A 47,030-nucleotide genomic window follows, 5' to 3' on the forward strand; every position below is an offset into this window, starting at 1 on the left:
TTATCGAGATAGCGATTGCGGGCAGCGCGGCAGATCGCTTCATGGAAGGCGCGGTTGAGCTCCGCCATCTCCGCCGGATCGTCGGAGTGTTCCGCGAACGCCTGCTCGATATCCGTCAGGGCATCGATCTCCGGCTGCGAAGCGTGCTCCGCGGCGAGCCGGGCGGCCGCGCCTTCCAGGATCTCGCGCATGGTATAGAGCTCGAGCACCTCGCCGATATCAAGGCTGCGGACGATCAACCCGCGGCCGCCCGCCGGCGCCACGAAACCGCGCGCGGCAAGCCGACCCAGCGCCTCGCGCACCGGAGTGCGGCTGACCTTCAGCCGCTGCGCGACCTCTTCTTCCCGCAACCGGTCGCCGGCGCGGTAGGCTCCCGCCTTCAACGCCTCGCACAGTGAGCGGAACACGGCTTCGCCGAGCTGAACGCCGGAGCCGCGCGAGATCGATCCGATCGCCTTGTTCGGCCGCTTTGCCATCCTGCCTCCGGTCGCAGGCGCATCAATCCCATGCAAAGACGGCGCTTGCGGTGCTTATGTATATCTTTGTATACAAAAGGGGACAATGGCGCAGGCATTCCGGAAAACGCCGAAAAATGGCGTTCGCTGTTGGACAGAGGGAATGAGCAGCAAATACGACGTGCTGGTGATAGGTGGCGGCAACGCGGCACTGTGCGCGGCGATCAGCGCGCGGCGTGCAGGTGCCTCCGTGCTCGTGCTGGAAGGCGCGCCCAAATTCTACCGCGGCGGCAATACGCGCCATACACGCAACATGCGCTGCGCCCATGACGCCGCAACCGAGATCCTCACCGGCCCCTACACCGAGGAGGAGTTCTGGGACGATCTGTTGCGCGTCACCGGTGGGGAGACCGACGAGGAACTCGCCAGGTTCATGATCCACGAGTCCAAGGATATCCTGAACTGGATCGTGGAACAGGGGGTGCGCTGGCAGCCCTCGCTCGGCGGCACGCTCAGCCTCGGCCGCACCAACTCATTCTTCCTCGGCGGCGGACGCGCGATGCTGAACGCGCTCTATCTCACGGCTGAACGGCTTGGCGTCGAGATCCGCTACGACGCCGAAGTCGTGGATATCAAGATCGAGGACGGCATGTTCCTCTCCGCCGAACTGAAACAGCCGGTTGGCGGCACGACCACGGTCGCGGCCGCGACGCTGGTTGCCGCTGCCGGCGGTTTCGAAGCCAATATCGAATGGCTCAGGGAATATTGGGGCGAGGCCGCCGACAATTTCCTGATCCGCGGCACGCCCTATAATCGCGGCTCGATCCTGAAGATGCTGCTGGCCAAGGGCGTGCAGGAGGTCGGCGATCCCACGCAGTGCCACGCGGTGGCGATCGACGCCCGCGCGCCGAAATTCGACGGCGGCATCATCACACGCCATGACTCCGTCGTGTTCGGCATCGTCGTCAACAAGCATGCGCAGCGTTTCTACGACGAGGGCGAGGACATCTGGCCGAAGCGCTATGCGATCTGGGGCCGGCTGGTGGCCGCACAGCCCGATCAGATCGCCCACATCATTTTCGATTCGACCGTCGTAACCAGCTTCATGCCGACGCTGTTTCCGCCGATCGCGGGCGACACGATCGCCGAGCTTGCCGGCAAGCTCGAGCTTGATCCGACGGCGCTGGAAAAGACCATCACCGAGTTCAATGCCGCGGTACGGCCCGGCACGTTCGATCACACCGTCCTCGATGATTGCCGCACCGAAGGCATCGAGCCGCCGAAGACGCATTGGGCGCGCCGGATCGAGACGCCGCCTTATCTCGCCTATCCGGTGCGGCCCGGCATCACCTTCACCTATCTAGGCACGCGCGTGAACAAGCAGGCGCGGATGCTGATGAAGGACGGCAGACCTTCCGCCAACATGTTCGCCGCCGGCGAGATCATGGCCGGCAACGTGCTGGGACGCGGCTATGCCGCCGGGATCGGCATGACCATCGGCAGCGTGTTCGGCCGGATCGCAGGACGGGAAGCGGCAAAGAATGCACGGAACTAAATTGATGATCTGCACTCGCGATCGTACTGCTCCCCCTCTCCCGCTTGCGGGAGAGGGCCGGGGTGAGGGTGTCTCCGCGGAGGGACTCTCCGTGTGGAGAGAGCCCCCACCCGGCGCTTTCGCGCCGACCTCCCCCGCAAGCGGGAGAGGTGAGGTGAACTTGCCGATCGACCGAGCTAACCAATGACAGCAAGTTCAGCAACCCTGCAGGAAGCCGATCGTCTGATGACGGTCTGCAATTCGTGTCGTTATTGCGAGGGGCTGTGCGCGGTGTTTCCCGCGATGGAGATGCGCCGGTCATTCTCCGACGGCGACCTCAACTATCTCGCCAATCTCTGCCACGCCTGCGGCGCCTGCTATGTCGACTGCCAGTTCTCGCCGCCGCACGAATTCAACGTCAATGTTCCGCAGACGCTGGCGGTGGCGCGTGCCGAATCCTATGCCGCCTACGCCTGGCCGCGCGCACTGTCCGGCGTGTTTGAACGCAACGGGCTCGTTATCAGCCTGGTTGCCGCGTTCAGCATGGCCGCTTTCATCCTCGGCTTTGTTGCCTTCAACGATCCGAACCTGCTTTTCGGCGTTCACACCGGCCCCGGCGCCTTCTACAAGTTGATGCCGCACAACGCGATGGTGGCGCTGTTCGGTGCGGCCTTTGTCTATGCGATCATGGCTCTCATCATGAGCGTGCGCGCATTCTGGCGCGATATTGGCGAGCCGATCGGTGCGCGCGCCGATGGCGGCTCGATCTTCCAGGCGATCCGCGATGCCGGCGAGCTGCGCTATCTCCATGGCGGCGGGGTCGGTTGCTACGACGAGGACGATCGGCCGACCGACCGGCGCAAGCTCTATCACCATCTCACCTTCTACGGCTTCCTGTTGTGCTTCGCTGCGACGTCGGTTGCCACGCTCTATCACTATCTCCTGGGACGCGAGGCGCCCTATGCGTGGTGGGACCTGCCGGTCGTGCTCGGCTCGCTCGGCGGCATCGGTCTGATCGTCGGGCCGATCGGGTTACTGCTCGCGAAGACGAGGCGTGATCCCGCGCTGCTCGATGATACCAGCTACGGCATGGATGTCGGCTTCATCGCCATGCTGTTCCTGACGGGCATCACCGGAATGGCGCTGCTGCTGTTACGTGTGACGCCGGCCATGGGACCACTGCTCGCGCTGCATCTCGGCGCCGTATTCGCCCTGTTCATCACCATGCCCTATGGCAAGTTCGTCCACGGCATCTATCGTTTCGCCGCGCTGGTGCGCTACGCGCAGGAGCGGCGCCACGGCCTGAACGGCTAGGCAAGGTTTAGCGTCCTTCGCAGTTTGCTCCGCAAGGATTCGCCGGGACCGGGCTTACTGGGTGAAGAAGAGCGCCACGGCGATCGCGGCCGACAACGCTATCGCCGCCATCGTCGCGGTGGTGGACAGGACACCCATCGCTCGCAGGGCGCCAGCGAAGATCATGATCAGAGGCGTCGCGGTGACGAGGCCTACCTGCGCGTCGCTCATCGTTCCAACTCCAATTCCCGGCAACTCAATGCCGTCCGCCTTCGCGCGACCGTGCTGACCGGACCCTACGCGGCGCGCTGCACCCGTCTTTGTCCTACGACAAAGATCGGGGCTCTCATCGCCGATAGCGATCCCAGCAGCGACCCCGCCCGGAGGATCCATGTCGGCTCAAGATTGCGAAATGCAGGAAAGCGGCCTGCTGGCTGAACTTCCCGGCGACCCGATGATCTGGGTCCTGATCTTCAGCGAGCTTGCGGTCTTCGGCCTGCTGCTCGGCGCATTCGCTGTCGCCCGCGCCGTTAACCCCGTCGTATTTGCCTCCGGCCAGGCCGTCCTGGATCCCGGCCTTGCGGCCCTCAACACCTTGGTGTTGGTGACCAGCGGTTGGGCCGCCGCACGTGGAGCGGCGGCCGCTCGCGCGCATGCGGCAGCAGCCTGCCGTCGCTGGCTGCTGCTCGCGATCGCGTTTGGATGCACGTTCGTCGCGATCAAGCTTCTCGAATACGCAGGCGAGATCGCGACCGGTGTGGGACTGGAGACCAGCACGTTCTTCACCCTGTATTTCCTCCTGACCGGCTTCCATCTGCTGCACGTCGTGCTCGGCATGGTGATACTGGCCGTGGTTCAGCGCGGCGCGGAAGCGGGGGCGGTCGAGACCGGGACGTCGTTCTGGCACATGGTCGACCTGGTCTGGATCGTGATGTTTCCGATCATCTACCTGGTGCGTTGAAATCATGGTCCGTCATTCGTTCGAAACGACCCTGATCCTCCTGATCGGCCTCGCGATCGCGACGCTCATCGCTTCCCGAAGCGTGCCAGTTGCCTGGTTGAGCAACGTCATCGTGCTCGGGCTCGCGGCGCTGAAGGGGCGATGGATCCTGCTCGACTTCCTCGGCCTTCGCGCAGTGCCCGCAATCTGGCGCGGACTGGTCACCGCTTGGGTGCTCGGCGTGGCATTGTTCGCCTGGGCCGCGTCCGTCGCCAGGCTGCTGATCTGATCCGGCGAATGCCGCGCTAGTTGCTCCAGCACAAAGAACCGATGGGGCCGCCACGTAGATTGGCCCGGCGCTCGCACCATCAACAAGAACGGGAAAGGATAGGTGATGGCTGAACGCCTCACGAAAACGGCTGCCCGGAACGTCTTCTATGGGGGATCCGCCTTCTTCTTTGCGATCTTCCTCGGCCTGACGGCCCACAGCCACTACTACATGGTGAACACCTCGACGAACGCCTCGACGCTGACCGATTCGGTCGCGCGCGGCAAACATGTCTGGGAAAAGAATTCCTGCATCAACTGCCACACGCTGCTGGGCGAGGGCGCCTATTTCGCGCCTGAGGTCGGCAATGTGTGGGACCGTTGGGGCGGCAAGGAGGATCCGGCCGCTGCAAGGGACATCCTGAAGTCGTGGATGCAGGCGCAGCCATCAGGCGCGCCGGGCCGGCGACAGATGCCGCAATTCAACCTGACCGATCAGGAACTCAACGATCTCGCCGACTTCCTGCAATGGACCAGCACCATCAAGCGCCAGGACTGGCCGCCCAACAAGGCCGGATGAGCACCGCGTCCCGACAGCCCTTCAACATGAGAGCTTTTCGATGAAATACCAGACCCAGAAAGTCGCGATGCTGCACTTCTACGGCGCGCTGACGCTCTTCCTCGCCCAGGTTGTCTTTGGCCTGCTCGCCGGCACGATCTACGTCCTGCCGAACACGCTTTCGGTCATCCTGCCCTTCAACATCGTCAGGATGATACATACCAACGCCCTGATCGTGTGGTCGCTCATCGGCTTCATGGGCGCGACCTACTACCTGTTGCCGGAGGAGACCGAGACCGAGCTCTTCAGTCCGCTGCTCGCCAAGATCCAGTTCTGGATGTTCTTCGGCGCGGCGGGCGCCGCGGTGGTCGGCTATCTCTTCCACTACCACGAGGGGCGTGAATTCCTCGAGCAGCCCTTCATCATCAAGGTCGGCATCGTCGTCGTCTGCCTGATGTTCCTGTTCAATGTGACGATGACGGCGCTGAAGGGGCGCAAGACCACGGTGACGAACATCCTGTTGTTCGGCCTGTGGGGAGTTGCGATCTTCTTCCTGTTCGCGTTCTACAATCCGGCGAACCTCGCAGTCGACAAGATGTACTGGTGGTACGTCGTGCATCTGTGGGTCGAGGGCGTCTGGGAGCTGATCATGGCCTCCGTGCTCGCCTTCCTGATGATCAAGCTCAACGGCATCGACCGCGAGGTGGTCGAGAAGTGGCTCTACGTCATCATCGGCTTGGCGCTGTTCTCGGGCATCCTCGGCACCGGACACCACTTCTACTGGATCGGCGCGCCGGGATACTGGCAGTGGATCGGCTCGCTGTTCTCGACGCTGGAGGTCGCGCCCTTCTTCACCATGGTGATCTTCACCGTGCAGATGACCTGGAAGGCGGGACGCAAGCATCCGAATCGCGCGGCGCTGTTGTGGTCCGTCGGCTGCTCCGTGATGGCGTTTCTCGGCGCCGGCGTGTGGGGCTTCCTGCACACGCTATCTTCGGTGAACTACTACACGCACGGCACCCAGGTCACCGCCGCGCACGGGCACCTCGCGTTCTTCGGTGCCTATGTGATGCTGAATCTCGCGGTGATGGCCTACGCGATCCCGGAGATCCGCGGACGCGCGCCCTACAACCAGTGGCTCAGCATGGCAAGCTTCTGGATCATGTGCACGGCGATGCTGACGATGACCTTCGCGCTGACCTTCGCAGGGATCATCCAGGTCCATCTGCAGCGCGTGCTCGGCCAGAGCTACATGGAAGTGCAGGACCAGCTCGCGATGTTCTACTGGGTTCGTCTCGGCTCCGGTGTGTTCGTCGCGATCTCTGCGCTGATGTTCATCTGGGCCGTGCTGGTGCCCGGGCGTGAGAAGCGGTCCTTCGCCGGCGGTGCGCTGCAGCCCGCCGAATAGAGCAAGGCGGCGGCCGCGCATGTCGCGGCCGCCATTTCCCTGGATGTCCCGGAGAACCATCATGAAACCTGTCCTTCAGGCTGTCGCAAGCGCTATTCCGACGGCTCCGGCCTATGTGCCGAGCGGAAACGAGTGCGCGCTGTTCGAGCACGCCTGGCGTCACCGCCTGCCGGTGCTGCTGAAAGGTCCCACGGGCTGCGGCAAGACCCGCTTCGTGGCCCACATGGCCGCACGCCTCGGCATCCCGCTGCACACTGTCGCCTGCCACGACGACCTCACCGCGGCCGATCTCACTGGCCGCTACCTGCTCAAGGGCGGCGATACGGTCTGGACGGATGGTCCCCTGACCCGGGCGGTACGCGAAGGCGGCATTTGCTATCTCGACGAGGTTGTGGAAGCCCGCAAGGACGTGACGGTGGTGCTGCATCCATTGACCGACGACCGGCGGATCCTGCCGCTCGAGCGGACCGGCGAGGAACTCGTCGCGCCGCCGGGCTTTATGCTGGTCGTGTCCTACAATCCCGGCTACCAGAGTCTGTTGAAGGCATTGAAGCCCTCGACGCGGCAACGCTTCGTCGCCATCGAGTTCGACTTCCTGCCGCCGGAGCAGGAGATCGCCGTCGTCGCGGCGGAAAGCGGGCTTCCGCCGGATCGCGTGCGACCGCTGGTCCAACTCGCCCAACGTCTGCGCGCGCTGAAGGGACATGACCTGGAGGAGGGCGTCTCGACGCGCCTTATCGTCTATTGCGCCACCCTCGTCGCCGCCGGTGTCTCAATCAGCGAGGCGGTCCTCGCCGGCATGATCGAGCCGCTCACTGATGATAGGGACGTCAAGGCCGCGCTGGTGGAAGTCGCGCGGGCCGTCATCGGATAGGCAAGCGCGATGCTGGATTTTCTCGAGCTGGAGGAGACCGTTGGCCGTGCGTGGCATCGCCTTGTCGGCGCCACCGCGTCCTATCCGGTTCACGCCGATCACGCCGTCGCACTCCCGGAGATGCAGGGACAGATCGCCGTCATGTTCCGCGCCCTCGGCGGCGAGGCGGGCGTCGCGCTCGCCGGCGCGGGCGCTCGCAAGTCCGGACACCGGCTCGCCTGGAGGCAGCGGATCGGCCTCGGCGACGAATCCCTTAGCCACCCCGGGCGCGACGCGGCGACCATCTTCCTGCCTGAGCGGATCGCCCTGTTTCCGGATCGCGCCCTCAACGCGGCTCTCTATCGTTGGCTTGCCGCATGGTTTGCGACCGTGCCGCTGGAGGCGATCGACGAGACCGATCCCCTCCGGCGCGATCTCCTGATCCTGCGCCGCGCCCGTGCCACGGCCGCCATGGTCGCCGCTCGATTTCCCGGCCTCGTAGACTCCCACACGCGACTGGCCGCGGCGGTGGCGTCTGCCCGGCCGCAGCGGCCATTGCCTCGTGTGGAGCGCGAGGTCGAACAGATCGTGCTCGCACTGCTTGGCGCCGCGGCACCGCCGCAAGGGAAGCTGTGGTTTTCGCTGATCGGCGAGAACGCGCTGCCGGAACGGGCGCCGCCCGGATATCGCCCGGTGCTGCCGTGCCCGTTGTGGGGCGATTGCTGGACCCGCGACGTCGGGCGGGTGTCGCAGGATCAGGACGATGCCTCGCACGACGCCCAGGCGGACGCGCCGGACTCGCGAAAGCGCTTTGCGACACGCGAGCGCGAGAACGGAGCCGACAAGAGAGATCCGTTCATCCTCAACCGGTTCGAGAAGATCCTGGCCATGGCGGAGATGGTGAACGTCGACCGTCCCTCCGACGACACCGAGGACGAGAATGCGCGCAAGGCGGCCGACGATCTGGAAGAACTGTCGATCGGGCGGCGCAGCGGAAAGCCTGCGACGAAGCTGAAGTTCGATCTCGACCTGCCGCCGGAAGCGGTCGATCCCTCACGGATCGATGGCGAGCGGCTGTATCCGGAATGGGATTACCGCGCCCGCAATTATCTGGAGGACCACTGCCGCGTGTTGACGGCGGATGCGTGCGAGACCGGCGAAAGCTGGACGGCGGACCAGGCCACGCGCCGCCGCATCCGCCAGGTGCGACAGCAGTTCGAGGCGCTGCGGCCCCGCCACGAGCTCGTGCGGGCACAGCCCGACGGGCACGACCTCGACATCGACGCGCTGGTCCGCGCGCGTTGCGATCTCCGTGCCGGTAGTGGCACACTCGATCGCATTCATCTCGCGATGCGGCCGCAAGGTCACGATCTGGCGGTGACGCTGCTCGTCGACGTGTCATTGTCGACCGACGCCTGGGTCGATGGGTACCGTGTGCTGGACGTGGAGAAGGAGGCGCTGCTTGTCCTCGCTCACGGACTGTCGGCTTGCGGCGATCACCACAGCATCCTGACCTTCACCTCGCGTCGGCGCTCATGGGTGCGGCTCGAGACCGTCAAGGCGTTCGGAGAGCCGATGAGTGCGCAGGTCGAGCGGCGCATCGGAGCGCTCAAACCCGGCTACTACACCCGCATCGGGGCGGCGGTGCGCCACGCCGCGTCCGAACTCGCTGCGCAGCCGCAGCGGAAGAAACTGCTGATCGTTCTCACCGACGGCAAGCCGAACGACGTCGACCACTATGAGGGGCGCTTCGCCATCGAAGACACCCGCAAGGCCGTACAAGAGGCGCGCCGGCTCGGCGCCGCAGTCTTCGGCGTCACGATCGATGCAACCGCCCAGAGCTATTTCCCGACGCTGTTCGGTCGGGGCGGCTATGCGATCGTTGGCAACATCCGACGCCTGCCAGCCGCCTTGCCGGCGCTCTACCGGCAACTCACGCAATAGCCAATTTTTCGGCTGGATCGCGCCTTATACCGCGCGACTGTGCGTGGCCGCGGATCGTGGAAGATGCGCGTCGAATGCCGAAGCAACGCTGCGGACCAGGAATTCTGCACCGTCGTTGACCGCGAGCCGGTCATCGAACATCGTCACGGCGCCATCGGCGATGAGGCTCTCGATCCGCGGCCGATCGACGATCGCGGACTCCAGATTGCGGCCGTGGAGCCGCGATACCTTGGGGAGGTCGACGGCAAGATCGCACATGATCCGCTCGATGATGTCAGCGCGGAACAGATCTTCCTCGGTGAACGCGTAGCCCTTGACCGTAGCGAGCCGCTCCTCGACGATGCGCGCAAGATAATCGCGCGTCGGCACGGCGTTCTGCACGAATCCTTGAGGCATGCGGCCGATGGCGCTGGCGCCGAGACCAATGAGCGTGTCGGCCGAATCATCAGTGTAGCCCTGGAAATTCCGCCGCAGCCTGCCTTCCCGTCTTGCCAGGGCAAGATTGTCGGTGGGAAGAGCGAAGTGATCCAGCCCGATGCGCACATAGCCCGCATCGAGCAAAGCTTGCGCGATCGTTTCGGACTGAACATGCCGCTCAATGCTGTCAGGCAAGGACTCTTCGGCAATCTTGCGCTGGTGCTTCTTGAAGGAGGGAACGTGCGCGTAGCCGAAGACCGAAAAGCGATCCGGACGCAGCTCTACACATTTTGCAACCGTGTCCAGGCACGACTCGACCGTCTGCAGGGGCAGGCCATAGAGCAGGTCGAAATTGAGCCTGCTGACGCCGGCCCGGCGCAGCCGCTCGACGGATGCGGCGGTCTGTTCGAAGCTCTGCTGCCGATTGATGGCCCGCTGCACGGCCGGATCGAAGCTTTGGACGCCAAGGCTCGCACGGTTGACGCCGCAGTAGCCCAGCGCCTCCGCCATCGGCTCGGTCAGCGTGCGGGGATCGATCTCGACAGCGATCTCGGCATCGGGCAGCACGAAGAATGAATAGCGCAAGGCGCCGACGAGGTCGGCGAACGTCTCCGGCGACATGATTGTCGGAGTGCCACCACCGAAATGGATATGAGAGACCGGCAGCCTGTGTCCGATCGTCTCCGCGACAAGGAGCGCTTCCGTGCGCAGGCCCGACGCGTAGATGGCAATCGGCTCGTCACGCTTGGTCACGGACGTATGACATCCGCAGTACCAGCACATCGATCGGCAGAACGGTACGTGGAGATAAAGCGAGGCCGGCTGGCGAATGGACACCGATTTGAGCCATTGCCGATAATCGTGTTCGCCGACCGTCGGCGAAAAATGCGGGGCCGTGGGATAGCTGGTGTAGCGCGGCAGCCGGTCCTGCCCGTAGGATAGCGCCAAATCCGATCGCATCTGCCTTCCTCCTCCGTCTCCGCATCATCTATCGGACCCGTGGGGGAATGACTTTGTTCTAGCTCAACCCGTCCGCTGATCGTCGAACGTTCAGGTTCGCCGGAGCAGCTTCGCCACGTTCCGGGAGATCGCCATGGCGACCGAACTGGAAGGCTCCATGACGAGCCTGAATCCGAGATTGGTCGGCGGAATGCCCACGGCGCATCCGCCGGCCTTGGGATCGCGGATGAAGTCCGTCATGTAGGCGCGGTGGGCTCCCTCCACGACGCGGACCCCGCAATTCGTGTTGGTGATCCGCTCGCCTCCGTCATCGAGCGAGGCGCGGACGAAGCAGCTATCCGTCCACTCCCAGACGTTGCCGGCCAGATCGTCCAGTCCGTTGCTGTTGGTACCGAACGTTCCCCCCGGTTGAGCGGCCTTCGCGGCGGGCTTGGAGCGGGCGGATTCGGCTTCATAGCGGGCGATCCAGGCCTGCGCCGGATCCGCGGGGTCGACCAGCGGCAACGCTTCGTCGCGAGTCCTCTCGGCGGCCGCGAATGTCCATTCTTCGTCGGTCGGCAGACGATGGGTGACGCCGGTCCTGCGCGACAGCCATGCGGCATAGGCCGAGGCGTCATGCCAACTGACGCCGACGACGGGCACGTCCAGTGAGCCGCTGGGGACCGGCACTCTTGGACAGGCTCCGTCGTCGACGCAGCGCGCGTACTCGGCAACCGTGACCTGCCGCTTCATGATAATAAGATCAGCAGGCAGGCTGAGTTTGCGCAGGGGCCCTTCGACCGGTCTGCCGTTTCGCGAGAAATCGCCGGCAGCCCGATAGCTGAAGGAAGCGGGAGAGAGACGCACGGCCCCGTCGTCATCGTGCGGAGGGGTGGGCGAGAGCACGGTTGCCAGGATCGGCGCGGCCAGCGCGCCAGCGAGCATGGCCGTCTTTATTTTCATCAGGATGAGCATGATGTCGCCTCCGCTTCAAGAAACGGCCCGCGGGTAGGGACCGCGGGCCGTCCCTTTTTGGCTCCACCTAGCGGCTGAAGGTTGCCGGGTCGGCGGCGCCGAGCTTGTCGGCTGGGATCGGGCCGGGAGGGGAGACCTGCTTCATCAGGTCATCGTTCCACTTGCCTTCCACCTTGATGTGCGCAGCCGCGCCGAGTTCGAAGGCCTCGATCAAGTTGTGGTTGAGATAGGCGTACACACCGGGTTCGCGGAAGGTATACAGCGCGGCTCCCGCCGAACCGCCGCGTATCAGCCAGGTCTCGAGATCCTTCTGCGGCGGGTTGTTGAACTTGCCGGTCTCCCAGACATAGTCGCCGTGCCCGCCGATCAGGTGCGGACGGGTGTCGCGGTTGGCCTGCGAATGCACGATCATCACGGTCTCGCCGACCTTCGCCGTCAATGCATTCTTGCCGGTCAGCGCACCGACACGCCCGTTGAAGACTTCGTGCGTCGGGATCAGCTTGCGCATGACTTCTGTGGTGTCAGCATAGGACTCGCCGACCGAGTCGTAGGTCTTGTACTTGCCGTTCGCGTCCTTCGGCACATAGAGGTCGTTCTCGCCGATGTAGAAGATCTTGTCGTAGTGCAGCGGCTTGCCGTCACCGTCCTTCAGACCATCACGCGGCAGCACCATCACCGTGCCATGCATGCCGGAGACCACGTGCCATGGGACCATGCCCTCAGGAGCGCAGTGATAGACGAAGACGCCGGGACGCGTCGCCTTCCAGCGCAGGACGGCCTGCTCACCCGGATTGACCTTGGTCAGGGCGCCACCGCCCAGCGCTCCGGTCGCCGAGTGAAGGTCGATGTTGTGCGGCATGGAATTGGTCGCGGGATTGACGAGCGTCAGCTCCATGTAGTCGCCTTCGTGCACGACCATCATCGGACCAGGCATCGAGCCATTGAAGGTCATCGCATGAAACTTGGTGCCCGCATCATCGATGACGACTTCCTTCTCGCGGATCGTGAGCTTGAACTCGAGGATCTTCGGTCCGGCCTTGGTCGCCTGCTCGTGCGGATGCACGAACGGCGGTGCGACCAGCTCAACTCGTTCGCGCGGCAGCTTGAGGTCGTCGGCGGCGAGCGCCGGCACGCTCATCATCAGCGCCGCGATAGCGGCTCCCATCAGGGCGGTCCTTCTCGTCAGCATGATGCTCTCCATCACTTCAATTGTCCTAATTCGATGCGTGCATCATGTACGATCTGCTCGACAAGCACTTTGCTTTGGAACAAGGAGAGGTCGATTTATTCGACGAAGCGATCTGCCTAAGAATTTGCGGACGATCAAAGAGAACTGGAAGCCGCTACGTTACAGTTGCAGCATGAGAAAGAACGCAACACCAACCGCGGATATGATGGTTGACGACGTGATGCGTCGATGGCCATCCGCGATACGCGTCTTTCTCGACTTCAGGATGCTATGTGTCGGCTGTCCGATCGGTGCTTTCCACTCGATCGAAGAAGCATGCGGCGAACACGGCGTAGACGCCAACGCCTTCGTATCGAAGCTTATGGATACGGCGAAAGCGGCTTAGAGTGTGCGGGCTTAGAGTGTGCGCTTGTGTGTCTGAGCGGCTTCTTCGCCTTCGGCAAGGTCATGCAGCCTGTGCGTGTCACGCAGAACGATGCGCTGCCTGCCACCCTCGACCAGACCCTGCTGCTCCCACGCGCTGAGAATCCGGCTGACGGTATGCAGGGTCGTACCGGTCATCTCGGCGACATCCTGCCGGCTGATCGGGAAGTCGATCTCGATACCGGCATCGACTTTCTTTCCGGCTTGTTTCGCAAGGCGGAGCAGCGCGTGGGCGACGCGCTGTTCGACCTGCTCGCTCGACATCTCCATGACGCGCGCTTGCGTATCCTGGAGACGGCTCCCCACGGTCTGGAGCGCGGTGCTGGCGAGGCTCGGGTATTTGACGATCAGCCGGTGCCAGGACGACGAGGGCCAGGCGAGCGCGATGCTGTCCACGGCGGCCACCGCGGTGGCCGGATAGTGCGTCAGGTTCATGGCCTGCGCGACGCCGAAGAGCTCGCCGGCGGAGACGTAGCGGACCACGGACTGCTGCCCCTGCGAGGTCGTCTTCTCGACGCGAAGATGTCCGTGAAGCAGGAGGAAGAAGCGGTCCGCTTCGGCGCCCTGGTCGAACACCGCGGCTCCCTTCGGGTATCGGATCGAACGCGCCTCGCGCAGCAGTTCGTCCTGTTCGGTGGGCGTAAGCCCGGCGAACATCGGCAGGTTCGCGACCAGCGAGCGGTCGACTGCGGCCATGGATATCCTCGTTCCAATATGCCGCGGGACTATCCGCGGCCGGTGCAAGCCCCAACGGCTCGTCAGGTTCTTAGTCCAGGATTCTACGACGAAGTTGAGCTGGCGCAACCTGGGCCGGGCGGGGCGGGGATATCTGACACGCGGGAGCCCGGTGGATCTCGGGCGCAAGTTTCAGGAATGGAAAGCATGAGACAGATTGCGATGTTGGTTGGCGCCGCGGCGGCTCTAATCCTGGCCGGAAGCGCCAGCGCGGCGGAGGTGGAAATCAAGCTCCTGAACAGGGGAGCCGATGGTGTGATGGTATTCGAGCCCGCCTTCGTGAAGATCGCGCCCGGCGACACCGTGAAGTTCCTGGCCACCGACAAGGGCCACAACGCCGAGTCCATCAAGGGCATGCTTCCGGACGGCGCAACGCCCTTCGTCGGCAAGAACAGCGAAGATATCGCCGTCAAGTTCGACAAGGAGGGTGTCTACGGCGTGAAGTGTCTTCCTCACTACGGCATGGGCATGGTCGCGATGATCGTGGTCGGAACGCCCGGCAACGTCGATCAGGCCAAGGCAGTCCCACAGACCGGCAAGGCAAAGCAGGTGTTCGCGACGCTTTTCGATAAACTCGAAGCCGGCAAGACCGCGTCCAAGTGACGGCCTAGCGCCAGCTTCGCTAGTGCTTGATGCGATCAGATCGATTTGCATCGGCGATGCTGCGCTCGCTCTCCCGCTTGCGGGGGAGACGAGCATAGCTCGCTCCGGGAGGGTTGGGGTGTCTCCGCGATTCACGCTGTCCTTGCAAGTGGAGAGAGCCCCCACCCGGCGCTTCCGCAAGCGGGAGAGGTAAAGCAGTCGCTGCGGATTCAATCAAATCGCATCGGGCTTTAGCCGAATGGCGAAAGGCCGTTGCCGTCCGGAGCAGCACTTAACATCAATAGCTATTCTATTGCCGAGCGCGGTAGGTGCATTGATATGGCGCAAAGCCAGAGCTACTGGCGCGCCTTCTCTTCGGCCGGGCAGCAGGCCGCCTTGCTCTCTGGGAAAATCAGGATCGACGTTCCCTCCTCGAGCCTCCGGAGAATATCGTCGGTGATGGCCTCGAAAAGTTTGCGCTCGATCACATGATCTCTTCGGCTGCGTCGTCGCAATCTTTCGAAAATCCGCATCGCGTCCTCCGTTGATGACGAATCCAATATTGCAGATTTGGGGCGGTTCGATCTTTGTCGGGGATCAAAGACCTCTGTAAACGACACGGCAATTTGTGCTCCGACAAAGAGCCCTCGATGGTGACGACCTACGCTTACCATCACTAAGCGGCGATACAGAAAGCGCGAAAGTTCTGAGATCACGATGATCGGCGCCAGCATATCACGATGGACGATGAGCTACTTCGCGATGGCGGTGGCCTGGCTGTTCGTCGCGCTGGCGCTGATGGTCGCGGGCGTCGGCTTTCCCGCGGCCGATCTTGCAGCGCCGGATACACTCGTCCTGGTGCACGTGATCTGTATCGGATGGCTCAGCCTGGCGATGTGTGGCGCGCTGTTCCAGTTCGTGCCTGTCCTGGTCGCGAGGCCGCTGTTTTCGGAGAAATGGGCTTTGCCTGCGCTCGCTCTGCTGACCGCGGGTCTGGCCTCGTTGCTCGCAGGCTTCCTGGCATTGGGAGGTCGGCTGCCGGCGTGGCTCTGGCTGCTCCCGCTCGGCGCGGTCCTGCTGACCGCCGGATTCGGGCTGATCGTCGTCGATCTCGGGCTGACCGCATGGCTGCGGCCGGTGGGGCCGGCCCGCTTCGTCCTCGTCGGCTTGGCCTCGCTCTGTGCCACCGTCGCCTTCGGCGCAGTCTTCGCGTTCGCACTTGCGGGGTGGGCGGGATCGGTCGGGCAATTGATTTTGGCCGGCGGTGTGCCGCTGCATGCGATCGCCGGTCTTGGTGGGTGGCTGACGTTGACGGCGATGGGCGTCAGCTACCGGTTGCTGTCCATGTTCATGCTGTCGCCCGATGTCGACGACCGGAAGAGCGGCACGACGCTGATGGCCGGCGCGCTGGCAATCGCCGTCACGGTGGTCGGAGGCGTCCTCGCGATCGGACTCTTTGCCGGATTGAACGTCGTGCTGTCGATTGTCGCCGTCCTCGGCCTCGCTACTGCCGCTCTATATGGGCGCGACCTGTTCGCAATCTTCCGCGCTCGCAAGCGGCGCCAGCTCGAGCTGAATACGCGGATGGCGACGTTGTCCTTCGCGAGCCTGGCGGGGACGGCGCTTCTGGGGGCCGCGCTCGTCGTCACTGGGAACTTTGCCGCGCATGTCGGAGCGTTCGCCTTTCTCGCCGTGTTCGGCTGGCTGTCGGGCCTGGTGCTCGCCAAGCTCTACAAGATCGTAGCGTTCCTGACCTGGCTCGAGACCTATGGTCCGGTGATGGGACGGGCACCGACTCCCCGCGTTCAAGACCTCGTCGCGGAGCGGAGGGCATCGAAGTGGTTCATGATCTACTACGCGGCGGTCTGGACCGGAACCTTGATGCTGCTGATCGGCCTGCCGTCGGGATTCCGAGCCGCCGCGATGGCGATGACGGCCGGAGTCATCGGCATCGTTCGCGAAGTGATCCGGACGCGGCAGCTTGCTGATGTCGCGAGCCCCCTGCGCCTTCCGGGAGGCGCTCGCGCGCCCCATCTGCTGTTCGCGAGGAATTAAGGACGAAACGAAGGGGAGGAAGCATGACCGAATACATCGACGTAGATGTCCGTCCGATCCTGCGTGCAGGCGGTGAGCCGTTCTCGGTCATCATGGCCACGCTGGAACGCCTCGAACTGGGGCAGGGGCTGCGCCTTTACGCCACGTTCAAGCCGGTCCCGCTGTTCGCCGTCATGGCAGACAGAGGGTTCACGCATTCCGAGCGAGCACTCGACGGCGGCGAGTGGGAAGTCCTGTTCACGCCGGCGGAGGCGGCGAAGCAGACGGCCGCTCCCGCCACCACGCCAAGCTTCGAGAATTGGCCGGAGCCCGCCGTGAAGCTCGACAATCGCGATCTCGATCCTCCTGAGCCCATGGTCCGGATCCTTGCCGCCGCCGAGAAACTGGGGCCCGGCGAGACTCTTTCAGCGCTGCTGCGCCGCGAGCCCGTCTTTCTGTTCCCGCAGCTGGAGAAGCGTGGATACCGCTGGCTCGGCGGGTTCACGCCCGACGGTGCGACCTACGAACTGACCGTGAGGGCTCCGTCATGACGGACGAACTCGTCGACCGCATCCGGGACGCGCTGCGTGTCGTGATCGATCCCGAGCTCGGTCACAACATCGTCGATCTCGGCTTCGTCTACGACATCTCGGTCGTCGGAGATGCCGTCCGCATCACGATGACTGCGACCACGGCGGGATGTCCCGCGACCGGTTTCCTGGAGGAAGGCGTGGCGAGCTGTGCCGCGCAGGTTCCGGGCGTCGGCTCGGTCGATGTCGAGATGACATTCGATCCGCCCTGGACGCCGGAACGCATCGAACCGGCTGTCCGCGCCGCGCTTGGCTTCGCCACGGTCAATTGACCTCGGGACGACGACGTGCCCGGCATGACGACGTCGGTATGAGGTGGGCAAAAGTTGCTCGGTTCGGCAATTTTGATCCGGTCGCGCCGGCATTTCGTAGTCGTAATTATCTGATTTAATTACATTTTTTCATTGGCAGGCGGCTTGCAACGATCTCAACGGTTGCGGCCATGACACCCAAAACATCCCGGCGGCCGCCCGGATCCAATTGGAGATGATGTAATGGGTATCTTCGGCGCTCTTACCACGTCCGTGGCGGGACTGCGGGCAAACTCGTACGCGCTGGAAAACATTTCCGGTAACATCGCGAACTCGCAGACGACCGGCTTCAAGCGGATCGACACCAGCTTCCTTGACCTCATTCCCGATACCGGCACGAACGCGCAACTCGCGGGCAGCGTGATTGCGAACTCGCGCAGCACCAACACGATTGCGGGCTCGGTCCAGTCGGCTTCGGTCGCCACCTATATGGCAATCAACGGCGACGGCTTCTTCGCCGTGCAGAAGCCCGGCAGCATGTCTGACAACCAGCCGATATTCGACGGCGTCAACCGGTACACAAGGCGCGGCGACTTCACGCTGGATCAGAACGGATATCTCGTCAACGGTGCCGGTTACTATCTCGAGGGCGTGAAAATTGATCCGACGACCGGAAATCCCACCGGAAGCGCGCCGGAGGTCCTGAGATTCCAGAACGACTTCCTGCCGTCGCAAGCAACCACCAAGATCGACTATCGCGCCAATCTCGCCAGCTACCCGCTGACAACCAACCATCAGACGTCAGTGCCTGGCTCCGAATTGCTGAGGCCCGCGGATTTCATATCCAATCCACGAACCCTCGGAACGGCCGCGACGCCATTTGCCAATACAGGCGTAACCGGCAATGCGCGGAACAACTTCGAGACGATAGCGCAGCCGATTTCCGCAGCGACGGCCCTCGCGAGCGCGTCGGGCACCAATTCGCTTACGGCGGGCTTTGCCAGTGGCGACACGCTGGTGCTGAAGACCACCAACGGCGGCGTCACCACAACCAAGACGATTTCATTCTACACTGGCGCCGCGCCCACGCCTGTCGCCGGCACCACTTTTGTCGACCTCGCAACCGCGACGGTTGGAAGCTTGCTAACCACCATCGACGGTCTTACAGGCAATACTACTCCGTCACCTGCGTCGACCGTGTCGAGCAGCGGTGCCATCACCCTGAATTCCGGTACGGCGAATGACTTCAGCCTCGCCGCAGGTCCCTCTTCATCGGCGGTCGCAGCTTTCCAGGCGCTGGGCTTCTCGGGCACCGTTGTGGGGATGCGTGCGGGCGGCGGGACGGCCGGCACCGGCATCGTCGTTGGCAGCGACAATCAGAGCTTTCTGAATGAGTCGATCAGCGGCGGCACGACGACCGCGTATGACGGCAACGGCGCCCCGGTCAGCCTGCAGTTTCGATGGGCCAAGGTTGAATCGTCCACGCAGGGCGGGACGGACACTTGGAACCTTTTCTACCAGGTGAATTCCAATGCGACCGGAAATACCGTTGCCTGGCAGAACGTCGGAACGGATTTCAAGTTTGGCCCGAACGGGCAGATGCAGCCGGTGGTCGGTCAGATCACGCTGGCCGGGCTCACCGTCAATGGCACCAGCCTGGGTAACGTCACTATGGCATTCGGCACGGGCGGACTGACGCAGTTTGCCGACACCAACGGCAACGTGCAGGTGAACCAGCTGCAGCAGGATGGTTACGCCGCGGGACAACTGCAAAGCGTGTCGGTCAGCGACGAGGGACGTGTCGTCGGCACCTATTCGAACGGCCGCAACATCGATCTCGCAGAGGTCTCAGTTGCCACCTTCAACGGCGCCGACTTCCTGAAGCGTGTCGACGGCGGCGCCTTCGAGGTGACCAACGAATCCGGAGAGGCGCTCTATGGAAAGGGCGGGAGTATCTCAGGCTCGTCGCTCGAATCCTCGAATACGGACATCGCTGACGAATTCACGAAACTGATCGTGACGCAGCAGGCCTATTCGGCGAACACCAAGGTGATCACGACCACGAACACGATGGTCCAGGATCTCCTGAACGTGATGCGGTAGTTGATACGCGGCGCGAATGTAACCGGTTGAGAGTAATCCTGTCATGAGTCTGAATGACGCCCTTGCCATCGCCATGTCCGGCCTCCGCGCCAATCAGGCGGCGATGTCGCTGGTCTCGTCGAACGTCGCCAACGCGGAAACCCCCGGCTATGTTCGCAAGACGCTCAACCAGGTCACGTCCTATTCCGGCGCATATGGCAGCAACGTTGTCATTGCCGGGATCAATCGTGAACTCGACCAGTATGTCCAGGCGCAGTTGCGCACGGAAACGTCGGGCGCGTCTTACGCCGCGTTGCGCTCAAGCGTCCTGCAGCAGGTGCAAAGTCTCTATGGAGATCCTGGTGCAATCGGAACGCTGGAGAGCGCGTTCAACGATCTCACGACGGCGCTGCAGGCGCTCTCCACCAGCGCCGACAACCAGTCGGCCCGGACAAGCGTTCTCACCGCGGCGTCGACGCTCACGCAACAACTGAACTCGATGACGCAAGGCATCCAAAGCCTGCGCGGCGCGGCCGAGACCGGCATCAAGGATTCGGTTACGACAGCCAACAATCTGTTAAAGCAGATTGCGTCCATCAACAACCAGTTGAGGTCCAATCCAGCCGGCGGCACGTCGACGGATGCGTCGACTGCCGCATTGCTCGATCAACGCGACCAGTATGTGACTCAGCTATCCCAGCTGATGGATATCCGTGTCACGACCAATAGCGTCAACCAGGTCACGGTTTTCACCGGCTCCGGCGTCCAGTTGGTGGGTAACGAAGCCGCGACCCTGACATTCAATGCTCAGGCCACCGTCACCGCGAATACGACATGGAGCAGTGATCCCAATCAGAGCCAGCTCGGCTCCGTCATGCTCGAGTTTCCGGGCGGTGGCGGATCAATCAATCTCACCGCCACCGGTGCGATCAAGTCGGGCCAGATCGCGGCCTATACCGAGCTGCGAGACAAGACGCTGGTCACGGCACAGAACCAGCTCGACCAGTTTGCCGCGCAGCTGTCGAGCGCGTTGTCCGATCAAACGATAGCCGGCACGGCGATAACCGGGCCGCCGGGTCCGACCGGAACCCCTGCGGGATTTTCGCTCGATATCTCGGGCATGAAATCCGGCAACGTCATGCATCTGACCTACACTGACGCCGCGACCGGTCAACAGCGCCAGATCTCCCTCGTGCGCGTTGATGACCCCCGCGTGCTGCCGTTGTCGAACGATGTGACGGCGGACCCGAACGATCAGGTGATCGGGATCGATTTTTCCGGATCGTTCTCCTCGGTGCTCGATCAGCTCAATGCCGCAATGGGCGGCAATGTCACCTTCAGCGGGACGAGCTCGTCGCTGAGCGTGCTCAACAATCCCGCTTTCGCCCGGATCGACAGCGCCTCGGTTACGGTCACGAAGAACCCGAATGCGCTGAACGATGGCAGCCCGCAGATCGCTCTGTTCACCGACGGCGGTTCGTCCTACAGCGGTGCGATCAACGCGTCGGGGTCTCAGATCACCGGTCTTGCGGGACGCCTGAGCGTCAACAGCGCGCTGATCGATGATCCCGCGAAGCTGGTTATGTACGGAAGCTCGACGCTCGCGGGCGACACCACGCGGCCCTCCTTCATCCTCAATCAGCTGAGCAACGCGACCTTCACCTTTGGAGCGCAGAGCGGGGTCGGCAGTACGAACGCCCCGTTCAAGGGTACGTTGCTCAGCTTCATGCAGCAGTTCACCAGTCAGCAGGGAGCGGAGGCCGATGCGGCGAAGCAGCTCGCCGATGGTCAGAACGTCGTGCTGAGCACGCTCGAGCAGAAGATGTCGACGTCGTCAGGCGTGAACATGGACGACGAGATGGCGCATCTGTTGTCATTGCAGAACGCCTATTCGGCAAACGCGCGCGTGATGTCGGCCGTCAACGACATGTACAAAACCCTGATGCAGGTATTCTGAGGCAGCCATGACAATATCCGGGGTCAGTCAACGCACGTCCTATATCGGCTCGGGCATTCTCGATTTGCGCAGTCAGCTGGATACGCTGACGCAGCAACTCGCGTCCGGCAAGATTTCGAATACCTACGCGGGGCAGGGAAGTGGCCGCAGCCTCGCGATCGCGCTGCGCGCGCAGATCACCGGGATAGGAGCCTATTCCGATACTGCGACCAATCTGAACACACGCATTGGCGTCGCCAATCTTTCGCTGCAGCAGCTGGTCAAGATCGGGACGGAAGTGAAGGGTGCCGCCGTCAGCGCAAGCACGGATCTCGACGATGCGGGTCAGACCTCGGGTCAGAAGACCGCACTGCTCGACTTCATCGATTCGGTCGACATGCTCAACGCGAAGTCAGGCGATCGCTATCTGTTTTCAGGCCGCGCCACCGATACCGCGCCGGTGGCATCGGCCGATGAGATCATGAACGGTCGCGGCGCGCAGGTTGCTGGCCTGAAGCAGGTCATCGCCGAGCGAAAGGCCGCGGACCTCGGCGTCAATCAGAACGGCCGCGTCGGCAGCGCCGTCGGCACGTCGGCAACATCAGTCGTTCTGACCGAGGAGGATGCCACACCGGCTCCTCCGCAGCAGGCGCAGCCGTTTGGGATCAAGCTCACCGGCGTATCCACGGATATAGCGGGCGCCACCGTCACCCCGCCCGTGGACCTTCCCGCGACCGTTCCGCCAGCGCCGCCGGCGACACCGGTGCAGAAGTCCATGTCGGTGGATCTTGGCACGACCAATCCGAAGCCTGGCGACCAGGTCAAGTTCACCTTCACCATGCCTGACGGTACGAAGGAAGATATCGTCATGACGGCATCGGACAGCACACCGCTCGCCGCCAACAGCTTCCTGATCGGGGCTGATCCCACCGCGACCGCGGCCAACCTGAACTCCGCGCTGGGCACTTCGATGAAGAATCTGGCAAACGGCCCGATGGTGGCGGCGTCGGCGATGGAAGCCGGCGATAATTTCTTCGATCAACCCCCGCTGCGCGTCGGGACGACGCCGCCTGCCTCGGCCACCACGCTTGTGGCCGGCACTCCCGACAACACCGTGATGTGGTACAACGGCGAACAGAATACTGCGGCGAACGGCTCGGCGCGCGGATCGGCCGTAGCCCAGATCGATACATCCATCTCGGTGCAGTATGGCGCCAGAGCCGACGAACCGGCACTGCGGTCGCAGTTGCAGACGGTCGCGGTATTCGCGGCTGTGACCACGTCGGCGACCGATCCCTATGCCAGTGCCCAGGTGACTGCGCTCAACCAGCGAGTCGCGAACAGCTTGGCAACGGTCCCGGGCACCCAGACCATCGAGGATATCCAGGCCGATTTCGCCGGCGCGCAGGGGTCCGTCAAAGCGGCCACTGATCGGCAGGTTCAGACCAAGGCGATGGCCCAAACGATGCTGGATTCGATCGAAGGCATCAATGACGACGAAGTCGCAACCAAGATCCTGGCATTGCAGACGGCACTGCAGGCGTCATATCAAACGACATCGATGCTTTACCAGATGAGCCTGGTCAAATTCATCTGAGCGCTGGCTTTCAACAATCGAGATGATCGCCGTCAGGCAGGACTCGAACCCGCGCCAGACCGCTATCGGCGTCCTGGAACGCGATCGTTGATTTTCTGACGTTTTCGTCGGAGATTGATCCTGCTTGTTGTGTTCTGGTGAGATCGTTACTGGTGCGGTCCACGTGGAACTTCTGCAGGACCATCGGGTCTGTTCATGAAAATGAACGTGAACGTTGAGCTCGACGCCGGCGCCAAGACATTCGCTTCGGGCCTTCTGCCGGATTTGATAGCTGCGCTCCGCCGCAGCCGTAAGGGCGATCTCGTGGCCGTGATCAGCGACGATCCGGCCATCGGCCCCGAGCTCGAGGCATGGTGCCGCTTCACCCGCAACAGTTTGGTCGACACGGCAATCGAGGAAGGTCGCAGCCGTTGGGTGTTTCGGCACGGCGAGGCTCATGAGACTATCGCAGAGGATCGGCCCGTCGGCTCGCGTCTATGGCTTTACACCAATTTCGACTGCAATCTGAGCTGCGACTATTGTTGTGTGCGCTCGTCACCCAAAGCGCCACGGCGAGCCCTTGGTATCGAGCGGGTGCGACGGATCGCGACCGAGGCGGTGGAACTCGGCGTGGCTGAAATCTTTGTGACCGGCGGCGAGCCATTTATGCTGCCGAGTATTGGCGAGATCCTTGCCGCGTGCGCTGCGGCGGCGCCGACCACTGTCCTCACCAATGGCATGCTGTTTGCCGGAAATCGGCTCAGGATGCTGCGCGCGTTGCCGCGCGAGCGCGTCACCTTGCAGATCAGCCTCGACAGTCCGACGCCGAAGCGCCACGACAGCCATCGAGGGAAGGGGACATGGGCGCGCGCCTGGAATGGAATCGAGCGCGCTCGCGCCGAGGGGTTCCGGGTGCGATTGGCGGCGACGGTCTCAACTGACGCGGAGGCCGAGGAGTTCCGCAGCTTCCTTGACGCCCACCACGTCAGCGAGGAGAACCGGGTGATCAGGCGGATTGCCTTGCGAGGCTCCGCCACACAGGGCATCGCCTTGGCAAAATCAGACCTGGTTCCCGAGGTGACGATTACAGCCGAAGGCGTGTTTTGGCATCCGGTCGGAGCCGAAGACAACGACCTGCTGGTCAGCCGTGAAATCTTTCCGCTCGCCGAATCCTTCGCCGCCGTGCGCCGCGCCTTCGATCGCGAATTTGAGCATCAGCGCAGGTTGGCAATGATCTTCAATTGCGCCTGAAAACGCTCTAAGCCAAAGGCCGCGTCAAGAAGCCTTGTTGCGCCGACGCTTCCCGCAACTCGGCATAGGCTTCAAGCTGCGGCGCTATCCATTGGCGCAGCCCTTCCGCTTCGAGCACAGGACGATGCGTCGGGTTGTCGTAGCTCATCCCGAACAGTGCTCTGGCAAACTGCTGCTCCAGCGCGGGGTCGAGATCGGTGCGGGCGGTGAACATGCAGTGATTATAGGGCCGCGAGGTCCAGATCTCGGTCAGCGCGCCTTCCGGTACCAGACGCTCGCTGCGCACGGCGTTCCAGAACGGGGTGCCAATTGCACCCGCATCGGCGCGGCCGTCGAGCACCGCGCGAACGACCTCGGATTCGCTTGTCCCCGTGTCCCCATGCTTGCCGAGGTCGGTGTTGAAGCGCAGCGTTTGGTAGTCCTTTCCCTCAACAAGTCCCTCGCGCTGCAGAAAATAAACCGGGAGGATTGCCGCGTGGCCGCTGTCGCGGCTGCCGAGAGCGAGGATGCGGCTCTTGAGATCGGCAAGCCTGGCGACCGGCCCGCCGGTTACCGCGATAATTTTTGTCGCCCAGCCCACATCGGTATCGCGCATCGCGATCGGCCGGCAGCGGTGGTCGCTCCACGCATCGGCCTGGATATAGGCGAGGTTCGTGTTCCATGCGATGTCGATGCGCGGCAGCGGCTCGCCAGGCAAGGCCAGGAGAGCGGCGACCTGCGCCTCGTAGCTCTGGAACAGCACCACCTCGACCGGCAGGCGCGCTTCCTCATGAAAATAGCGTCGCATGCCCTCCCAGATACCGACCACCTTCGGATCATATGCGACGGCACCTACCCAGATCGTCTGGCTCATGATTGCTTCTCGCCTGTTGAACGTAACATCCAAATGCGATCAATCAGAACAGCGGCATTCCCAAAATGGCTTTGCCGATGAAGTCCCGCAGCACATCGCCTGTCGGCGCCATGACGGCGCCCGCATGGGCGTCGCGGAACAATCGTTCGATCGCCATATGCTTGGAAAACGCTGCACCTCCGCACGCCCGCATCGCTGCCGAAGTGACGGCGATCGCAACATCACCTGCCGACGCCTTGCTCTCGAGCACGCGCAGCATGGTGGTATCTCGGGGGCGCTCAAGGTGATCGACGAGATCATCGACGCGCGCCGCAAGCCCATCCGTATCGATCTGCATCGTCGCAAGCTGCGCGCGAAGCGTCGGCAGGCTCTCTCCGAGGGTCTGGCCCAAATGCTCGAAGCGGGCGCTCTTGAGATGAGCCGCGGTCCCCGCCACCGCAGCTCGGCATAGGCCCAGCGCGACCGCCGATGTTCCGAGGTTGAACAGGGGAAGCGCGATCTCCAGCATCGCCTTGAAGCCGGCGCCGTCGTCGGTCAGCTGTAGCCCTGGCTCTGCCTGGCAATTCTCGAGGATCATCGGTGCGGAAGCATTGGCGCGCATCCCGAAACCATCCCATGGGCCGGCGACCGACAGTCCGGGCGTACCATTGGCGAAAAGGTAAAGGGTCGAATCCGTTGGACTCTTGCCTTCAGGAGCCAGCGCCGAGACGACATAGCTTTGCGCGTGACCGGCGCTCGTCACCCAGGATTTCTTGGCCGTGATGGACACGTTGGCGCCGTTCCGTTGCGCTCGCGAGACAGGTGTCCAGAAGTGGCTGCGCGATCCGGCTTCGCTGAATGCCAGGGTTGTCAGGTGGCGGCCGGCCGAAATTTCCTTGAGCGTCGCTGCGACGGTGGCACCCGGACGGGCGGCCGCCGCCGCGATCGTCGCGGTGGCGCTCATGTGCATCAAATAGACCATCGCTGCGGACGCGTCCGCTTCGGCGAGCGTCGCAATGACGGCTGCGAACGTCCGCGGTCCCAGCTCCGAGCCGCCGACCTCAGTGGGCAGCATGATCCCCAGCAAACCGGCCGAACCGAGCGCCGCAACTGCCTCGGACGAAAATCGACCATCCTTGTCGTTCTGTTTGACTGCAGGCGCGAGAATGCGATCAGCGATGTCCTTGGCACTGGAAACTGCGGTCTCATGGTTCATAACAACCTCCGGCGTGATCGGTCGAATTGAACTGGTAAGAAGCAGTCGGCTCCGCGTTAATCTACGGCTGAGACGTGGTCATGGATAGCCGCAATCACTACGCCGTTCAAAGCCATCTTGTTACATCACCCGAAGTCTATTTTTTTCACGACATCGGTGACAGATTTGACTTCCTCCGGCTGCGGCCTTGGGAGACAATCGCGGCAGGCAGTGGCCGGGAGAACGCTACCAACGACCGGCCACGGCGTGGTGAGGTGTGTCGATGATGGCGGTTAATGATGGCGGGTTCGCGCCCGTCGTAGTGCAAAAACACCATACGCAGCCGTCAGCATTTACACCGGAAAAGCTGCAATTGATTGCGATCGCCGCCGATCGCCTCCGGTTCCGGCTGCTTCCGTGAGTGTCGCGGCGATCGGGATCATTTGCAAGGCGCCGCAGCCTGGCCGCGCAAAGACGAGGCTCGCGGCGGCCATTGGCGCGGTTGCGGCCTCAGAACTCTCGGCCTGCTTTCTGCGTGACGTGGCCGCGGCTATCGAGGCGGTCCCCGAGACGCTCGGCAGCCGCGGGTATGGCGTCTATGCGCCCGCGGGAGTCGAACACATCATGCGGGAACTGCTTCCCGCAACGTTCGGGCTCATGCTGCAGGCTGGTGACGATCTAGGCGATGTGCTGTTCGGTGCCACACGCGATCTTCTGATCGATGGACATGACTGCGTCTTGCTCGTCAATGGCGACAGCCCAACCCTTCCTGCCCGTTTCCTGGCGCAGGCCATTGCAATCCTCCGCGAGCCAGGCGACCGAATGGTGCTCGGGCCGGCGAGCGATGGCGGATACTATCTTATCGGTTTGAAACACCCGCACAGGCAGCTGTTCACGCAAATTGCCTGGGGAACCGAAACTGTAGCTCGCAGCACCTGCAAGCGCGCCGCCGAAATCGGGCTTGCCACAACGTTGCTTCCGGAATGGTATGATATCGACGACGCTGAAACGCTGGATTGGCTGAGGGACGAACTGGCCGGCAGTTCAACGCGCTTTCGTGGCGGTGGCTTTGCCCCGGCGAGCCGGGCCTTTCTCGAGGCCGCGCCGCAGACAGACTCATAAAGCCAATGTCGGCGGCTGTTCCAAGTCAATTCGGTCGACTTGCGCGCTCCGCCAACAACGTGCCTCCGCTACACCTGTTGGCCGGCGTCGGTGCAGCGCTGCTCGCTCTGACTCTGGTGACACCCTTTGCCTTCGAGGCCTATGGCGACAATGCTTTCATTGCTCTTGCCATCGCCGCAGGTCTGCTGACGATCGCAGCGACGCGCCTCGCCGAGCGCACGCCACCCGATCGCGCGCTATGGCTTATTTTTGGGGTTGGGATTGCGCTGAGAGTCTATGTGCTGTTGTTCGATCCACTTCTGTCGAGTGACATTTATCGCTATGTCTGGGATGGCAAGGTGCAGGCCGCCGGCATCAATCCCTATCGCTACATGCCGGCCGACGACGCGCTCGTATTACTGCGCGACGGGACGATCTTTCCCCACATCAACCGCGCTGATACGGCCGTCACCATCTATCCCCCGGTGGCGCAACTTTTCTTCCTCATAGTCACGCGGGTCGGTGAGAACGTGACTGTGATGCGTCTCGCGCTGCTGGGCTCCGAGGCAGTCAGCGTTACCCTGATCATGCTCCTGTTGCAGCGTATGAACCGCCCGGTGACGCGCGTGATCGCCTATCTCTGGCATCCGCTTCCATTGTGGGAGATTGCCAACAGCGGCCACATCGACGCGTTGATGGTTGCGCTGATGCTGTTCGGCCTGTGGATTGCCCTGACCGGCCATGCTCTCCGCGGAGCGGTCGTGATCACATTTTCCTTGCTGGTCAAGCCCTATGCGGCGCCGGTGCTCGCGGGGATCTGGCGCCCTTGGGATCCCAGAATGCCGCTCGTCGTGATCGCTACCGTCGCGCTCTGTTATCTTCCCTATCTGTCGGTCGGCTGGGATGTTCTCGGATTCCTGACCAAGGGCTATCTGACGGAAGAGGGGATCAGTGCCGGCAACGATCTCTGGCTGCTGTCGCTTTGGCGCCTTGTGTTTGGCGAGCATCAAGGTGATGTTGTCGTCTACATCGCACTGGCCGCGTTGGTCCTCTTGCTCAAGGGGTTCTCCGTGGCCCGCAGCTCTGACCGCGCTATCGCGTCAACGCTTGCCGACATCAACATGCTGTTACTCCTTACGCTCCTGTTGTTGTCGCCCAACTATCCCTGGTATTTTCTGATCATCACGCCGTTTGTCGCCCTGTGCGGATCCGCGCCGGCGTGGGTCGTTTCGATCGGAGCGGTCTTGTTGTCCGAACAGCTCGACTGGGATTTCTACACTCCGAGAATGGTGACCAAATCGATTCTGTTCGGAGGCCTTTTGCTGGCTTGCGCGTTTACGGCCTGGAGGGCTCGCATGCAGCGGATTGCGGACACAGGGGCATCGCAATGAGCCGCTCCGGTGAAGCACAGGACGCTCGCGCGCCGTTCGATCCGCGCCGATATCACGAGTCAGTCGCGGGCGAGCGCACCGAAGTTGCCCAGCGGCCACCGGTCTGCCTTTATCTGGAAGTCACCAACCGCTGCAACCTGCTGTGCACCACCTGTCCTCGTACCTACGAGGAGCTCGAGCCGCCGGCAGACATGAGCTGGGACCTGTTCACGTCGATCGTGGACCAGGCTCCTGGCCTCTCGCGCGCGGTGCTGCACGGCGTCGGCGAGCCGATGCTGGTTGCGAACCTGCCCCGGATGGTCCGGTACCTGAAGGACCGCGGCGTTTACGTCCTGTTCAACACCAATGGAACGGTGCTCAGCGAGCGCAACGGCCGTGCGCTGATCGACGCCGGGCTTGATGAACTGCGTGTGTCGCTCGACGCATCAGATCGCGAGAGCTTCAAGGCGATCCGCGGCAGGGACTATTTCGGCCGCATCATCCGCAATGTGCGTGCATTTCGCGAGCTGCAGGAGCGGGAGGGGCACACCAGGCCACAGGTTTCTGTTTGGCTTACCGGCCTGAAAGAGACTGTCGAGCAACTGCCGGCATTTGTGAAAGTTGCAGCGGAGATCGGCATCAAAGAAGTCTATCTGCAACGGCTCGTATTCTTCACCAAATCCGCCATTGGCATGGCGCGGCCGGATCAAACCCTGTTCGAGCGCCTGACGCAGGAAGAAGCGGCCTATTTGAAGGAGGCCGAGGATCTGGCGCGGTCCCTCGGCGTGACCTTCAGCGCGTCGGGCGCAGCAACCGAACCGGGATTGAGCCTGAAGGGTGGCGGCCATGGATCACCCTGGTCGCTCTGCCGGCGGCCGTGGTCGCTGATGTATTTCACCGCCAATGGCCGCGCCTTGCCGTGCTGTATCGCGCCGTTTTCGCAGCATGGCTACGACAACTATACGCTTGGCCATGCCGGGCGGCAGTCCTTGCACGATATCTGGAACGGACCCGCGTACCGGGACTTTCGGGCGGCCCTCCTGTCAGACAATCCGCCCAAGAGCTGCGCCAATTGCGGCCTGCGCTGGAGCTTATGAGCGAGGTGAGCCAAGAGATCGGTGGGAAGCGGCCTGCGTCGTGCCAACCGTTCGTCGTTTCAGCGATCATTCCATGCCTCGACGAGGAAACGGCGATCGGCCAGGTCGTAGCCGCGGTGCTGGGACAGAGCGTCAGTGAAGTGATCGTCGTCGACGGGGGCTCGCGGGACCGCACGGCGGAGCGGGCGCGGGCCGCCGGAGCTCGCGTGATTGTCGAGTCACGACGCGGCTACGGTCGCGCCATCCAGGCAGGCATCGCCGCTGCGCGCGATGACGCCGACATTCTGCTCTTCCTCGACGGCGACGGCAGTGACCCTGCGGAGTTCATCTCTGATCTCGTCTCGCCGATCGCCACTGGGCAGGCCGTCTTCGTTCTCGGCTCGCGCGTTCGTGGTTCGCGTGAGCCCGGCAGCTTGGCGCCGCAGCAGGTCGTTGCGGCCCATGTCGGCAGGCTGCTGCTGCGGCTTGTCTATGGCGCGAGCTTCACCGATCTGTCGCCGTTTCGCGCCATCCGGCGCGATGAGCTCAGACGTCTCGGCATGAAGGAGGAAACCTATGGCTGGAACCTGGAAATGCTGATGCGCGTCGCCGCCGCCCATTTACCGGCATTGGAGATCGCCGTCGGGCAGCGGCGCCGGATCGGCGGGGTATCGAAGGTTTCCGGTAATCCCATCGCAGGCGTCAAGGCGGCGTGGTCCATTTCCGCGACATTCGTTCGCCTCGCGTTTGAGCTCCGAACTCAGGAAAGGTGATCAGCGAGCGCCGGCACGATTCCCACAAGCAACAATGTCCCTAGGAGATTTTCGACTTCCGTCCTCAGGTGGAGAAAACACCGCGAGGTATCCACCATCGCCTGCGAGCTGATAGGTGGCGATCTCGCGATAGCCGACGGTGGCAAGTTCGCAGCGCAACAGCTCAATTGGCGTGCCATGCTCTGACGTTGGGCGCTCGAGGTCGACAATTCCGAGCCGCGCACCCTGCTTCAAAGCGGGCGCTAGATTGTAGAGGAAGGCGTAGGGCTGAGCTATCTCGTGATACATGTGCACGAGGATGGCGGCGTCGAGAAAGGACGCAGGCAGGCGCGGGTCATGCGGTTTGCCCAGTGCGAAGATGACGTTGGTCAGCTTCAGGCGTTGCGTTCGCTTGGCGAGCTCGACGAGGTAATTTCGGGTTACGTCCTGGGCGATGACCGAGCCGGTGGGACCGACGAGCGGCGAGAGACGGACCGTGTGGTAGCCGCTACCGGCACCGACGTCGCCAACCGTCATGCCTGGCTTAAGTTCAAGAAGCCGGGCGATCTCGCCGGCCTCGTTCAGGGAGTCGCGGTGCTCCTCGGAAGCGCGGGTAGGGCCGACGATCTGCGCAACCGGACGCCGAGGCGAGGGAAACTCTTTTGCAGGGGCTCCAGGCGGAGCCAGATAACCAATGTCGGCGGCATATGCGCAAGTTGCACCCAGTCCCACAAACAGCATCACTGCGCGGGCCAGTGCCATCATGTTCGTCTCTCATCTTTGTTTGAGCATGATCTTTTCGGACAACCGGTTTCCACTTTTCCGGATCATGCTCTAACCCGCGATGTTGAAGAACCAGCCGACAAGCCCCTTCCCGTCGCGCACGGCAGGGTTGTTGCGACGCAACCAGGCATCAAGGCCGAGACTGCGGCCGGCCCCCTCGATTGCAAACAGGAACATCAGCAGGGCCAGGAACATGTACGTCCACGGCCACTCGGACGAATTGCCGTAAAGGCCGAGCCAGAGCTGCAACACATAGGCGATGGCCAACACGCTCACGAATCGCACCGCAAGCCCGAGCATCATCGACGCGGCGAACACCAGTTCGGCAAGAAAGACGATCGGTCCGAAGATCGTCATGTGAGGCAACACGACGTCCTTGACAAAGGTGCGGTGAAATTCGAACGCCGCGCTGGTCGATTCCTGTTCGGTCCAGTATTGCAGACCGTCGGACACCGGCAGCGGCAGTTTCCACAACATTCCCTGAAACCACATGCAGCCGATCAGGACTCGAACCAGCCAGATTCCAAGGTGCCGGCCGGAACGTTGCTCCGAGTCTTCCCGTAAATTCTGCAAGGCCACTGCAATGCTGGCGATCAGCAGCACCCAGAACAGCGCCAGGATCAGAAAGCCCCAGTTTCCTAGACGGAGATAATCACCGGTCGTCGCGGTCAGGAATTGCCACGTATTGGTGAAGGGATTGTTGGGCATAAGCGGGTGCTCCAGAGACTTGAATACACTCTACGTAAGGCGCACCACCACGCGAGCGGTCGAAAGGCGCGCCTTACCTAGGCTATTACGCGGCAGAACATGCAATCATTACGCTGAAGATCGCCGGCCTCGAATGCTCCGCCAGCGACTGGATCGAGAACCAGCACGACTGTGAAACACACAATCAGTCGATCGAACCAACCTCTCCGATGTTCATTGCGCGTTGATCCAGTTTTCCGATCCCGTCAGCTTGACCGACACATCCGTAAACGAAAGCTGCATGGGCTTTCCGTCGAGCGTCCCGCGGTGATCTGTTGAGATCAGGAGTGGGCCAGCCTTCTTGTAGCCCGCCCACGTCGCGATCACGAGTTTGGGCGGCCTGTTTCCGCCGCGGTGGTAGGCAATCTCCTTGATCTGCTTGTCTGGGCCAACGTACAGATCCCAGGTGTCGCCGCGGTCGTAGCCACCCTCCGAAGGATATTTGACTACGAGCCGTTCAGCGGAAGCGTCACCCAGCGGTAGTTTCTGCGTGCCCTCATCGGTCAGAGCGGGGCCGTCCCATACGACGTGGAACGGGAGGATCAACCAATATTGATCATTCATGAATGCCGGATCGATTTCGTTCTTTACGGCATCGCTTTGGCTGCTGAGCTGCGAGCGCTGATAGGTCGCCTTGACCGGGTTGCCTTCCTTGTCTTTCCCCTCGTAGGAGACCGTATCAGTCTTCGGACTCCACTCCCATCTGCGAGTCAGTTTGACACCAGGCAATTCCGCATTCCAGGTGTAGCGGATCGCCTCGATTTGCCCAAACGAATCAATGCCGTAGGTCTTTGCCATTTGTTCGGCCAGCGGTGGGGGCTGTTGCGCGCGCGAAGTCGCAGGGAGGATCAACAGCAGGCTGAAGGCGAAAAGGCGGATCACATCGATGCGGCTCGTTCCTCTGCGGGCCTGAGTGTTGCTCATGGCGAGCTCCTTAGTTTGGTGCAGTTGCGTTGACCGAACTGAGGCCGCCCAGAATACCGGAAATTGCGCGTTCTGTACTGTTGGAGGTTGCTGCTACGGCCAGCAGCCGCAATCGCATCCTCGCGGGACTTCATCGTCCGTCAAATGCGTGTCGACGATAATCGGAGTTTGCCAGCCAGCGATTAGTCAGCTGTCAAAACGTCTCGGTAATCTTGCTCAGGCGAGGGGGACGATCCGGGTCAAATCCGCAGGCGCGCGCCGTCTGTTCGATCATCCGATAGGCTGGAACGAGCATGGTGATCGGGTCGGTGGCGGGGTCATCCTCGGCCAGCCAGGGCAGCGAGCCATGCGGTCCGCCGCACAGATGCAGCGCGATCTTTTGCTCGCGCAATTCTTCTGCCAGCGCGTCTACCGTGGCCGCCGTTTCATCCATGAGCCGCATCATGACAACCGGCGTGCGCGATGATAACGCGGCCCGCGGCCCATGCTGCAGCTCGGCGGCGCTCAGACCCATGGAAGGCAGGCGCAGGATTTCCGAAAGTTTGAGCGCGATCTCCCGCGCCGAGCCGAGGCCCAGGCCCCGCGAAGCCACAAACACAGCAGACGCTTTGGCGAGATCATCGGCAATCTCCGACCAGTCGAGTGCCAGCGCGCGGTGCAGGCGCTCGGGCAGCCTGTCGAGGGCTGACTGCAGCGCACGATCTTCCGCCAGCTCGGCAACGAGTCCGGCGCTAGCAGCCATCGAGCCGATCACCGTCTTGGTCGCCGCTACGGAGTGCTCTCTGCCGGCCTCGATCGGAATGACGAACTCCGCTTCGTCAACCACCGGCGACGACGTCGCATTGACGATGGCGATGGTGCGGGCGCCCGCTGATCGCGCCGACCTGGTCGCCGCGATAAGATCCGGGCTGCGCCCGGATTGCGAGATCACGACGAACAGCGCATCGCGCAGCATCAAGGGCGTGCGAAATGCCGTGACCACCGAAGGAGCGCTGGCTGAAACGGGAAGGCGTAGCCGCGTCTCGACAAGGTATCTCAAGTAGACCCCGGCATGCCCGGAGCTTCCCCGGCCGCACACGACGCACAGGGGGGCGGAGCCAATCCCAATTCGCTGTGCGATGTCGCGGGTGGCGTGGCGGTTACGAACAATTTTGGCGACAACATCCGCGCTTTCCGCGATTTCGCTCGCCATCGCGGATGTTGTCACGGCTCAACCGCTCCGCCTTGCTTGCGGGTTGCCGCTTCCTTGGGATGTCGGTCACGATCCTTGTCACGACCCTTGTCATGATCCTTGGCGAGTTCGGCAAACACGCGCCGGAGGTTGCCGTCACAGTTTTTCAGAATGGTCTCGGCACCGACCCTGTCGACACCCAAAGCCAGAAGGCATGCCGTCTTGATGTCTCCCTCGGCCTGCTCAAGCGAGCGTGCCGCGTGCGATGGATCGCAGTGCGCGATTTGCGCCACCATGGCCTCGGCGCGCCGCTTCAGCTTGGCATTGGTCGGCTGCATGTTCACCATCATGCCGCGATACACCCGGCCAAGGCGCAGCATGATCCCTGAGGAGATCAGGTTCAGCACGACCTTCTGCGCGGTGCCCGCCTTCATCCGCGTGGAGCCGGCGATCAGCTCTCGGCCGGTCTCGATCAGGATCGGAAACTTTGCCGATGCCAGCAGTGCGGTGCCGGGATTGTTGGCGACACCGATCGTCACCGCGCCGAAAGAGCCTGCCTGCTGCAGTGCAGCGACCGTGAATGGTGTTGTCCCGCTGGCGGCAACGGCGATCACCACATCGTGCGGTGTGAGCCGCGCAGCGTTGATCTGCGCAACTGCATTATCGACATCGTCCTCCGCGCCCTCGACGCTGGTGACGAACGCGCTGTCTCCGCCGGCGACGATGAAGCGGACGCGCTCGTTGGGCCAGGCGAAGGTCGGCATCAGCTCGGCGCCGTCCTGGACCGCCACGCGGCCCGAGGTGCCGGCGCCGACATACACAAGGCGTCCCTGATCGCCCAGCGCTGCCTTGCCCGCTTCGGTCGCCGCAGTGATCGCGGGAAGGGCATGGCCGATCGCCGCAACTGCCGCAAGCTGGCCTTCCCACATCGCTTCCATCGCTGACGTCAGCGGCCATGCATCAAGATCGGCAAAGCGGGGATCGACTTCTTCGGTGGCCATATAATTGATCCATGCGCCATCAAACGCGGAACTTTGAAGCTTGTTCATGGTCGGTTTCTCTCTTGGGCAGGTCAAGCCGCCCTCGCGCCACCAGTAACGCGCCGGCCGCCGCATCCGCGTCAGGACGCCTGAGGCGAACGCGCAGGTCGGGCGTCAGCCAGGGCGTGATCGCATCCGCGAGCCCGCCCACCAGCGAGAGCCGGTCAATTCCTCTAGCCAGGAACAAATCTAGCAGATCGCCGATGGCATCGGCCGCGCGTTCGACAATGCGGCGGCCGACCGGATCGCCCTGATTGGCGTGCCGCATCACGATCGGCGCGAACGCAGCGTAGTCTGTTGCCCTTGCTTCTTCGGACCAGGCCACGGCCTGATAAGGATCATGATCGAATGCGCCCAGCACCTCTGAAAGCAATGGGGTCAGCTCGCCGCGGCGATCCGCCGCCCGCAGCGCCAGTCGAACAACCTGCAGGCCGATGTCGGCGCCGCTGCCTTCGTCCGACACGGGAAAGCCGTAACCGGCGAGACGGATTTCGCGGCCGTCGATCAGGCCGACGCCCACAGAGCCTGTTCCCGCTACCACGATGGCCCCATCCGCGCCGCTATGGGCGCCGAGACAGGCCGCCAGGCCGTCGCTAATGAAGATGACGGACGCAAAGGGATGCGCGATCTCGTTGAGCGCCGCTTCCGCGCCCCGGCGACCGAAGCCGGCAAGGCCAATTCCGGCGTGCATCCGCGCGAAATCCTCGCGCGTCAGTCCGGCCTGTGCGGCTGCCGCTTCAGTGGCCTCCATGATGGACCGCCAGGCCTTCTCGAAGCCAATCCGCGTCGTGGCAGGTCCCGAGCTCGCTTCACCGAGTGCCCTGCCGCTTTCGTCCTCGATCCGGGCGCGGCAGCGGGTTCCGCCTCCATCAATGCCGAGATACGTGGTACCTTTGGTTCCCATGGAATCTTAACGCGAGGGTTTCGCTCCGGGTCCTCCCAAAGCCCTTGATGTACATATGAAGTCTTGTACGGGACTCGTGAAGTCTTGTACGGGACACGCCTCACGAGTCTGTGACTGGCACTCTCGGATCAATACTGATGCCCCACGCTGGGTCTTCCGCCTCTCTCACGATTGCTGCGCAGCAGGTCTTTGATGGTACCGACATGCGCGGGCCGGGTTCGGTCAGGATATCGCAGGGGCGGATTGAAAGCATCACCTTCGGCGAGGCGGAGGCGCGCGCCTCAATCCGCCTTCCCGCAGACGCGATCCTTGCACCCGGGTTCATCGACATCCAGGTCAACGGAGGCGGGGGCGTTCTTCTCAACGACCAGCCAACGGAGGCTGGCGTTCGACGCATCATTGAGGCGCACCGCAAGGGGGGGACCACGGGCTGCTTGCCGACCCTCATCACCGATCGCAGCGAGGTCATCGAGCGACTGGCTGCAGTCGTCCACGCTTGTCTGAATATTCCCGGCGTGCTCGGTTTTCATCTGGAAGGGCCGGCCCTCAACAGGTCTCGCAAGGGCATCCATCCGGAAGCCGAGATACGCGTGCCCGATCAGCGCGATCTCGCCGCGATCAAGAGTTTTGGGGGCCGCGGCCGCTCCATGGTGACCTTGGCCCCGGAATGCGTGCCGGCGTCCATGATCGATGAATTGATCGGCGCCGGATTGCGGATCGCGGCCGGCCACAGCGACGCCACCGCAGCCGAAATCGGGCAGGCGGTCGATCACGGTGTCTCGGGGGTGACCCATCTGTTCAATGCCATGTCGCAGTTGAACGCCCGGGAGCCGGGCCTGGTGGGCGCGGCGCTGGGGGATGACCGGCTGTTTGCAGGGATCATCTGCGACGGCATACACGTTGACCGCACCGGTTTGCGTGTTGCCTTCCGCTGCAAGGGACGCGATCGATTGACGCTGGTCACCGATGCCATGCCGTTGGCGGGTACCAACGACCGGCAATTCATGCTGCAAGGAAGGCAGATCACGTTGCACGAGAACCGCCTGACTGGCCCCGATGGCACACTCGCGGGCGCTCACCTCACCATGATCGAGGCGGTGCGCAACGCTGTTGCGCTGCTCGGAATCTCCCTTGTCGATGCCCTCATCATGGCCTCCCGGACACCGGCGGCATTTCTGGGGCTTGAGTCCGAGTTTGGACGGATCACGCCCGGATACCGCGCGGACCTTGTTGCCTTCAATCCGAACTTTGAAGTCGTCGGCACATGGATAGGCGGTGTCGGTTCGACAGGCGAGGCGAGCGAGGCTTCTCACCGAGGTTAGATGCACAACTATCCCATCATCGTACAAAAATATGGCGGTGTCTGTCTTGAAACACCGGAGAAAATCCGCGCGGTTGCGCGCAGCCTTGCCGACCTGCAAGGCCGTGGTCATCGTGTCGTGGCGATCGTCTCCGCCATGGGCAAGACCACTGACCAATTGATCCAGATGGCTTATCAGGTAAGCCCGACTCCCAATCGCCGTGAACTCGACATGCTGCTAACGACCGGTGAGCGCATCAGCATGTCCCTGATGAGCATGGCGCTTGCCGACCTCGGTGTATCAGCGATCAGCTTCACCGGCAGCCAGGCCGGCGTGATGACCGACGACTCCCATTCCTCGGCACGCATTCTGGATGTACGGCCCATTCGCGTACGTGAGGAACTTGATCGTGGGCGCGTCGTGGTGCTGGCAGGATTTCAGGGCGTGAACCCGGCGACCAGGGAAATCACCACGCTCGGCCGCGGCGGCAGCGACACCACGGCCGTTGCGATGGCCGCGGCGCTGAAAGCCGAACGCTGTGAAATCATCAAAGAGGTCGACGGTATCTGTTCGGCCGATCCGCGCATCGTGCCGGATGCTAAGCCGCTGCGGCGAGTGGACTTCGAATCCCTCTCCGAAATGTGCTTCTGGGGCGCAAAGATCCTGCATTTTCGCAGCGTCGAGCTGGCGCAAAGTCAGGACGTGCCTCTGGTTATCAAGCGGTGGGGTGGCGTTGAACACAGCACGCAGGTGATGAAGGAGGTTGCAGGCATGGAGAACGGGAAGGTTCTGGCCGTCAACTCGATGGCTCGCATCGAGCATGTGGAAATCGATTCCAAGGATCTCAATCACGGCTTCGAAGTATTCGCTCAGCACCTCAAGCAAAACAGCCTGTCCTGGCCGCAGCTCCTCGCCTCAAGCTTCGCCACGGGAAAAACCAGTATGACCGTGGCCTGTGATACAGAGTGGCTCGACGCGCTGTTGCGCACGCTGGAGCACGCTAAGGATCTGCGCAAGCAGCGCGAGGCCTCAAGCTCGGTGAGTCTCACCTGCTTCGGCGGCGTTTCGTCGGAATTGCCGTTCAGGGCATTGCAGGTTCTCGGACATCACGGGATTGTCCCCGACGGTTATGTGCTGTCGCCGCATTCGGTCAATCTGTTTGTCCCTGTGGAGAACCGGGAGGCTGCGGTCAAGGCTTTGCATTCGCTGGTCCAGCAAACATAGCTTCGAGATCAGGCCAGCTCCATCATCGCGCTCACGTCGGGGCAATTTGATCAATTTGCCGCACACATTTCGATCTTGCGTAGTCGCCTTCTTGTTTCTAGCGACGAAATTTCGGATTATGACAGGACGCACGAGGGAAAGCCTGCCATGCTCGCAAGGTTCATCGGCACCGTCCTGGCTGTCACAACTGTCTGTGTGACCACATGGGGTGGAAATGCCTACGCAGAGATATTGATCACGACTGCCACCATATCGCGGGGCGAGTTGGCAATCGTAGGAAGGGTTAGACGACCGCGCGAGCCCAGCGTGGAGATCAAGATTAGCCCAAACAAAACAGTGCAGGTCGAGAGCACTTCGACTGGAGGGTTTAGGTGGATTGGACCAGAGTTTCCCTCCACTTGCATTGTCAAGATCACCTCCGGGCCGGATACGAGAGACGTGGTGATACAAAACTGCGGCCTCCCCGGTCCTGCTGGACCGCCTGGGCCGGCGGGTCCTCCAGGCCCTGCCGGACCGATGGGTCCGCCCGGGCCCAAGGGAGACTGACGGGCAACCGGGGCGGCCCTAATTCCCGCCGTCGGCAGCAAAGCGCAGGAACTGGCGCTTCATTGCATTGACCCTGGCGAGATAGGCCGCGACGAGGTGATCGCCGCAGCGCTCGCCGGCCATCGTTTGAAAACCACGGCGTACGAAAGCCCCCGCCGGACCGGCGCCGCAGAGATGGATGAATGCGGCCAGATCCTGCTTCTGCAGCGGATTTGCCGACGCATCCGATGCGCGGGCGAGAACCGCCGCGACATTGCGGTCCAGATACACGGTCGCCAGTTCGATGGCATGGCTCGGAAGCGCGCGAATATATAGGCTGGTGAATCCGCAGTCGGCATCGACGACCGCGTTCTTGCGGATGCAGGACCGGGCGGCCTCGGCGTAAGCTGCATCGGTCATCTGATACAGGCCTACAGCGCTCGAGGCGGGTTGGTAGACTGCGAAAGGATTCCAGTGGAGTTGCCAGCGCCAATAGGTACGCGCCACCGGGTTGCCGGTGCTCTCGACTTGCGCCAGCGCGGCCAACAGTTCGGGCGTGATCGTGCTGGTCGAGTAGGCGCGAAAGAGCGGTCCGTATTGGCGCCACGTTTCACTCGGCTTCTTGTCGAGCGCGCCGCCAACGAGGAAGAACAGCTCGGTCGGCTTACGGACCACGTGGTAGACGAGGTTCATCAGAGAGAACGTCGCGAGGAGGATCGCGACAACGCCAACGGCCCTGATCGCTCGCGGCGCCGTCGCGAGCTTTCGTCGCGCCCAGCGCGCGCCATGCCAACCGCGAAGGCGAGGGAGTAAGCTTTTCCAGCTCCTCCTGGCATGCGTCTTACGAGAAGAGGCCTTGGCAGTGCGCGGCAAAGTCGAGTCGTTCTTTCGTGGTCCGCACGAAATAAGGTTTTACTGGTGGGCCCGGCAGGACTCGAACCTGCAACCAGACCGTTATGAGCGGCCGGCTCTAACCATTGAGCTACAGGCCCCGCCGCGAGCCGCCACAACGCGTGGGCCGGCAACGGTGCCGGCTCCGTTTACAGGGTGAGGGACGATCGGGCAATCCCGGCGCCTCTAGTCCACCGAAACCCCGGCGAACTCCACGACTTTCCGCCATTTCTCGGTTTCGTCGGCGACCAGCTTGCCAAATTCGGCCGGCGCCATCGGCTTGGGGATGCCGCCGACCTCGGCGAGGCGGGCGACGAGCTTGGGGTCCTTCAGCGCTTCGCCGACCGCCTTGTTAAGGGCCTCTATGACCTCCGGCGGCGTGCCCTTCGGCGCCGAGATGCCGTAGAAGCCGACGGATTCGAATCCCGGAACGGTCTCGGCGATGGCGGGGACGTCAGGCACGCCCGGCCAGCGCTGCGGCGAGGTGACGCCGAGCGCGCGGACATTGCCGCCGCGCGCCTGCTCCAGCGCCGAGGGCAGGTTGTCGAAGATCAGCTGCACCTTGTTGGAGATGATGTCGGGAAAGGCGATCGCCGAGCCGCGATAGGGCACGTGCTGCATCTCGCACTTGGTCATCGCCTTGAACAATTCCGCCGACATGTGCACCGAGGTGCCGTTGCCCGACGACGCATAGGAGATCTTGCCGGGATTGGCCTTGCAGTAGTCGATGAACTCCTTGACGGTCTTCACCGGCATCGCATTGGAGACCACCAGCATGTTGGTGAGCTGCATGATGCTGGCGACGGGGGTGGTGTCGCGCAGGAAGTCATAGGGCAGCTTCTTGTAAAGCGAGGTGCTGATCGCATTATTGGGCGCAACGAACAGCAGCGTATAGCCATCGGCGGGCGAATTGATCGCGGCGGCGGCCGCGATGTTGCCGCCGGAGCCGGTGCGGTTCTCGACCACGAATTGCTGGCCGAAATGGTCCGACAGCCACTGGCTCATGATGCGGGCGACGATATCGACCGGCCCGCCGGCGGCAAATCCGATCAGCCAGCGCACCGGGCGGTTTGGATAGTCGGCGGCGGAGGAGGGAACGACAAGACTCAAGAGACAAATCAAACCAAGGGACGTCGCACGCAAAAAGCGAAGCATTATGTTTCCTCGTCATTTTCTTGTTACCGTTGCGGCCATGCTTTCATAAAATTCCGGCCTTGCCTACAACCTCTACAGCACAAAGATCGATCAATCTCGCGACGGGGATGTTGGAGGCCGCCAAATGAAAATCGCTTTGATGGTTTGCGCTGCTGTTCTGCTCACCGGCGGGGCTGTCGCACAGGAGGGAGGCAAGGCCATTTTGAAAACCACGATCACCCTGGGGACCGCGACGCCGGGCGGCGGTTTCCCGCTCTATGGCAATGCCTTTGCCGAAGCCATGAACGCGGCGGATCCGAGCCTCTCGGTCGAGCCGCGCAATACCAAGGGCTCGAACGAGAACATTCCGCTGCTCGAAGCTGATAAGCTCGACATCGCGACGGTGGCCGGCGAGCCTGCCTATGAAGCCTTCATGGGTATCGGGCGGCCCGCGACCAAGCTCAAGATCCTGACTGCGATGTATTCGAGCCCCGGCATGTTCGTGGTGCGGGCCGACAGCCCGTACCGGACGATCCACGACCTCGTTGGCCAGCCGGTCGCGTTCGGCGCCAAGGGCTCGGGCCTGCCGATCCTGTCGCGCTACATCCTTGATGGCATCGGGCTGAAGCAGGACGAGGACTTCAAGTCGATCTATCTCGACCGCGCCGGCGATGGACCAACCATGGTGCAGGACGGCCGCGCCGCGGCGCTCTGGGGCGCCGGTATCGGCTGGCCGGGCTTTGCCGCGATGGCGGAAAGTCCCGCCGGTGCCCGCTTCATCGCACCCAGCACGGACGAGATCGCGCGCATTCGCGCCAAGCACACCTTCCTGAAGCCGCTGACGATCCCGCCGAACAGCTATCCGAAGCAGACGGACGCGATCGCCTCCGTCGGCTCGTGGAGCTTCATCCTCGTGCGCGAAAGCCTGCCCGACGACGTCGCCTATCGGCTGGCGAAGACGCTGCACGGGATCGAAGGCGAGTTCTGCAGGAAGCTTGCGCAGGCCTGCGAGACGACCGCGACGAATACGGTGGCGGCGGCGCCGAATGTGGAGCTGATCCATCCGGGTGTGCTGAAGTATTTTCGCGAGATTGGAGTTGCGAAGTGAGGCGAATGGCGAGTAGCGAATGGATGGCCACTCGCCGCTTTCCCCATTCGCCACTCGCTACTCGCCATTCGCCCCATCTCATTTCTTCACCAACCCACACACTGGATCTGGCGGGCCGAATGCGTCGTCGCCGGAGATCTTGGTGAGGATCTTGTAATAGTCCCACGGATACTTCGATTCCTCCGGCGACTTCACCTGTACGAGCCAGAGGTCGTGGACCATCAGATTGTCCTCGCGCAGCTTGCCGTTGCGGGCGAAGAAGTCCTCGATCGGCTTTTCGCGCATCTTGGCCGCGACCTTCAGCGGATCGTCGGTGCCGGTCTCCTTGATCGCGTTCAGGTAATGGATCACCGAGGAATAGACGCCGGCCTGCCACATCGTCGGCATCCGGTTCATCTTGGCGAAATAGCGCTTCGACCATTCGCGGGTCTTGTCGTCCATGTCCCAGTAGAACGACGTCGTCAGCAACAGGCCTTGCGCGGTCGGCAGGCCCAGCGAATGGATGTCGGTGATCAGCGCCAGCAGTGCGGCCATCTGCTGGCCGCCCTTGAACACGCCGAACTCGCCGGCGGTCTTGATCTCGTTCATGTTGTTGGGCGGCCCGCCGGCAATGCCGATGATCTTGGCCTTCGAGGCCTGCGCCTGTAGCACGAAGGACGACAGATCGGGCGTCGCAAATGGCGGCCGCACCGAGCCCAGCACCTTGCCGCCATTCTTGGTGACGACGCTCGCGGCATCCTTTTCCAGCGAATGCCCGAACGCATAGTCGTCGGTGATGAAGAACCAGCTGTCGCCGCCGCGCTTCACCACCTCCTGCGCGGTGCCGACCGCGAGCGCCCTGGTGTCGAACACCCACTGCATCGCATAGGGCGAGCAGAATTTGCCGTGGAAATCGGTTGCTCCCGTCGAGTGCGTGATGAACAGCCGCTTTCGCTCATTGGCGACGTTCTGCACGGCGAGCCCGACCGCGGATACCGGCACGTCGACGATCAAATCCACCTGATCGACGTCGTACCAGCGCCGCGCGATGCTGGCGCCGATATCGGCCTTGAGCTGGTGGTCACCGACGATTACCGAGATCGGCTTGCCCAGCACCTTGCCGCCGAAATCGTCGACCGCCATCTGCGCCGCGGTGACCGAGCCCTGTCCGGTCGGCGTCGAGGCCGGCCCGTTCATGTCGGTGAGCACCCCGATCTTGACGACGTCGTCGGAAATCTGCGCCAGCGCCGCCGTCGAAGCCAGCATGGCGCCGGCCAGCGCGCCGAGCATGGAAAGTGGTTTGCGGAGCTTTGTGCCGAACATTCTTGTCTCCCTCCCTGGACCGGCGCATTGGCCGTTATTGCTTGTTCCGGGACGGAAGCCCGGCTGAATTGGTTTCTTTTGCAACCAGTTTGGGGTCGGCGTCAACGCGTCCTTTCGGAGCAGGAACATCCGGCGGCACCTGTTTATTTCGCAGCCGATACAGTAGACAGGCCGGCCATGGTCCCGACCCAGCGCCTGCCGGCTTCGCTCACGCCACTGCAAACTGCGCTCAGCGCCCTGCTGCGCGGGCTTGAGCCGGTACAGCCGGTCGAATTGGTGCTTGCGGACGCGCTGCGCTGCATCGCGGCCGAGATGTCCCCGCTGCCGGCGCATCCGCCGCATGATCTTGCCGCCACCGATGGTTGGGCCCTGCGTGCCAATGATCTGGTCGGCGCCTCCTCCTACTCGCCGTTGCCATTGGCTGCGCCGCCCGCCTGGGTCGAATCCGGTGATGCCATGCCCGGGGCTTGCGATTGCGTGCTCGATGCCGACCTCGTCGAGGTCGCCGGGCCGATTGCGCAGGTGCTCGCGGAAGCGATCCCGGGGCAGGGCGTCAGGCGCAAGGGCCAGGACATCGCGGAAGGGAGTGTCGTTGCCAAGGCGGGACGGCGCGTGCTTCCGCGCGATCTCCTGATCGCGCGCACAGCAGGGATCGAGCGGCTCAAGGTACGACGCCCGCAATTGCACATCGTCAACATTCCCGGTGCGACGGCAACCGCCAAGCTGGTCGCGGAGAGCGCACGTTCGGCCGGCGCTGAAATTGTCAGCCGTGGGGCGGGAGCGCGTGATGCCGCCTCGATCGTCGCCGCGTTTGCAGATGCGGCCTGCGATCTCCTGATCACCATTGGCGGCAGCGGCGTCGGCCGCACCGACGCGGCGGTGAGCGCACTCGCTGCGCGCGGCGACGTCATCGCTCATGGCATCGCCCTGCAGCCTGGCCGCACTGCCGCCGTCGGCCGTATCGGAACAACGCCGGTCGTTGCGCTGCCGGGCGCGCCGGACCAGGCGTTCGCGGCGTGGTGGGCGCTCGCGCTGCCGGTGCTCGATCGGCTGACCGGACGGCGACCGCGGAAGGCACTGTCGCTGCCGCTGTCGCGCAAGATTGCATCGCTGGTCGGCATCGCCGAGTTCGTGCTGCTGGAGCGGCAGCGCGATGCGTGGACGCCGCTCGCGGTCGGCGAACTCTCACTTGATGCGATCGCGCGCGCGGAGGCCTTTCTGGTCGTGCCCGGCGGTTCCGAAGGATTTGCTGCGGGCATGCCGATCGATGCCTATATGTTGCGGGAATGAGTTCCGACATGACCAATACACCTGCGAAGGACCGCGGCAGTTTCGATCAGGACCAGTTCCTGACCATCCTGTCGCGCGAGGAGGCGGTTGCGCGGTTCGAGGCCGCGTTGTTTCCGCGCGCGGCCGCCAGCGAAACACGACCGCTCGCGCAGGCGCTCGGCTGCGCGCTGGCCGGCGACGTCGTTGCGCCGATCGATGTGCCGCCGTTCGACCGCTCCAATGTCGATGGCTTTGCGGTGCGTTCCGCCGATCTTGCGCAGGCCAGCGAGGCCTCGCCGGTTCGTCTCGTGCTGAACGACGAGATCATCGCCTGCGGCACCGCGCCGGCGCGGCCGGTGCTGTCGGATACGGCGACCTCGATCGCGACCGGCGGACCCGTTCCGCGCGGGGCGGACGCGATCGTGATGGTCGAGCATACGCAGCCCGCGGGCCAACGCGCTATCGAGATCCGCCGCGCCGCTTCTCCCGGACAATTCGTGTCCTACGCCGGCTCCGACATCGCGCGCGGCGAAACGCTGCTGCGCGCCGGCACCATCATCGGCTCGCGCGAGATCGGCATGCTCGCTGCCTGCGGCATCGCGGAGGTCGGCGTGGCGCGGCGGCCGCGTGTCGCCATTCTTTCCACCGGCGACGAACTGGTGCAGCCGGGCCAGCGGCTGCGTCCGGCCGCGATCTACGACACCAACGGCGCCATCGTCACCGCGGCGATCTCCGAGAATGGCGGCGATGCCGTCTTTGTCGGCGCCATTGCCGACGACGAGGTGCAACTCGAAGCCGCCATGCGCAGCGCGCTCGCCGAGAGCGACATGCTGGTGCTCTCCGGCGGCACCTCGAAAGGCGCGGGCGATGTGTCCCATCGCATCATCGCGCGGCTCGGCAAGCCGGGCATCATCGCCCATGGCGTGGCGCTGAAGCCGGGCAAGCCGCTGTGCCTTGCGGTGTGCGACGGCAAGCCGGTGGTGATCCTGCCGGGCTTTCCGACCTCGGCGATGTTCACCTTCCACGACATGATCGTGCCGGTGCTGCGGCGGATGGCGGGGCTGCCGCCGCGCTCGGATGCGAAGGTGACGGCGAAGGTGCCGGTGCGGATCGCCTCCGAACTCGGCCGCACCGAGTTCGTCATGGTGTCGCTGGTCGAAGGCGCGGAAGGGCTGATCGCCTATCCGAGCGGCAAGGGCTCTGGCGCGATCACCTCGTTCGCGCAGGCTGACGGTTTCCTCAAGATCGATGCGCTGGCCGATCAGATGCCTGCCGGCACCGAGGCCGAAGTGACGCTGTTCACGCCGCATGTGCGCGTGCCCGATCTCGTCATCGTCGGCAGCCATTGCACCGGGCTCGATCTCGTCACCGCGCCGCTGGCGCGTGCCGGACTCTCGGTGCGCTCGATCGCAGTCGGCAGCCTCGGCGGGCTTGCCGCGGCCAAGCGCGGCGAATGCGATTTCGCGCCGATCCATCTCTTCGACGAGAAGAGCGAGACCTACAACGTGCCCTATCTCGCCGATGGGCTCGAGCTCGTGCCGGGCTGGCGGCGGATGCAGGGTATCGTGTTCCGCAAGGGCGACCAGCGCTTCGAAGGCCTGTCGGCGAAGGACGCGGTGCGCGCAGCACTCGCCGATCCTGCCTGCATCATGGTCAACCGCAACCAGGGCGCCGGCACGCGCATCCTGATCGACCGTCTGCTCGGCGGCGCACGCCCCGACGGCTACTGGAATCAGCCGCGCTCGCACAATGCGGTCGCCGCCGCCGTCGCCCAGCATCGCGCCGACTGGGGCATGACGATCGCACCGGTTGCGCACGCGTCCGAGCTCGGGTTCATTCCGCTGGCGGAGGAGCATTACGACTTCGCATTGGTGACGGCGCGAAAACATCGCCCGGCCGTGCAGGCGTTTCTGGAGGCGCTGGCCTCTGACGAAAGCCGCGCTGCGCTGGAGCAGGCGGGTTTCCGCCCGGCATAGTCGCGTAGGGTGGGCAAAGCGAAAGCGTGCCCACCATCGACACTTCGCCCACGATGGTGGGCACGCTGCGCTCTACCCATCCTACGGATTCTCTCGCTACGAATTCCCTCACACCTCAAACAGCGGACCTGTAGGATGGGTAGAGCGAAGCGAAACCCATCGCGATGGAGCA

General features: G+C 63.2%; 46 protein-coding genes and 1 tRNA gene (1 of these 47 only partly in view). 27 read left to right on the top strand and 20 right to left on the bottom strand.

The features are described from left to right. On the bottom strand, positions 1-476 hold the 5' portion of the coding sequence (locus tag K288_RS0106935; RefSeq protein ID WP_027578873.1) for a GntR family transcriptional regulator. It extends 205 nt beyond the left edge of the window; only the first 476 of its 681 coding nucleotides appear in the window; the start codon lies at positions 474-476; the stop codon falls past the left edge of the window. A gap of 142 nt (positions 477-618) precedes the next feature. Here K288_RS0106935 and tcuA point away from each other — a divergent pair, with 142 nt between their 5' ends. After that, on the top strand, positions 619-2,010 hold the full coding sequence (gene tcuA, locus K288_RS0106940) for an FAD-dependent tricarballylate dehydrogenase TcuA (protein WP_027578874.1): 1,392 nt from the start codon (positions 619-621) through the stop codon (positions 2,008-2,010). Positions 2,011-2,193: 183 nt separating this feature from the next. Next, complete coding sequence (gene tcuB, locus K288_RS0106945) at positions 2,194-3,303, top strand: tricarballylate utilization 4Fe-4S protein TcuB (RefSeq protein ID WP_043159427.1); 1,110 nt, start codon at positions 2,194-2,196, stop codon at positions 3,301-3,303. Positions 3,304-3,357: 54 nt separating this feature from the next. On the opposite strand, the gene K288_RS54035 is transcribed toward tcuB, so the two are convergent. Next, complete coding sequence (locus K288_RS54035) at positions 3,358-3,513, bottom strand: hypothetical protein (RefSeq protein ID WP_201449646.1); 156 nt, start codon at positions 3,511-3,513, stop codon at positions 3,358-3,360. A gap of 160 nt (positions 3,514-3,673) precedes the next feature. Here K288_RS54035 and K288_RS0106955 point away from each other — a divergent pair, with 160 nt between their 5' ends. From K288_RS0106955 to K288_RS0106980, 6 genes are all read left to right on the top strand, one after another. Beyond that, on the top strand, positions 3,674-4,243 hold the full coding sequence (locus K288_RS0106955; protein ID WP_027578876.1) for a cytochrome c oxidase subunit 3 family protein: 570 nt from the start codon (positions 3,674-3,676) through the stop codon (positions 4,241-4,243). Positions 4,244-4,247: 4 nt separating this feature from the next. Further along, positions 4,248-4,511 carry a cytochrome C oxidase subunit IV family protein gene (locus K288_RS0106960; protein WP_027578877.1) on the top strand — a complete coding sequence of 88 codons (264 nt, stop codon included), beginning with the start codon at positions 4,248-4,250 and terminating at the stop codon, positions 4,509-4,511. A gap of 105 nt (positions 4,512-4,616) precedes the next feature. Beyond that, the gene (locus K288_RS0106965; protein WP_027578878.1) at positions 4,617-5,069 is read left to right on the top strand and encodes a cytochrome c; all 453 of its coding nucleotides are present in this window, start codon (positions 4,617-4,619) and stop codon (positions 5,067-5,069) included. Positions 5,070-5,109: 40 nt separating this feature from the next. Next, positions 5,110-6,456 carry a cbb3-type cytochrome c oxidase subunit I gene (locus tag K288_RS0106970; protein ID WP_027578879.1) on the top strand — a complete coding sequence of 449 codons (1,347 nt, stop codon included), beginning with the start codon at positions 5,110-5,112 and terminating at the stop codon, positions 6,454-6,456. Between the two features lie 61 nt (positions 6,457-6,517). Further along, the gene (locus K288_RS0106975) at positions 6,518-7,330 is read left to right on the top strand and encodes a CbbQ/NirQ/NorQ/GpvN family protein (protein WP_027578880.1); all 813 of its coding nucleotides are present in this window, start codon (positions 6,518-6,520) and stop codon (positions 7,328-7,330) included. Between the two features lie 9 nt (positions 7,331-7,339). Then, entirely contained in the window at positions 7,340-9,253 is a 1,914-nt protein-coding gene (locus K288_RS0106980; RefSeq protein ID WP_027578881.1) for a VWA domain-containing protein, read from the top strand. 24 nt (positions 9,254-9,277) lie between these two features. Here K288_RS0106980 and hemN read toward each other — a convergent pair whose 3' ends face one another. From hemN to nirK, 3 genes are all read right to left on the bottom strand, one after another. After that, positions 9,278-10,630 carry an oxygen-independent coproporphyrinogen III oxidase gene (hemN, locus tag K288_RS0106985; protein WP_027578882.1) on the bottom strand — a complete coding sequence of 451 codons (1,353 nt, stop codon included), beginning with the start codon at positions 10,628-10,630 and terminating at the stop codon, positions 9,278-9,280. A gap of 90 nt (positions 10,631-10,720) precedes the next feature. Beyond that, positions 10,721-11,584: an SUMF1/EgtB/PvdO family nonheme iron enzyme gene (locus K288_RS0106990; protein ID WP_027578883.1), complete on the bottom strand. Its 864-nt coding sequence runs from the start codon at positions 11,582-11,584 to the stop codon at positions 10,721-10,723. A 67-nt stretch (positions 11,585-11,651) separates the two neighbouring features. Beyond that, positions 11,652-12,773 carry a copper-containing nitrite reductase gene (gene nirK, locus K288_RS0106995; RefSeq protein WP_027578884.1) on the bottom strand — a complete coding sequence of 374 codons (1,122 nt, stop codon included), beginning with the start codon at positions 12,771-12,773 and terminating at the stop codon, positions 11,652-11,654. 205 nt (positions 12,774-12,978) lie between these two features. Between nirK and K288_RS0107000 the strand changes: the two genes are divergently transcribed. After that, a complete protein-coding gene (locus K288_RS0107000) occupies positions 12,979-13,158 on the top strand; it encodes a DUF1858 domain-containing protein (protein ID WP_343207752.1) in 180 nt (59 codons plus the stop codon). Positions 13,159-13,169: 11 nt separating this feature from the next. On the opposite strand, the gene K288_RS0107005 is transcribed toward K288_RS0107000, so the two are convergent. After that, positions 13,170-13,892 carry a Crp/Fnr family transcriptional regulator gene (locus tag K288_RS0107005; protein WP_027578886.1) on the bottom strand — a complete coding sequence of 241 codons (723 nt, stop codon included), beginning with the start codon at positions 13,890-13,892 and terminating at the stop codon, positions 13,170-13,172. A 186-nt stretch (positions 13,893-14,078) separates the two neighbouring features. Between K288_RS0107005 and K288_RS0107010 the strand changes: the two genes are divergently transcribed. Beyond that, entirely contained in the window at positions 14,079-14,534 is a 456-nt protein-coding gene (locus K288_RS0107010) for a pseudoazurin (RefSeq protein ID WP_043159452.1), read from the top strand. Positions 14,535-14,869: 335 nt separating this feature from the next. On the opposite strand, the gene K288_RS52185 is transcribed toward K288_RS0107010, so the two are convergent. Then, on the bottom strand, positions 14,870-15,247 hold the full coding sequence (locus tag K288_RS52185; RefSeq protein WP_152535419.1) for a hypothetical protein: 378 nt from the start codon (positions 15,245-15,247) through the stop codon (positions 14,870-14,872). A 13-nt stretch (positions 15,248-15,260) separates the two neighbouring features. Here K288_RS52185 and K288_RS0107020 point away from each other — a divergent pair, with 13 nt between their 5' ends. The 6 genes from K288_RS0107020 (at position 15,261) to K288_RS0107045 (ending at position 23,003) form a co-directional block, all read left to right on the top strand. Then, the gene (locus K288_RS0107020; protein WP_051334400.1) at positions 15,261-16,568 is read left to right on the top strand and encodes a hypothetical protein; all 1,308 of its coding nucleotides are present in this window, start codon (positions 15,261-15,263) and stop codon (positions 16,566-16,568) included. A gap of 23 nt (positions 16,569-16,591) precedes the next feature. Beyond that, positions 16,592-17,098, top strand: a complete 507-nt coding sequence (locus K288_RS0107025) for a DUF2249 domain-containing protein (RefSeq protein ID WP_027578889.1) — start codon at positions 16,592-16,594, stop codon at positions 17,096-17,098. Beyond that, positions 17,095-17,409 carry a metal-sulfur cluster assembly factor gene (locus K288_RS0107030; protein WP_027578890.1) on the top strand — a complete coding sequence of 105 codons (315 nt, stop codon included), beginning with the start codon at positions 17,095-17,097 and terminating at the stop codon, positions 17,407-17,409. The genes K288_RS0107025 and K288_RS0107030 overlap by 4 nt, the downstream gene beginning before the upstream one ends. 222 nt (positions 17,410-17,631) lie before the next feature. Further along, positions 17,632-19,491, top strand: coding sequence for a flagellar hook-basal body complex protein (locus K288_RS0107035; protein WP_027578891.1), 1,860 nt, complete (start codon positions 17,632-17,634; stop codon positions 19,489-19,491). A gap of 43 nt (positions 19,492-19,534) precedes the next feature. Then, positions 19,535-21,427, top strand: coding sequence for a flagellar hook-associated protein FlgK (flgK, locus tag K288_RS0107040; protein ID WP_027578892.1), 1,893 nt, complete (start codon positions 19,535-19,537; stop codon positions 21,425-21,427). Positions 21,428-21,434: 7 nt separating this feature from the next. Further along, positions 21,435-23,003 (top strand): flagellar hook protein FlgL, encoded by a 1,569-nt coding sequence (locus tag K288_RS0107045; RefSeq protein ID WP_027578893.1) that lies wholly within the window; start codon positions 21,435-21,437, stop codon positions 23,001-23,003. Here the strand turns inward: K288_RS0107045 and K288_RS54625 are convergent. Next, positions 22,950-23,441, bottom strand: coding sequence for a hypothetical protein (locus K288_RS54625; RefSeq protein ID WP_244443081.1), 492 nt, complete (start codon positions 23,439-23,441; stop codon positions 22,950-22,952). The two genes, K288_RS0107045 and K288_RS54625, sit on opposite strands and share 54 nt — an antisense overlap. Here K288_RS54625 and K288_RS0107055 point away from each other — a divergent pair. After that, complete coding sequence (locus K288_RS0107055; RefSeq protein WP_256378815.1) at positions 23,418-24,233, top strand: radical SAM protein; 816 nt, start codon at positions 23,418-23,420, stop codon at positions 24,231-24,233. The genes K288_RS54625 and K288_RS0107055 overlap by 24 nt on opposite strands. 7 nt (positions 24,234-24,240) lie before the next feature. On the opposite strand, the gene K288_RS0107060 is transcribed toward K288_RS0107055, so the two are convergent. Further along, a complete protein-coding gene (locus tag K288_RS0107060) occupies positions 24,241-25,086 on the bottom strand; it encodes a PhnD/SsuA/transferrin family substrate-binding protein (RefSeq protein WP_051334401.1) in 846 nt (281 codons plus the stop codon). Between the two features lie 43 nt (positions 25,087-25,129). After that, complete coding sequence (locus tag K288_RS0107065; RefSeq protein WP_027578896.1) at positions 25,130-26,281, bottom strand: acyl-CoA dehydrogenase family protein; 1,152 nt, start codon at positions 26,279-26,281, stop codon at positions 25,130-25,132. Positions 26,282-26,543: 262 nt separating this feature from the next. Here K288_RS0107065 and K288_RS53550 point away from each other — a divergent pair, with 262 nt between their 5' ends. From K288_RS53550 to K288_RS0107090, 5 genes are all read left to right on the top strand, one after another. Continuing rightward, positions 26,544-26,681: a hypothetical protein gene (locus K288_RS53550; RefSeq protein ID WP_160168947.1), complete on the top strand. Its 138-nt coding sequence runs from the start codon at positions 26,544-26,546 to the stop codon at positions 26,679-26,681. Next, positions 26,678-27,382 (top strand): TIGR04282 family arsenosugar biosynthesis glycosyltransferase, encoded by a 705-nt coding sequence (locus K288_RS0107075; RefSeq protein WP_043159432.1) that lies wholly within the window; start codon positions 26,678-26,680, stop codon positions 27,380-27,382. The genes K288_RS53550 and K288_RS0107075 overlap by 4 nt, the downstream gene beginning before the upstream one ends. 77 nt (positions 27,383-27,459) lie before the next feature. Next, positions 27,460-28,752, top strand: coding sequence for a glycosyltransferase 87 family protein (locus tag K288_RS44925; protein WP_160168948.1), 1,293 nt, complete (start codon positions 27,460-27,462; stop codon positions 28,750-28,752). Continuing rightward, entirely contained in the window at positions 28,749-29,828 is a 1,080-nt protein-coding gene (locus K288_RS0107085) for a radical SAM protein (RefSeq protein WP_043159433.1), read from the top strand. Before K288_RS44925 ends, K288_RS0107085 begins: the two co-directional genes overlap by 4 nt. A 5-nt stretch (positions 29,829-29,833) precedes the next feature. Continuing rightward, positions 29,834-30,580, top strand: a complete 747-nt coding sequence (locus tag K288_RS0107090; RefSeq protein ID WP_244443077.1) for a glycosyltransferase family 2 protein — start codon at positions 29,834-29,836, stop codon at positions 30,578-30,580. Here the strand turns inward: K288_RS0107090 and K288_RS0107095 are convergent, their stop codons facing one another. From K288_RS0107095 to K288_RS0107120, 6 genes are all read right to left on the bottom strand, one after another. Next, positions 30,581-31,324, bottom strand: coding sequence for a methyltransferase domain-containing protein (locus K288_RS0107095; RefSeq protein ID WP_027578900.1), 744 nt, complete (start codon positions 31,322-31,324; stop codon positions 30,581-30,583). A 69-nt stretch (positions 31,325-31,393) separates the two neighbouring features. Then, complete coding sequence (locus K288_RS44930) at positions 31,394-32,050, bottom strand: DoxX family protein (protein ID WP_064737306.1); 657 nt, start codon at positions 32,048-32,050, stop codon at positions 31,394-31,396. A gap of 213 nt (positions 32,051-32,263) precedes the next feature. Beyond that, positions 32,264-33,013, bottom strand: coding sequence for a hypothetical protein (locus K288_RS0107105; RefSeq protein ID WP_027578901.1), 750 nt, complete (start codon positions 33,011-33,013; stop codon positions 32,264-32,266). 193 nt (positions 33,014-33,206) lie between these two features. After that, positions 33,207-34,205, bottom strand: coding sequence for an SIS domain-containing protein (locus K288_RS0107110; protein WP_027578902.1), 999 nt, complete (start codon positions 34,203-34,205; stop codon positions 33,207-33,209). 11 nt (positions 34,206-34,216) lie between these two features. Then, positions 34,217-35,185 carry an N-acetylmuramic acid 6-phosphate etherase gene (locus K288_RS0107115; RefSeq protein ID WP_027578903.1) on the bottom strand — a complete coding sequence of 323 codons (969 nt, stop codon included), beginning with the start codon at positions 35,183-35,185 and terminating at the stop codon, positions 34,217-34,219. A gap of 19 nt (positions 35,186-35,204) precedes the next feature. Then, positions 35,205-36,128: a BadF/BadG/BcrA/BcrD ATPase family protein gene (locus tag K288_RS0107120; RefSeq protein WP_027578904.1), complete on the bottom strand. Its 924-nt coding sequence runs from the start codon at positions 36,126-36,128 to the stop codon at positions 35,205-35,207. A gap of 137 nt (positions 36,129-36,265) precedes the next feature. On the opposite strand from K288_RS0107120, the gene nagA reads away from it, so the two are divergent. Together nagA and K288_RS0107130 are read left to right on the top strand one after the other, a co-directional pair. Continuing rightward, a complete protein-coding gene (gene nagA / locus K288_RS0107125) occupies positions 36,266-37,450 on the top strand; it encodes an N-acetylglucosamine-6-phosphate deacetylase (protein ID WP_027578905.1) in 1,185 nt (394 codons plus the stop codon). After that, positions 37,451-38,653 (top strand): aspartate kinase, encoded by a 1,203-nt coding sequence (locus K288_RS0107130; protein ID WP_027578906.1) that lies wholly within the window; start codon positions 37,451-37,453, stop codon positions 38,651-38,653. It abuts the gene before it with no gap. 564 nt (positions 38,654-39,217) lie between these two features. On the opposite strand, the gene K288_RS0107135 is transcribed toward K288_RS0107130, so the two are convergent. From K288_RS0107135 to K288_RS0107145, 3 genes are all read right to left on the bottom strand, one after another. Beyond that, complete coding sequence (locus tag K288_RS0107135) at positions 39,218-39,871, bottom strand: transglycosylase SLT domain-containing protein (RefSeq protein WP_043159435.1); 654 nt, start codon at positions 39,869-39,871, stop codon at positions 39,218-39,220. 223 nt (positions 39,872-40,094) lie between these two features. Beyond that, a tRNA-Ile gene (locus tag K288_RS0107140) sits at positions 40,095-40,170 on the bottom strand. An 85-nt stretch (positions 40,171-40,255) separates the two neighbouring features. After that, positions 40,256-41,224: a tripartite tricarboxylate transporter substrate binding protein gene (locus K288_RS0107145; RefSeq protein WP_027578908.1), complete on the bottom strand. Its 969-nt coding sequence runs from the start codon at positions 41,222-41,224 to the stop codon at positions 40,256-40,258. Between the two features lie 124 nt (positions 41,225-41,348). Here K288_RS0107145 and K288_RS0107150 point away from each other — a divergent pair, with 124 nt between their 5' ends. Continuing rightward, entirely contained in the window at positions 41,349-42,311 is a 963-nt protein-coding gene (locus K288_RS0107150; protein ID WP_027578909.1) for a TAXI family TRAP transporter solute-binding subunit, read from the top strand. Between the two features lie 78 nt (positions 42,312-42,389). On the opposite strand, the gene K288_RS0107155 is transcribed toward K288_RS0107150, so the two are convergent. Next, on the bottom strand, positions 42,390-43,580 hold the full coding sequence (locus tag K288_RS0107155; protein WP_027578910.1) for an ABC transporter substrate-binding protein: 1,191 nt from the start codon (positions 43,578-43,580) through the stop codon (positions 42,390-42,392). Positions 43,581-43,790: 210 nt separating this feature from the next. Here K288_RS0107155 and K288_RS0107160 point away from each other — a divergent pair, with 210 nt between their 5' ends. Together K288_RS0107160 and K288_RS0107165 are read left to right on the top strand one after the other, a co-directional pair. Further along, the gene (locus K288_RS0107160; protein WP_027578911.1) at positions 43,791-44,903 is read left to right on the top strand and encodes a molybdopterin-binding protein; all 1,113 of its coding nucleotides are present in this window, start codon (positions 43,791-43,793) and stop codon (positions 44,901-44,903) included. Then, positions 44,900-46,858: a molybdopterin biosynthesis protein gene (locus K288_RS0107165; RefSeq protein ID WP_152535421.1), complete on the top strand. Its 1,959-nt coding sequence runs from the start codon at positions 44,900-44,902 to the stop codon at positions 46,856-46,858. Before K288_RS0107160 ends, K288_RS0107165 begins: the two co-directional genes overlap by 4 nt. Positions 46,859-47,030 lie beyond the last annotated feature (172 nt).

It is taken from the genome of Bradyrhizobium sp. Ai1a-2 (genome assembly GCF_000426245.1).
Lineage (GTDB): Bacteria > Pseudomonadota > Alphaproteobacteria > Rhizobiales > Xanthobacteraceae > Bradyrhizobium.

Coding starts and splice junctions, on each gene's coding strand:
- flgK (WP_027578892.1), top strand. CDS start 19,535: ATGAGTCTGAATGACGCCCTTGCCATCGCCATGTCCGGCCTCCGCGCC.
- K288_RS0107085 (WP_043159433.1), top strand. CDS start 28,749: ATGAGCCGCTCCGGTGAAGCACAGGACGCTCGCGCGCCGTTCGATCCG.
- K288_RS0107105 (WP_027578901.1), bottom strand. CDS start 33,013: ATGAGCAACACTCAGGCCCGCAGAGGAACGAGCCGCATCGATGTGATC.
- K288_RS0107035 (WP_027578891.1), top strand. CDS start 17,632: ATGGGTATCTTCGGCGCTCTTACCACGTCCGTGGCGGGACTGCGGGCA.
- K288_RS0107095 (WP_027578900.1), bottom strand. CDS start 31,324: ATGATGGCACTGGCCCGCGCAGTGATGCTGTTTGTGGGACTGGGTGCA.
- tcuB (WP_043159427.1), top strand. CDS start 2,194: ATGACAGCAAGTTCAGCAACCCTGCAGGAAGCCGATCGTCTGATGACG.
- K288_RS0107025 (WP_027578889.1), top strand. CDS start 16,592: ATGACCGAATACATCGACGTAGATGTCCGTCCGATCCTGCGTGCAGGC.
- K288_RS54625 (WP_244443081.1), bottom strand. CDS start 23,441: ATGAGCCTCGCCGTGCCGAAACACCCAACGGCTGCGACCTTCCTCGAT.
- K288_RS0107165 (WP_152535421.1), top strand. CDS start 44,900: ATGAGTTCCGACATGACCAATACACCTGCGAAGGACCGCGGCAGTTTC.
- K288_RS0106970 (WP_027578879.1), top strand. CDS start 5,110: ATGAAATACCAGACCCAGAAAGTCGCGATGCTGCACTTCTACGGCGCG.
- K288_RS0107000 (WP_343207752.1), top strand. CDS start 12,979: ATGGTTGACGACGTGATGCGTCGATGGCCATCCGCGATACGCGTCTTT.
- hemN (WP_027578882.1), bottom strand. CDS start 10,630: ATGCGATCGGATTTGGCGCTATCCTACGGGCAGGACCGGCTGCCGCGC.
- K288_RS0107010 (WP_043159452.1), top strand. CDS start 14,079: ATGAGACAGATTGCGATGTTGGTTGGCGCCGCGGCGGCTCTAATCCTG.
- nirK (WP_027578884.1), bottom strand. CDS start 12,773: ATGCTGACGAGAAGGACCGCCCTGATGGGAGCCGCTATCGCGGCGCTG.
- K288_RS0107065 (WP_027578896.1), bottom strand. CDS start 26,281: ATGAACCATGAGACCGCAGTTTCCAGTGCCAAGGACATCGCTGATCGC.
- K288_RS0106955 (WP_027578876.1), top strand. CDS start 3,674: ATGTCGGCTCAAGATTGCGAAATGCAGGAAAGCGGCCTGCTGGCTGAA.
- K288_RS0107030 (WP_027578890.1), top strand. CDS start 17,095: ATGACGGACGAACTCGTCGACCGCATCCGGGACGCGCTGCGTGTCGTG.
- K288_RS0107120 (WP_027578904.1), bottom strand. CDS start 36,128: ATGGGAACCAAAGGTACCACGTATCTCGGCATTGATGGAGGCGGAACC.
- K288_RS0107045 (WP_027578893.1), top strand. CDS start 21,435: ATGACAATATCCGGGGTCAGTCAACGCACGTCCTATATCGGCTCGGGC.
- K288_RS0106980 (WP_027578881.1), top strand. CDS start 7,340: ATGCTGGATTTTCTCGAGCTGGAGGAGACCGTTGGCCGTGCGTGGCAT.
- K288_RS0107160 (WP_027578911.1), top strand. CDS start 43,791: ATGGTCCCGACCCAGCGCCTGCCGGCTTCGCTCACGCCACTGCAAACT.
- K288_RS0107020 (WP_051334400.1), top strand. CDS start 15,261: ATGAGCTACTTCGCGATGGCGGTGGCCTGGCTGTTCGTCGCGCTGGCG.
- K288_RS0107155 (WP_027578910.1), bottom strand. CDS start 43,580: ATGCTCGGCGCGCTGGCCGGCGCCATGCTGGCTTCGACGGCGGCGCTG.
- K288_RS0107135 (WP_043159435.1), bottom strand. CDS start 39,871: ATGAACCTCGTCTACCACGTGGTCCGTAAGCCGACCGAGCTGTTCTTC.
- K288_RS0107150 (WP_027578909.1), top strand. CDS start 41,349: ATGAAAATCGCTTTGATGGTTTGCGCTGCTGTTCTGCTCACCGGCGGG.
- K288_RS52185 (WP_152535419.1), bottom strand. CDS start 15,247: ATGCTGGCGCCGATCATCGTGATCTCAGAACTTTCGCGCTTTCTGTAT.
- K288_RS0107115 (WP_027578903.1), bottom strand. CDS start 35,185: ATGGCCACCGAAGAAGTCGATCCCCGCTTTGCCGATCTTGATGCATGG.
- K288_RS0106965 (WP_027578878.1), top strand. CDS start 4,617: ATGGCTGAACGCCTCACGAAAACGGCTGCCCGGAACGTCTTCTATGGG.
- K288_RS54035 (WP_201449646.1), bottom strand. CDS start 3,513: ATGAGCGACGCGCAGGTAGGCCTCGTCACCGCGACGCCTCTGATCATG.
- tcuA (WP_027578874.1), top strand. CDS start 619: ATGAGCAGCAAATACGACGTGCTGGTGATAGGTGGCGGCAACGCGGCA.
- K288_RS0107130 (WP_027578906.1), top strand. CDS start 37,451: ATGCACAACTATCCCATCATCGTACAAAAATATGGCGGTGTCTGTCTT.
- K288_RS0106990 (WP_027578883.1), bottom strand. CDS start 11,584: ATGCTCATCCTGATGAAAATAAAGACGGCCATGCTCGCTGGCGCGCTG.
- K288_RS0107060 (WP_051334401.1), bottom strand. CDS start 25,086: ATGAGCCAGACGATCTGGGTAGGTGCCGTCGCATATGATCCGAAGGTG.
- K288_RS53550 (WP_160168947.1), top strand. CDS start 26,544: ATGATGGCGGTTAATGATGGCGGGTTCGCGCCCGTCGTAGTGCAAAAA.
- K288_RS0107145 (WP_027578908.1), bottom strand. CDS start 41,224: ATGCTTCGCTTTTTGCGTGCGACGTCCCTTGGTTTGATTTGTCTCTTG.
- nagA (WP_027578905.1), top strand. CDS start 36,266: ATGCCCCACGCTGGGTCTTCCGCCTCTCTCACGATTGCTGCGCAGCAG.
- K288_RS0107005 (WP_027578886.1), bottom strand. CDS start 13,892: ATGGCCGCAGTCGACCGCTCGCTGGTCGCGAACCTGCCGATGTTCGCC.
- K288_RS0106960 (WP_027578877.1), top strand. CDS start 4,248: ATGGTCCGTCATTCGTTCGAAACGACCCTGATCCTCCTGATCGGCCTC.
- K288_RS44930 (WP_064737306.1), bottom strand. CDS start 32,050: ATGCCCAACAATCCCTTCACCAATACGTGGCAATTCCTGACCGCGACG.
- K288_RS0106975 (WP_027578880.1), top strand. CDS start 6,518: ATGAAACCTGTCCTTCAGGCTGTCGCAAGCGCTATTCCGACGGCTCCG.
- K288_RS0107110 (WP_027578902.1), bottom strand. CDS start 34,205: ATGGCGAGCGAAATCGCGGAAAGCGCGGATGTTGTCGCCAAAATTGTT.